A 57,671-nucleotide genomic window follows, 5' to 3' on the forward strand; every position below is an offset into this window, starting at 1 on the left:
TGCCTCTGAAGTATTGACTTCTTCTTTATATTCAAATGTTGAACCTTCTGGATATTGATCTGGATCAATACTATCTTTGACACTAGGTTGTTCATTCCCTTCACTAACTGGAACAATTTGAGGATAACCTTTTGCGACTACTACAGTTGCTGGAACTTCAACTAATGGATTTCCATCTTTATCCGTTACTACAACCGTTGTTTCCTTGTCTCCTGCCTTACTTGTTTCAACTGGTTCTTTAAATTTAAACTTAGAACCTTCAGGATAATTTTCTTCATCAACACTCTTAGAGGCGTCTGGTTGTGTATTCTCTTTATTTTCTGCCACATATTGTGTCTTACTATCGACCACTACAATTTTAGCAGGAATCTCTGCAACTATTTCTGTACCTAGCTTAGCTACAACTGTTACATCTTTGTCTCCTGTGGAACCAGTATTCGGTTTTTCTTTATACTCAAACGTGGTTCCTTCTGGGAATTTACTTGGATCAATACTATCTTTCGGTGAGATACCTTCTTTGTTTACTGGAACATACTGAGGATAACTTTCTACCACCCGTACCGTTGCTGGAACTTCGACAAGTTTATTACCTGCTTTGTCTTTAACAACTACTGTAACATTCTTGTCCCCTGCCTCTGAAGTATTGACTTCTTCTTTATATTCAAATGTTGAACCTTCTGGATATTGATCTGGATCAATACTATCTTCAGGATATGGCTGTTTCTTATCTTCATCAACAGGCACGATTTGTGGATAACCTTTTACAACTTTAACCGGTACATTGACGGTTTCTTCTCGCTTCTTATCTCCTGAACCGTACGTTACTGTTATTGGAACTGTCAATGAGTCATCTCCAACTTTTCCAGTTGTTTCTGGAATCTTCGTTTCATCTACTGTTTTATCGTTGCCTTTTGTTGACACGGCATCTTTTAATTGTTCGGAAGATGGTTTAGTTCCTTCTACAACATAAACTGGATAAGCAGTTGACACACGTGGTTGTACTTTAATAATAAATTCTTGAGAAACTTTATCAGTTGTGTCTTTTAAAGTATCAAACACTGGATTTTTATCAAATGGATTGTCAACAATATCGTAACCCATTGATTTCAACACATCGATACGAGTTTGAACATCTCTTTCAGAAATCGTTTCTCCTGTTTTACCAGTTAACATTAATGCATGATCCGTTAATTCTGTTTCTTGTTGAGTTTTTGGATCTACGGAAACGAATTTCACTTTTGCTTTTTGATCATCTTTTTCATAAGTAATCTTAATATTAGCTTTTGGATCTGTGATTTTTGGCGGATGATATCCTTTATCTAAATGTTCTGGATCGATTGGTGTTAATGAATTTCCACTTCCATCTTTTGGAGTATAGCCATCTTTATGAGGAATAATTTCTGTAATTTCCCCAGTTTTTGTTGGGTCTGTTGGATCATTAGGGAATGGAATTGGAGTTTCTTCTAATCCAGTTGTCGGATTAATTGGAGTCCAACTTCCAATCTTCGTATAAGTAACCTTATCCGTTTCATCAGGGATTACTTTTGTATCTTTTTCAGGGGTTACTGCTTCTTTGGCTGGAATTTCTTTTTTATCAGCAATATATCCTGCTAATGTTTTAACTTCTACTTTTTCCCATGTTTGATTTGATGATTCCCAATCTGTATATTCGACTGTTTTATCAACTAGATTTACTTTTGCTTTTCTTGTGAATGACACAGTTTGAACAGTATCATCTAAAGCTTTTTCTTCAGCTGCTGTATTAGAATCTTTCTTCACATAAGAAATCACACGTTTAGCGGTCTTAGTCAAGTCAGATTCAGCCAAGCCCTTAGGCCATTTCAATTCTGGATTATTTCCATTTGGATCTACTGGGCTATCTTTTTCATGTGGCGTTGATGAAGGTACTTCAATGATTCTAGGTTTCAATGTGATTTCAAAGGTTTGAGATGGTTTAGAAACTCCTGCTTCCTCATCATCTTGGTCATCAAAATCAGGATGAGCACCATTTACATTGTATGTATCACTTTCAACTTCGTATCCTTTTCCTTTTAATTCTTTAATTTTATTAGTAATGTCTTCGCTATTTGGTAAGGCAGTTCCCGGTTCACCAGTTAATTCTACTGTTGTAGAGTGCTTACCATCAGTTGTTTTAATGACAACATTTGCTTTTTGATTTTTAACTACGTATTTATAAACAACTTCTGTAGGATTTTCTGATAATATCCCATCTGAATTATTTGGTAAATCAGTTTTAACTAGTTTGTAAACTACACCATTTTCACTAAATTCTTCTTCTGGTGTAACTGAATAATTGGTACCAACAATATTTTCTAATTTTGCTGTAGCATCTTTTAAGACATTTTCTCTAAGAACAGTAGCAGTATCATTAGCTTTTACATATTTTACAGTAACTTTTCCGTATTTTGCTTCATCGTAAGCTGCTACAATATTTGACACCGCATCATAAACTGTACCACTAGTTGATGTTCGCTTATATGGACTATTTTTTAGATACTCTCTAAATACATAGTATTTATTATCAGTTCCTTTAATAATATATGGCGCAGTAGCAGTGGTTGTTTTAACATTCTCATTTTGTGTCTCTTCTTTTTTCGTCGTGTTATTTGCTTCTGTAGCAACATTAGCTTCTGTAAAATCTTTTGTTGGAGTTGCAGTCGCAAATTTATCTACTTCAGCTACTCCCCCTTTAACAATTGAAGTTGCTTTTAAAATCGGATTATTATTAGCAACATTAATATAACGCATAGCAACATTTCCGAGTTCTAAGTATTCTTTAAGCCAATTCCCAGAAGCATCAAATGAATTTTTTTTCGGATTATCCCATGAGATTTCCATATTTGTTGTATATTGACCACTCAAGTCATCCGAACTATTTTCTTTCGTTATTTTGACAGTTTCATTTACAGGTCCAAACTTACCAGTTTGTGAATGATATAAATTAACAGTGTTCGAAACTGGTTCTCTTGACACACCGGCTGCTGCCCAATCAAAACTATAATTTGTATCTGAAGTTGCCTTACCACCCACAATTTTTACAACTAGTTCATCATCAGTAAGACTAATAACTTGAAACTCAGCATAAGTTCTTGGTGATTTTAATATAACATGCTCTTCATTTATCTTAGTGTTAGCAGTTGTTGATTTATTTGATAAATTTGCTCGAACTTTTTTAAAATCGCCACTTTTAACAAATTTATTTAAACTTTTATCGTTTAACTTAATAGTAAAAGTTGTACCTACGCCATATTCATACTTATTTGTACTAAAATTAAATTGTTCACTATGATTTATTAATTCACCATTTTGTCCAAACTCTAAAGTCCCAGAACTTGAAATAGTAGAAGGTGCCTCACTAGGTTTTTCTTGTTTAATATTTGTTTTATTAACAGTATATTCTTTCTCAACAACGGTTTGGTTATTAACTAAGATTTTTGCAGTTACTAATTTATCTTCACTAACTTCAGGATACCTTAAACTATAATCATTCAATGCACCTCCGAAAGATACATCTTTTAAACTTTCAATTGCAGAAGTAAACTTATAAGTAAACCTAGTTTTTGTACCTCTATTTTTTAATTTTGCTTGCTCTTTTTCTTCTAATGATGCTGAATCATCACGCTGAGCCCAAAAGGAAGTTTTTTTACCTTTAGCAGCTTCATTAGTAAATAATTCTTCTATACTCTCTCTTCTGGCAAAAACTTTTCCGTCTTTTGATAATGTCTCAGGCAAAGATGAACCACTTCCTAATTCTTCGAAAGTAATACTTATTTTATCATTTTCATGATAAGAACCATCTTTTAATTTTACATTATAAGAAAACTTAGTTGGAGAATAATTTCCCATTCGGTCATTAGTCGTAATTGTTCCACTGGCAGTAATATTCCCATTCTCTAGTATTTTAGATTCTACATTTCTAGTTTCTTCTGCTCTAAATCCACTCTCTCCTTTTCCTGGAATGGCTTTTCCATTTCGTGGATCTTGATTTTTGTTTTCTTTTTCTAATTTCTTTTCAATGGATGCTTTTGGTATACTTTTAAGAATAAAATCTATATTATTAAGAGAACTTAATTCTTTGTCGATATCTCCCTGTATTACTTTATCATTAGATAATAAGTCTTGCGCTTTAGCTAATTCTTCATTCGCACTTTTGATTACTTCTTCTGTTTTTTCATTCACTTCAGTTTTTTCAAGTAACGCTTGAACACGAGCAACAGCTAATTCTAATTTACTTGTATCAGCTTTAATAAACTGTTTTTCCTCTTGTCTACTCTCATTATTAAAAGATTCAGTTGAAGAAATAACATCTTTAGATCCTGTATTTTCAGAAGTTGCTTCTGATACCTTAAGATTAGAAGTATTAACTCTATCCTCATTATCTGTTTTCTTATCATATTCCTTTGGTTGATGATTTGAAGATACTGAGGCAGCACTACTATCATTACTTTGAATAGCATCTGCCTGAACAGTACCTCCACCAATAAACATCATAAAAGCAGCAATCGCGACTGAAGCTGCTCCAAAACTTACTTTGCGAATAGAAAAACGTAGTTGTTTTTCACGATCATGTTTACCTTTATAAAACATCTGATTTCCTCCGTTATAAATATCTTGTTATATATTATGATACTCTTTTTATCTAATAAATCAATAGAGTTTTTCGCAAAGTTTCATATCACAAAACGAACAATATCCGTATATATATATATATACGGATATTGTTCGCTATTCTTTATAAATATTACATTTTATGAAACATGGATGTTTATTGTCTGAAAAATTACGTTTTTATAACATTTTAAATCACATAAATATTTAGCCTATGTATTTTCCAATCAGCTATTAGTTCCTAGCGCTAATTATTTATCATCAAGTAGTACAACCAGTTTCGAATCAGGTTGATAAATGGCTTCCATTTACTTCCTTCTTTCCTAGTTAATCTATTTTCACTCCAATCCTATCAAATATTCCTTGAAAGAAGTATCACAACTAAAAAGAGAACGAGCCAAAACTGCGTTCTCCTGAAAATGATAAAAATATATTTTATGCCACAAAAGATATGTAAACTAATCTTTTAAATAATAAAAGAGTTCCGACGTTTGTAAATGTTTTGAGTAAATTGAAATTACTTTTTGACCTTTTGGAAATACTGTCTTTCTCTTCAAATCTAATAAAGATTGAGGAACAATTTTCCTAGATGTCTCTTTCAATGTTAATGCTAGTATCTGTTTTCTTGTACGTAAAGCATAATCAAACTCCAAATACAAATAACGTCCTGAACCAGTTAGATGAACATGCTTTCCCAATAACTCCTCAATGGATCCTAAAACTTGTAACTTTTGCATCGTGGTTCCATCTTTTTTTATTTTCAACTCATCAATTATGACATGCCTATTTAAACAATCGTCAAAGAAACTGCCTGCACCTTTTCGGTAATCAACACCACATAGGTGCATGAAATTAGTAGGTGAAAAATGAAGTTCAACACTTTCTATTTCTGTTTCATAATACATGATTTTGCCAACGAAGTGTTCTTTAAAAAAAGAAGCCGCAATTTGTAACTGAGTAAAAAAACGCTGAAGTTTTATTTTTTCGGTGTAATTTGGATTACGATAATCTCTAGAATTTGCCATATTTTCCTCACAAAAAAGGTGGTTTACAGAGTCTGTAAGCCACCTAGTCAGTCGGTTTATTCTGGTGTCTGCCACCGCTTGGCCCTTACGTCCAAGATTGCTATCGGATTTCGTTCTGGTGTCCGCCACCGCTTGGCCCTTATGTCCAAGATTACTATCAGATTGACCATGAGCCGACCACTCATCTACACTATTTATTTTACCTGAAAATAGCTAAAATTTCAAGTTTAAACTCTTCTATTTCGTAGTATAGGCAAAACTGATGGCGCTATCTGCTTGCGAGATTTTTCTAAAGGTATAGTTAGGATTGCCACCATAGTTTGTCTCAGACACAAGGAAAGAACCATCATCATATACTTTCTATAGCGATAGGTAAAACTTTGATACTATCTCCATCTTTTCCCCCGCTTCACACCGTGCGTGCGACTTTCACCGCACACGGCGTTCCATCAATAGTGTATTATCACGATTTTGCTTTATCGTGCTGTATTAATATGATTAACATAATTGTTCTAAGTTCAAATTTTCTTTCAATAATGGTGAATTTCCTGCAAGTTCGCGCAACTGATTTAATTTGGTCAGTCCTGTATCACTCAAATTCAAAAGCTGAAAGAGATTTTTGATAACCTTCTCATTTGTTGCGTGAATCAGGCGATGAATATCTCGTCCAACAATGATAAGGTTCCTATAAGAGTCATCCTTTGTTTCTAACCATGGTCTCTTATGGTGACAATGAATATCATCCATATCCAATTCCTGACCGGTTACAGCACATTTCCCTTTTTGAGCTACAAATAAAGAAATTCGATTATCATTGTATTCAACTGTTGCACGCTTATTTATAATTGAGTGTTCTCTCAGCCATTTTAATTTCCATGTTTCAACAGATTCCTGTTGTTTATGAATCAATTTTCTCCCCTCGGGAGTATACCTATTCAGATTCTTATTTCTTCCTTTTAGTGTTCTCGTCTTGACATAGCTAATTGGAAGAATTGGATAACCCATTAAGTACCGAATATTTTGAGATTGGAGGTAGGGGAGAAGTCCTTTATCTTTTCCCTTGTATTCTCCTATTTTTGTCAGACCTTTCGCCTGCAATCGATTTTTAAAAGAGAGATAAAGCTGATAATGAATTTCTTCTAAATCCTTACTCACATGTGTTGCCATACTATAATAGTTATGAATACCGATAACCATACTATTATACTTCTGTATTTCACGAATAATTGTTTCTTTAGCACCTTTAATTTGTATCAATTTCATCTGTTGTTTCAGTTGATGTTTAATACGTTTCTTGGCTTTTGATGCAATATGAGAGAAACAAACCAAACGATTATTCTTAGAAACTAGCTTTAAAGTAATCCCAAGGAATTCACTGCTTTTCTTTCTCAGATTGGTAATTTGAGATTTTTCCTCTGAAATAGGGAGGTTAAGTCGTTCTTTTAACCACAATTTTACAGCCTTAAACGTTCGCTCTGCCTCATTCCTATTTCGACAAAAGATTTTAAAATCATCCGCATATCGGACAATATAAACTTCTTTTAGCGTCGTTGAAGTTCGCAGCTTTCTGTAAACATGTGACTTGTGTCTTGTTCCCTTGGAATTATATTGAGGAACTAATTCCTTACAATCTCTTTCTTCCCATTGTCGTCCTATCCACCAATCAAATTCATTGAGATTGATATTGGCAAGTAGTGGAGATAAGATACCTCCTTGTGGTGTGCCCTTAGTTGGATAGGTCACTTTTCCATTCGGAAGAACAATTGGTGCTTTTAACATTTTTCGAATAATCACTAGAAGTTGTTTGTCCCTGATACCTAATGTCCAGATTTGACGCATTAACTTAGTATGATTCACTTCATCAAAAAAGCCTTTAATATCAACGTCAACGACATAAGTCATATGACTTTTATTCATACGATACATACAGTCCATAATAGCGTTATCAGCCGACCTTAAGGGTCTAAATCCATAACTGTGTTTGTAAAATTTCGCTTCACAGATTGGATCCAATACTTGTAAAATACACTGTTGGGCCACTCTGTCCCACATCGAGGGAATGCCAAGTGGTCGTTTCTTCCCATTTGGCTTAGGAATCTCTACTCTTCTGACTTTTCTGGTTCTATAATATTGAAATCTTCTTTGAACTTTAGAGATAAAGTCTTCTTGGGTCAGATTTTCTAAATCTTTAATGGTAACACCATCTACTCCTTCGGTTTGACTACCACCATTCCGCTTTATGGTACGATAAGCGAGCAGTATATTCTCGGGAGATATGATAATGTTCATTAAGTTCTTAAAACTGAATCCCTTTTGACTTTTGGAATATAAATCATCAAATATCTCGGTCATGCCATAGTATTCCGCATACCTTAGTTTTTGATGTTTTAATAGTTTGTCATCATTTTTTGGTTTCGTCATGGTCTATCACTCCTCTCTTTGGATTCGTGACCTTTTATGTCTTACAAGAATCCATGAAATGATAAAGTTCATAACAATACACTATTGACTAGTGGCTGTTCCTCCAGTATCATTACAACACTTTCAAAGGTCGTGCCACCACTCTCACTAGAGATTAAGGAAAGTTATGATTTTCTTTCCAATGTTTCTCTGGTTGTGCAACCTCCACATCTCTAGCTTTCGACGTTCCCTTATCTTTATCAATACTAAACTTAGGTGCCTAGCTATACCCCTTCAACTTTGATATGCCTGTAACATAACAAGGAATTTCATATCGTCGATTCTTACTCTTCCTCAAGTTGAAACAACTTACGTTGTTATACGCATTTCTACGTACTCGCCTTCGGAGCGTACATTCGCTGGTTCGTCAGTGCTCATGCACATTCTCACCCTATTTAGTTTTTAATGACTCCCGACCTATCAGATACATATTCCACCTCTGGAACACTTTCGATTCTTAAGTCCTTAAGAATAACGGTATCTTTCAGCCGACTTCACCGAGCTTCAAACCTTTACCTTTGCACAAGATAAACGCATGTCGGAGTATTAGAGAAATCGTTTCAGGGCGTTACCCCTTCATTCCAATTTTCAAGATAAGAGTTCTCCATTCTATTCAAATTTAACCTGATTATCAGGTTGATTTTTCAAGAACGTGTCTAACCTTTTCAGTTAGAAACGTCTCGCACCGACAAAAGCCACATGACCGTAGATGGCTGGTGTGCCATGTGTACCTCCTACAAAAGAAACAATGGCACCTGCTCTTGGTGTAGAGCCAGTTTCCCCACCAAGACTTGAAGCTGTCGCAACCCAGTCCTGACCATTTCCCATGGTATTAATGATTGAAATCTTTTCTCCATTTCTACCTTTTAATTTTAGGCCTAACTGGTTCATACGAGCCGCAACACCCCATGTACATTGTCCATAGGCATAGGCCATACCATCTCCACCACCAGGAACAGAATGATCATACAAGTCCCCACGAACACCTTCAAGGGATTGTGGATCACTCTTTGCCTGTCCTCCATTTGTTTGGCTAAAGCCTTTTTCAATTTGGTAATACCATTCCGTTGCTCTGGTTTGTCTTTCCAGTAGTTTGTCACCAGAATTTCCCTCCCAATAGGTGAGGAAGAGTTGGGCGAGATTAGCTGCACTGCCTGTATTTTTAAAGAAATCTTTTAACCAACTTTGATAGTAAGGACTATCCCCATGAAGCATAAAATCAAGTTGGAGGTCTAAATCATACCACTTCTTATTTTTACTATGTGCATAATTCAATAAAGCTGTATGACGTGTTGAACCATCTGCAGTATCCGTCCATTGCCCTAAACCCAAACCTCTATGAAGGATATTAGGATAAGCACCACTATAAATGGCTGGACCTCCAATCGCTAACCATGCTTCATCATCCCATGAGGAATCGGTAGCTCCAACAGGAGGAGATAAGTAATCTCCTTCAGCTCGTTTAGGATTAATAGAAGATTCTACCGACCAATTTCCTAAAATAGCCGCAATGGCTTGGGGACTTGCCCCTTGAGATTTCAAAAAATCATAAATATGTTTTGCTCGTTCAAACTCATCTCCACCAAACTGACCAATGGCAGGTAAGATAGTGGTCTGAAGTTGAATGACTTTTGGAAAATAAAATTGTGGATTGACATACACTAATTTTTCTTTCTTGTTCTTATACTTTTGATAGGAAACTTTCAAACCTGTATCGTCTGGTGTTTCACCAATAATATCACCCGTTAGAACTCTTGTCCCCTCAATCGCACGGCCATTATGAATAGAATACAAGGTCAATCGACTCTCATTCTCTCCTTTTCCGTTAGTGAGAATAACATTGTCGCCATCTAGAGATACAACACCATCCATTGGTGCGACAATCGTTTGGTGAGCCTTCGCTTCTAGTAGAATGTACTCCTGAAGGGTAGGTTTCCCGTCTAAATCATAGTATCCATAACGATAAGTCATGGTTAGACTATCTTCGTTGCTTTTCCCTTCAAATGGATTGTCCAATTCTTGCATGGAAGCATAGACACCTTCTTCTTTTAGTTCCTTCATTTCCTCTTGATCGTCTTTCGATAGTTTATACTTAGGAGTTTCATAGAGGTCTTGCATGGATTTCAAATCTTCTCCATCGTTTAAATCATGCCACAAAGTAGACAGATAATCCTTGTAAGTTTCTGAACTAAATAAGTGAACTGGTTTGTGTAACTCATAGTCATGGAATTTAAAGTTCATATACCCCATCACATCATCAACTTTTGTGTAATAGGTAATTCCTTTGTCATTTGTACGAGTATGTTCTGCATCTTCCCAAGTTAGGTGGGTATAAGCTTTTGTTAATTCAAATTCATCTTGTTGAATCAAACTAGCAGATGAAAATCCTAAAAAGAAGCTCATCATAAATAAGAGAAGAAAGACTAATCCTCCAACTATCCAGGTTACAGGATTTCCAGCCGTAAATGTAAAGAAGGAAAAGGCTGCTTTTAGTTTTTGATAGATATTTCGGACACTTGTAAGACCTTGTTTCTTTAATTTTCGAAACCGATTTTTAAAGGAACTTGGGTTATCTTTCGCTAGTTTCCATCCTTTTCCATCTTTAAAATGATGGTATCGCTCTTTTGTGTTGGTCAGTCTTTTCTTGGTAAAACGACCTGTTGCTTGTCCTGTTTTGACACTAGCTTTTCCAAGGTTATAAGAAAGCCGACTGTAGCGTTTCCCTTTTCTAATGGTCTCTTGTAAAGTGCGATAACCTTCTAAATCTTCATTTTCTGAAGCTAAATCTCCACCTTCACGTCCAAGGACATAAAGAAAAGTTTTGGCTTTCCTACTGACTTTTTTGGACTTATAGGCTTGTTTAGTATATTTTAAATTTTCTTTAGCAGCCTTTACTTCCTTCTTGGCTTTTAATTCTTCTAAACTCTTCCCTTGAAAGAAAAAATTAGATTTATGTTTCGATTCCTGACCATAAAGAAATTTTTGATTGGTTTTTCTTTCTTTACGACTCTCTTTTCTTTCTTCTTTTGCTTCTACCTTGGCTTCTCTAAATTGCTTCTTGGCTATTTTCAATCGTTTCCTAGCATGAGGCAATCGTCTGTCTCTTAATTCTTTACGATTCAAAAGAGATGGAGGACTATTTTGAAGGATGTGATTGTAGTCTTCATTTGCTTGTTTTACTCTCTCCTTTGAAGCTTCTCTCATCTCCTCTAGCTTTTCTTTTATCTCTTTTTTCCATGCTTTTTCATCCAGTACAGCGGAATCTTTTTTCTGTTTCCTCACCTCCTTCTTTCCTTGTTTCAAGAATTTCTTCTCATCTTTTAGACTTCTTCTAAATGCCTTTCGTGCACGTATGATTTCTCTTTTATCCTTCATTTACCTTCCCCTTAGTTAGAAGCCATTTTATCAGGATCCGTACTCATGATATCAAACAATTGTGTACCTTGAGGAATCTTATTTTTAAAGGGTACGACAACTGAACCAGCTTTTATCAGTCCTGCCCCTTTTTCTGGATTGACAAGGTATTTTTCGAGTTCTTTTGACAAGCCTAAGAGTTGAACCAATTCTTCTCGGTCATTTTTTGCTTGCTTTAGGAGAATCATAAATTCACTATTTGCAATAATCCGTCTACCATTTGGATCTAACAATAAGGTTTCGACATTTTGGGTTATCCCAGTCGGACTGGCTCCATATTTTCTGACACGACTCCACAATTTAAAGAAGAAATCACTGGCATATTTATCTAATAAAAGAAGCTGCATTTCATCAAAATAAATCCAGGTCTTCTTCCCTAATTTTTGGTTCCGAACAACACGATTCCATATCTGATCAAAAACAACCATAAGGGCGATTTGTTTCAGCTCATCTCCTAACTTTTTAACATTATAGATTAAGAAATTAGATCCTGTCTGAATATTGGTCTTATGAGAAAAAATATCAAGAGAACCTTCGACATACAGTTCCATATCAAGCGCCAAATTCTGCGCTTCTTCTTCTGGTTGTTGACTCAAGACAAAGACCCATTCTTCCAAAGAAGGCTCTTTAAATGACTGATAGGTGAGTCTCGTAACTCGGTCGATAATCGATTTTTCTCTTCCATCCATTTTCCTATCCAATAACTTGCCGATAAAGGATAAAAGAAATTCTGATTTTACCTTAACAGGATCCTCATCCATATTTTCCTCAGACAAGTCAAGTACATTGAGATAGGTTTGGGAATCAGGCGCAATATCAATCATTTCTCCTCCAAAAGCTCGTCCAATGACACTGTATTCTGCTTCTGGATCCACGATGATAATTTCGGTATTTTCACCAGATTCCTTGATTTTGGTCGTGATAATTTCATGCTTGGTTGCCATCCCTTTCCCAGCTCCAGATGTCCCTAAAATCAGACCAGACGGTGTATTTAATAAGCTTCGATCAATGGTAATAATATTGCTTGATATTTGATTGATACCGTAATATTTCCCACTACGGTCTTGTAAGTCTACTGAAGTCCATGGAGAGTTCACTGCTACATTGGACGTTAATAAACTCCGTGATACCCCCTCTAAAAAATCACAACCAAATGGTAGCAAACTATTAAAGGCTGCTTCTTGCATATATGGAAGTTTATCAATCATTAAATCATTTGAGCCAGCCACTTGTTGGATCGTGTCTAGGGCTTGTTTGAGTTCTTCTTCATCCTGACCAAAGACCCCAATCAAGAAGACTGTTTGAAACAGTTTATCTCCTGTCTCTGTCATGGTTTTTAAGAGTTCCTCAGCTTCATCGATATTGCTTTCTAATACATGACCTACTTTTTCCAAATAGATACCTGTACGAGCGAGTTTTTGTTGTTCCCCAATCTTTTGGGATTCCATTAAGGTCTTCTTTGTTCGTAGTTTCTTCATGGCATCTGCCTTGGTCGAACTTTGAGCATGAAGGCTCACTATCAATTCCAAATCTCCTTGCATGAGGTCTCGGATAAACTGATCACCTAACTCCATACCGTAGTCTCTGACATAGACAATCTGCAACAAGCGGTCATTGATTTGTAGGTAATTCTTGTTTTTAAAATCCAAGAGATTAGGCGCTATGAAGTGACGAGTTGTCTGACCAGATCTCGTTAAATCACGGTAAGAAAAAGGAAGATGGTGTTCTCCTCTAAGCATATCTGCCAACAAGTTGACACGGTCTTCTCCAGCCAAGGATTCAAATCGTGCATCAATTTCTGAGAAACCACTCTTGAAATATTCTCCTATTTGAGACAAGGAACGATAGGCTTGTTTGGGATTAGAATCCTTTCTACCAAAGCTAATCAGTTTCACAGCTGAAAAGTTATTTTCCCCACTGTCTAAATTCTGATTCATCATCCGATTCAATTCTTTACGATAGGTATCATACCCATCTTCTTTTTCCTCATACAAAACACTTTGTCTAAACTTTTCTAAATTCAATCTTTTATTAAAGATAGTCAATTGGAAGTTGGTTTGGTCGTCTAAGGAGTTAATCAAATCAGAATACTTCTCAATGATTGCGCCCTTATCTTCTAAACCAACGGTCTGGTAATTGACATCACCAAGTAAATAGCTTTGTGAGAAATAATCTTCTTTTACCTGCATCAGACCATTTTGATACAGGGCTTGATAGGAAAGAGTATTAGCCGTTGATGGTAACACTTCCTCTTTTTTCCCTTTAACTTTTTCCTTTTTATTAGTCATTGAAGTTTTTTGTTTCTTTAATGTATTTGATTTTCTTTTCATGTTCAGGTCCTTTCTTTCCTGTAATTGTGCGTAGGGGAACCGTTAATTCAAAGTGTAGACGGTATTTCAAATAATGTTCAAAATATAAATCATTGGGTTTATAGACTCCAAAAAGCATGAGGGGGATGGTAAAGGCAAATACAAAACCGTAAACAAACCAATCTCCAAATTGCCAGAAAAAGAGATTCAAGCCCAAAACAATAATTGTGACAATAAAGGCTGGTAGGACAAAGATGATTTGCCTTGTAGTGAAGCCTAACCAAGCCCTGTGTTGGTATTTTGAAATGTCTTTAAAGACACGTGTATTCATGACTTTCCTTTCTAAAAAGGCTAAGAAGCATTCACTTCCTAGCCTTTATCTAATTACATACCTAAGATTGAGCGAGCCGTACGTTGAGAACCAACGAGGGCAATAATCAGTAAGATAGCTTGTACCAAACTACCAAACATAATTGCAAGTGATTGCAAGACTCCTGCACCATTTGAAACAGCTATTTTCCCAGCAGATTCAAATAAAGGAACAAGAGAAACAATCAGAAAAATAAGAACCCCTTGTACCGCATAGACCATAATATTTTTTAAATAGCCAATACCAATAGACTTCCATTCATCACTTAAAAATGTTGGAATCGTAAGAGGGGCAAATGGGATCATAAGGTAGAGTTGAATAAATCGAATAGATACCAAAAGATTGACCATAGCTGCACTTACTATCCGAACAAGCCAAATGAGGAGGGCGAAAAATCCCACAATCATACGGCCAATAAATCCTGAACCTTTTAATCCAGAGATGGTATCATACCTTGCCCCACCGTGAGCCACAATCGAAGCCACTTGTTCAATGGCGTGACTCGCAATCCCGATGATGGCTTCTACAATAACGGTAGTGTTGGTAATCACGACTGCGACCATGATATAACTAATCAACATCGGCGCTAATGCTTCAAAGGTCATCGCTCCACCAGAGTTAGCAATTTTCTTTGCCATCTTCGAAAATTCTAAGATGAGAACAACTGATAAAATCGCAACTCCAAGAGGCTGCATGACACTTTTAGTAATACTAGACATATAAGTCCAAACTGTTGGATTGTAGCTAGATAGAGATTTAATCAGATCTACCGTAGATTGTAAATCCACATTAAACCCTTCAAATAAATTTTCAGCTGATATTTTTTCAGATGCAAGGTAAACAAAGGGTGAGACTAAACTAAGATTCATGTCATTGTTTATCCTCCTAAATTGAAATTTGAGTTACAAAGGCACCAGCAGCCCCTACCATAACACCACCGACAATTTCCAGAATGGCATTCCGAACACCTGGTCCACCATCTTTAATGTTGGTTGCAAGATTGACAATCCCCACAACAACGAGAAAGGCACCAACCGCAATCAATCCCTTCTGTAACAAAGACATAGCTTGTGCAAACATAGCACTTGCGTCTACTCCATAAACAAAACCTTTAAAATGCGTAATCATCTATTTCCTCTTTTCTATTTTTATTTTAAACTAGATTCAAAAGTTAAATCACGAATTCTAAGGCCTTCAAGATGATTTTCTTGTCTTTGATTCAAAGGATTGATTTGATAGTTCCACCACCGTTCATCTGTTTCTTGATTGGCTAGGTATTTCCAGTTTGGATGCTTAATGGAATTGTACTTTTTGCTTTTAAAGACAGGCATATTGGCAATTCGAACCAGGCATTCATGCCGTTTCATATTTCCGACTTCATCAGGTGTCATTAAATCACGAGCAATCTTTTGATGAGAAAGGGATCCTGAACCTGTCTGGCCAAAGGAACGACTAGTATTTCGAACATCAATGGTTTGTTTACCGAGTAATCCACTCATAAATTTAAAGGTATCTTCATCATTACCACCTAAGTAGACTAAACTATCACAGTTCCCAAGAATGGTTTTCCAAGCTTCTTTTTCTTTATAGAGTCCTTGAAGTTGGGCAATATTTTGAAGAATGGGAACGAGACTCATGTTCCGAGAACGGACTGTTGAGGTTTGTTCAGCAAAATCTGGAATTTCTCCGATATTTGCGAATTCATCTAAGTAGACTCTCACATGAAGAGGTAATTGACCCTTAAAATCAATATCTGCTTGTCTTGTTAGAGTTTGAAATACAGTTGAAAAAAAGAGGGCTGAAAGAAAGCGAAAGGTACTATCGTTATCTGGGATAACTAAGTACACCATTGATTTTTCCTGGCCCCATGTCTTCATATCAAGGGTATCTCTTTTGGTCAAATCCATGACACTTTGAATATTGAAGAGGGCAAATTTAGCAGTGGTTACAGCTATAACAGAATCCAAAGTCTTATCCTTATAATTTTGAAAATCTGCCCAATTTCGCATGGTAAAATTTTCAGTTCCATACTTTTTAGCATAATTTTCAAATAGAATTTCTAAGACACTTTTTTCTTGGTTTTCACCCTTGGATAAGTGTTTAATGAGTTTTGAGATTTCAGCAAAACTTGGATAACGCCCTCGTTTTTTTCGCTCTTCCACTTCTTTTTTTTGACGTTTCAACAAGTTTTGGTATTCTTTTTGACTTAAACGACTTTCTTCTATGAGCTGTTCTCTTGTTTTGGGTGGATTATAGAAATCGACCAAGTAGGAGGCCAAAGCTCGTACCAAAGTCATAGAAGCTTCATCCCAAAATGGATCACTACGGGAGCCAGAGCCTTTGGTGTTATTGAAATAAACCGTCAGCAAGCGATTCAAATCATTTTCTGTCTCTATATAGCGAAAAGGATTAAAGCCATCTGAGTTCTTCATATTGACTAAATCTAACACCTTTACTTGGTAGCCATGTTCTAAAAAGAGTTTGCCTGTTTTCTCAGCCAAGTGATCTTTAGGATCCACTACAATATTAGAACTATTCATCTGAATCAGATTGGGCTTCACAAAGCGAAATGTCTTCCCACTTCCTGAACCTCCGATCACCGCAATATTCTTATTTCTATCATATTGAGGTGGTTTTTTATCTAATAATGTCAAACGAACATCTTGTGCTAAGATCGTATCATGAGAAAATTCTTTACCGTAAAAGAGCTTCTTTTCTTTTAGAGTTCCAAAACGGGCGCTCCCGTATTCTACCCCTTCTCGGTATTGTTTTTTACCAGTCTCTAGATAGAGATAAACCAGTAACATCATCACAAATCCTAGTAGAAAAAAAGCACTTGATTTTCCAGTAAAGGAAACATTCCATGGCGACTGAAGAACTTCATCTTGACCTTCCATCAGAAGATGAGTCCATTTATCTAATGTATTTCCAGTATAGGAATCATACAAAAGCGTCAAACGATGAAAAAGATAGCCTAGTAAGATACCTAACAGTGAGAATAGTAGGAATTTCTTTCCACTGTACATCATCTCACCATCTCTTTCTGTTTGACGGATCCTTCTTGTCTAAAGGTTATTTGGGATTTAGCTTCATCAATTGCATCGTCCAATGACTTATCCATGGTAAAATCAGCTAATTTCTCCGGATCATTAACCATTTTTTCTAACAGATGGTCTAAATGATTGTCTAGAATCGAACGGTCTTTCGTGTAGAAATGCAGAGAATCCCCTTGCCAAGCGATGGCTAAAGGAATCTCTTCTTTTTCTAAAAAAGCTTTAAATTTCTCTATATCAATTGGTTTGTCTAAAAAATCTTTTTTCAGATTAATCGTATCAATCGCATAGGGAGATTGTAGCAATTCTTCTAATTTCTGTACCCCTATCTTATAGGCAAAATCTTGTGCTAAAGCCTGACGTCTAGACCATTCTAGAATCTTTAAGAGACTTTTGACAGTAAATAAAAGACTACGCTCAGCATATTGAACTGCCATTCGTTCCTGTTGTTCAGAGGACATCCGAGGCCTCCTTCTTCACAAATAGCAGCTTTCCTTCTTTATAACGATAAGCTATCAATTTCTGACGTTGCTTAATCGACTTGACAACCTGCAGTAGATCTCTCGAATAAGGTTCTCGAAGAGTGACTTCTACTGCTTTTCCATCAACGATACCAACACGTTTAAATTCAATGTAGTCTTTTTTGAGATGTCCTAAGCCCATACCAAAAGGAAAGTGATGAATCAATTGGATCGTACAACCACCTTTATTTCCCATTTGTTTCAAATCATACAAGTTTACTACCTTCATGATTAACTCCTTTATCTAGTTTGTCGCATCGTTTGAGTCTGGTAACGATAAACTCCGTGTCTGTTAGAAAATTCTCACACACGTCTTGTGCCAGTTGCCCTTCACAGGGAAATACTCTCAGTCCCTACTTACACAGGCACGCTAATCAAGACGGAGTGGATTCAATTTTCAAAGAACAGGTAGCTTTATTATAGATAAGAGTAGTTGAAATTTTTATCACATTTCTTATTTTTCTGTCTAGCTAAATTCATATTAATCAAAGAGTTTGAAATAAAAGACTAACATTGTTACATAACGTTAGCATTTCATTTCCCTAAAACAAGCTAATTTGGTCTAAAAAAGCAGCAAACTATAAACTAGTAGGTTCCATACCAAATGTAGCCCCATACTGCCCCATAAGTCCGATTTATAGCGCACCATCCCTAAAAACATTCCCAATGAAACATATAAACACCAAGCTAGAATGGTTCCTGGATGATGAGCTAAAGCAAATAAAACACTTGACAAAGCAACTCGAATATCTAATTTTCTAACCAAGTTCCATAAAATTTCTCGATACAGAAATTCTTCAACCATACTTGCATTGATTAAGAACAATAAAAATGAAAACCAAGGAACTTGATGTTGAAGGCCAATTAAGTTTGCTTGATTCGTGCTTTCTTGAGCATGAATCAGACTAAAACATAGACTTATAATCAGTAGACTAACGAATCCAATACCAATCCACTTTATCCTAATTTTCATATTGACCTTGGCCACTTGTTTTCGTTTGCCATACATCCAAAAAAAAGAAATGAGTGACGCTCCATAGAGAATCTGTAGTATAGTTAACTCACCGATACAAAGCAATTTCAGTAAGTATAGAGATACCAATAGGACATTTACTTGTTGGAATATATAAACTGGAATTATTCTTTTCATAGTTACCTCCGAAATAAATCTTCATAATCTAAATCTAATACCTGCACAATCCTTTCTACCCATGGACTTTGAGGCATTCGTTGTTCCATCTTGTAGTGACGAATCTTTTGATACAAACGATTCAATTCACTTGGATAGTGAAACTCTCCCGCAAACATTTTTCTGGTTAACTCAATCCAGCTGATATTTCTTTCAGCCAAAATAATGGACAAGTTCTCCCAAAATCGTTCTGCCATATTGATTCTCCTTTAGTTAGATAAATAATGTGTTTGTGCCATGTAAATCAATTGTTTCGTATCTCTTGGCAATAAAGCTCTAGCCTCCTCCAGATTCAGATTTGGATAAACTCGCTTATTTGAAACCGCAAGAGGAAGTCTGATGGTTAGTTCAGGATTTTTTAATATCATTTCGATGAAATCTGTTAATTTTAGGTTATCTCGATTCTTAAAACGTAATAAATTTGGAGATAAAAACTCGAAACAATCTGAAGAATAGCTCATCATCTCAATTAATTTCTCCTTTGTCATTTCAGAAACTGAATGACAAGATACCTCTATGCCATAGTTTTGAAAGAAGTCTAAAAGAAGTTGATTTCTTTGGCTATTTTTACTTAGATAGAGATCAATCATGGGAGACCTCCCAAAGATTCGGTTCCATTTGATATTCTGATACGATTAAGGAATCTAATAAATTTGCGAAGTTAATCGGTTTCTTGTCTTCATCATAAGCTTTTACAGTTACTTGGGTTGTAAGTATTCCCTCTTTTCCCTCGGCTCGATAGCCTTGTCCATATAAAACAAAAACAAGATTCTGATTATCATCTACAAAGGCATCAGCTCCGTTCTTTATATCCTGACTTTCAAGGAATTCCATAATGTTTTGAAGATAGGATTCGTAAAATAGGGGGTAGTTGTGTTTTTTATGGTAATCATCTAAAAATGTCACCTCAAACTCACATGGATAATTGGGCATCAAAAATATTTGTTCATCCAGCTGTTTGATTTCTGCGTCATGTAATTCTGTTTCTAATTCATCACAATCTAGTATTGATTCTTTATTTAATGCTTTCATCTTTTTCCTCTATTTCTTTTAATTTTTTTGCGATTGCGGCAATCACAGGAACGGTTACACTATTACCAGCTTGTTTATAGAGCTGACTATTACTAGAGACTTTTCTAGCAGCTTCAAAAGCCCAATCAGGAAAGCCCTGCAGTCTAAAACACTCTTTAGGAGTGATTCGTCGTATCCTCAAACGGTAAAATTGCCCATCAATTAAGACACCAGCTACTTGGTAAACTTGTTTATCTTCTCCTTCATAGCTAGCCACTACTACTCCCATTTGCCCACTAGTTGTTAACGTATTCGCTATACCTTTTCCAACTCTACCACGACGATACTGAGAACTTGGTCTTTCTAAATTGATTGAATCCCCAATCTCTGCATGAGCATATCCTTTTTTCGTTGCCTCTCGGACTTTTAGAAATTTGATTGGTTCTGGAATCAGTATTTTGGGGATTTTATCTCCACCTTGCATCGTAGTCAGTGTTGGAGATAAGCCCTCACTTCCATAGACGCGACCAGTTTCCTTAAAGCTAGTTGGTAAATCTCCAACAACGACAATACCATGGCGATCCTGAGTATTTAAAGTAAACATTGGCTCTTGATTATCCTTGAAACGTCTACCATTTTGTCTTTTTTCTAATCTGTCTGGTGTCATACAAGGAATCGCAACTTTAAATCCTTCTCCTTTTCCACGAACTAAGGTTGGCGCAAGACCTTCTGAATAATAGACTTTACCACTCATTCCACTTCTTGATGGATTTAAATTTCCTAGTGCTTTCAAAGTCTCAGGGTTAGTTGCTTGACCTTCTCGTCTGAAAGGAAATAAGAGTCTGGTACCTTTCTTTCTAGAATGTCCGATAATAAACACCCTCTCTCTGTTTTGGGGAACGCCAAAATCCTTACTGTTAAGCACCTGCCACTCAACATCAAACCCCAACTCATCAAGTGTGGTAAGAATTGTGGTGAACGTCCGTCCCTTATCGTGATTGAGTAGGCCTTTAACATTTTCAAGAAAAAGAAAACGTGGTTGGATTTGTTTGGTCGCTCGAGCAATTTCAAAGAACAAAGTTCCTCTAGTATCTTCAAATCCCAATCGTCTTCCTGCGATTGAAAATGCTTGACAAGGGAATCCCCCACAGATGACATCGACTTTCCCTCTAAGTTTTTTAAATTCGTCATCTGAAACATCTCGTATGTCATGAAATTCTATTTCTCCTTCCGTTTGAAAAATGGATTTATAAGATTCTCTAGCAAATTTATCAATCTCACAAAATCCAATACACTCGTGTCCAACACTTTCCATTCCAAGTCGAAATCCACCTATACCTGAAAATAAATCAATAAATCTCATTTCTTTATAACCCCTTTCTGATCGACTATCAATGTCCAAATAGTCACACCACTTGAAATTAAAATGAGCATAACTAATATCCACTCGATTGGCGACATTTTAACCACCTCTTTTTCTAACACGGTTATTCCAAACAGAATACAAGCCGTTAAACACAAATTCAGCAAGTACTTCCGCACGTCTAACAAAGCGAACATTGTCAAGAGCATACTGATAGATTCTTTCAAAATCAGTCATAGCAATTTCACTAGCTGTTTCAGAAAAACCTTCTCGTCTAAATTGATCCTGTACCAGTCCCCAAATATAATCTCGATCATATTTTGTGACCTTTTCGACTTTTCTTCTCAAAATAGGTTGAGAATCTCTTTCTTCCTTATCCTCAATAAATAAAGAATCAGTCTCACTATATTTAGTCTCACTAACTTCAGTCTCACTAGGGGCTGAATATGAGACGGGGGCCGTTTCATTTTCAACCTGCCCTAGTCTTTTTTTAACACTAGGCCTGTTTGAATTACCTACTGGGGTAGAAGACAATTCCCCTAAATAAATCTTATTAGCAAGTCTCCCTTTCTCACTTGAAGACTGTTGGACTTCATCAATTAAGTCATATTCTTTAAGAATTTTTTTGATGGACAGTAATTTTGACTTCGAACAACCTAACAGCCTCATCAGTTTAGAATTAGAAAATACTAAATAGACTGCTCCTTCCTCATCTATCCAACCACGACTGAGAGATAATTCTAAACGATCTTTTAAAATAGAATAAGCTACCTTTACTTCTAGTTTCATATCCATATATTTCTCATCCTCAAAAAGAATTTTAGGTAATTTATAATACCGTTCTGAAGTTTGGTATTGATTTGCGGTAATTCGTTTCATAGCGCTCCTCCAAGTTCTTTGAGTATTAAATCTCCACTTGATTCCAAGCGAACCAAGCCACTTTTTTCTAATTCAGTCATAATAGAGATGGCTTCAACAATGTCAATTCCCATTTCACGTACTAAAAATGAAATGACAATATAGCGTGATGATTGTAATTCTTTTGTCATTTTTCCTCCAGAAAATAAAAAAACGGAAAGATTGTGAAATTCCTTTCCGTAACATAATAAATATTTGAACACCAAACTCAACACCAAAAAAATATTTTTATTGATGATTATTGCTCAATCAAGCACATATAACAATGTGAAGAATTAAAATCTAAACCAATAAAAACCCTTGAATTCCAAGGGTTTTAAGTATTTATTCTACTTCACAATGTTTTATTATTTTAAATCTTCTAGACCAACCATTGAATAGTAGCCATTGAGTTTTTTTCCTTTCGTAGCAAGGGTTTAGAGCCCCTATTTTATTTTACTATTGTTTGAACATAGAGAGTTTTCAAATGAATGGTGTTCAAACAGTTCTTATTTAATTACATAGAAATCTACTTTATATTATATCATGCCTTCTCTATTTTGTCCGATGATAGCCCTTCAAGCTCCCTGAATAGAAAAAGCGACTCTATAATATTTGTAGTGGGTAAATCCCCTATGGATATTATGGAGTCTATTTTGTGTAGAAAAAGTTCCATAGAAAAAATCATATGGAATCATTACTTTTTATCATAAAACTACTCGATATCAAAGACCCTAATATCCAGATTCTAGACATCATCAATAAGGATACCCACAAGGAAATCATCGCTAAACTGGACTACGATGCTCCATCTTGCCCTGAGTGCGGAAGTCAAATGAAGAAATATGATTTTCAAAAAACCTTTCTCAAGGATAAAGAAAAGATTGTCAACGCCCTTCAACTACACTATTCTAACGCCAAATTAGAAGCAACCAATAATCTCATTAAACTCATCAAACGCAATGCCTTTGGATTTCGGAACTTTGAAAACTTCAAAAAACGGATTTTTATCGCTCTCAATATCAAAAAAGAAAGGACAAATTTTGTCCTTTCTCGATCTTAGCTGACTTCAACCCACTACAGTTGACAAAGAACCGAATTAATTTGATATTCCTAATCAATTTGTTCATATCTTATTCTAATCAACTATATATTAATTATGATAATTCATTCAATAGCCCAGTAAGAATAAGAGAACCACTCATTAATTAGACTAGCGATTTCTTTAGGTGCTTCAGTATAAAGCTCATGGCCAAAGTTTTCTAGAAGAATAGTATCAAAATAGTCTGGCAATTCTTTTAGGGCTTCCTCTCTCCATGTAGCTTCATTAGGATAGCGAGGACTAATAAACAAGGTAGCTCCCACTTCTCTCTTAAAAGCTTGTATTTTCCTCCGTAGGCGGAGGATCGCTTCTATATTTTCATAATTTATAGCCAACTCATATCTATTATACTCCGCATTCCAGTGATAGGACTGTCTTACAGCTTCCTCCATATTTTCTGACCAATACTTTGCTTCAGATTTCTCTTTAGAAATAAGAAGAGCTAAGTCTGAAACGACTTGAGATTCGATATAGTTTTTAACTTCCTCTAACTCTGTATCTAAAGGTAAAATCTTATCTAAATCTAGATAGCCACCATCCCAAAGAATTAGTTTTTTCACTTCATAAAATTCCGATGCAAGATAACGCGCCAAATCTCCTCCAAGAGAATGACCTATCAGACATATAGATTCTTCCTCTACAATCTCATTTTTAAACCATGATTTCAATTCTGTTTCATCTCGAAGATGCTTATCATATGGATTTAGAAAATAAATCTGCGAATTTAGTTCTTGAAGAAAATCCTTGCTATGATAGACATTGCTTCCCAAACCGCCAATAAAAAATGTCTTCATTCTCTACTTAATACTATGCTTATTCATCTTTTGTTCAAAGATAGTCGTGATAATCTGGCGCAATTCTTCGCGTTCTTTTTCTGGAATTTCACCACTTGTTTGGGCTACAGCGTATAGTTCAGGGTGTTCAATTGAAATGCGTTTAATAGTACGTGTCGTAGCATGCTTTCTGACAAAAAACGGAATTCGCTTAATCAAGTCTTGTGGGACGAGCGCAAGAATCTTCTCAGCAGTTTCCTTGTCACTAATCTTAGACGTAGTCAGCCCCTTCTTAATCATTTCCTGTTCTTTTTCTGTAAAATCTTTTAATTCCATTCGATTAGTCCTCCTATGTTCGCTAAGTTAAATTATATACCAATTGTAGCAAGACGACAAATAGTCTGTTTGTAAAATCTTCTCTATACTACAATTTTCCTGTCGCTCATAATTGCTCTTTAATGAAAAATCACAAAACCTTTTGGAGAGATCACAAGCTGATTCTCTAATTCTTGGTAATCGCTTGCTAGTGCTACTGCTTCCTTTTCTAAAAGATAATCTTCTTTTGATTGGTTAAAGATCGCTTTAAGGAGCCGGCCTTGGTATTTCCATTCCAAGGCCACTAGATCAGGTTTAATTTCTTGGAGGCTATACTTGCCATGCGAAATGATTTCTGACGCGTGTTTGCGAATCTTTATCAGCCTCTTCATAAAGTTCAGCATGTCATTATCACTTGATACGCGTTCCCAAGGCATACAACGACGGCAATCTGGGTCTGGACCGCCAGTCAAGGATAGCTCGGTTCCGTAATAGATGCAGGGTGTCCCTTTTTGTAAAAAGAGACAAGCTAAGGCTGATTTAACCAATTGAACATCCTCATTGGCAGTCCACAAGATTCGTTCTGTATCATGAGAATCCAAGAGATTAAACATAACCTCTGAAATCTGTTGTTTGTAATACATAGATTGGCCATTGATCTCATCGATGAACTGGTCAGTCTTCTTAACGCATCGTAAGAAATAGTCCTTGATACTATCAGATAAAGGATAATTCATAACCGCATGGAACTCATCTCCATTTAGCCAAGGCTGAGCCGTATGCCAGACTTCTCCTAAAATATAAAGATCAGGCTTTTTAGCTAAAACTGCCTTTCGAAAATCCTTCCAAAACTGATGATCAATCTCATTAGCCACATCCAAACGCCAAGCATCAATATCAAACTCTTCAATCCAATAAGTCGCAACCTTTAAAAGATAGCCCTTAACCTCTGGATTGGCTGTATTTAGCTTAGGCATATAGTCCTCGAAACCAAAAGCGTGATAGGGTAAGTCTCTCTTATTAGCTAGCTTTTCAGTAGTCACTGGGAATTCTTGAATATGAAACCAATCTTTGTAAGCAGATTCCTCACCATTTTTTACAACATCTTGCCATTGAGGCGATTGCGAACCAATATGGTTAAATACCGCATCCAACATGATTTTCATGCCACGCTGATGAGCTTGCTCGACCAGCTCCCGAAAGGTCTCCTTGTCTCCAAAATGACGGTCAATTTCAAAGTAATCTGTCGTATTGTACTTATGATTGCTCGTAGATTCAAAAATCGGACAAAGATAAAGTCCAGTAATGCCCAAGTCTTGCAAGTAATCCAGATGGTCAATAATCCCCTGTAAATCACCACCAAAGAAATCATCACTCTGAGGTGTGATAGATGACTCCCAGTCTAATGACCCTTCTGGGTTTAATCGAGCATTTCCATTAGCAAATCTCTCAGGAAATATCTGATACCATACCGTATTTGAAACCCAGTCAGGAACCTTGCAGGCATCAATCTCATGAAGATAAGGCAACTTAAATCCATTCCCAATAGCATGAAGATTTTCTAGAGAATTTTCCACACACCCTTTATCGCCATACAAAATACTTTGACCTTCTGTATCCGTGACTTCAAAGAGATACTGGATACGTGCAAAGTCAACGGACACTTCAACCTGCCAATAATCAAAGATGGCATCAGAAGTTACCTTGGACATTTCTTTTGTATCCTGATAAAACTCCTCCATAAAGATAAAAGGGTCCCCATAATGCAAGTTGATGTTTTCAATATCATCTTTCTTGGTACGGATACGAATGTGCACTATCTTATCTTTATAAAGATAAGCATACTCCGACTCTGGTCTGTGATAAATGGCTGTTAATTCCACTGTATTTGTCTCCTGATTTACTTGGTTGCATTTAATACGCAAACGTTTTCACAATTGTGATTCTAGTATACTACTTTCGTATTTTATTTTCAAGGCTTGTCCGTAGATTCTAGTGGTTTGGTTCTATAAATAAAAAAGCAGCCGGTCTTACAACTTGCTACTTTTCAAATGATGATTTACAAATGTCTTTCCAGCCACTCAATTTTTTTAAAATCCTTATTGTTATTGTGCTCATTTCGATAAGAATCTTGGGAAGAAGCCTTGTAAATACTTAAAAACTGTTCCAAACTTGGAACGCGAAAAGTGATGTTTTCGAGATGAATCAGCTCTATATCCGATTCCGAAACTCCTGCAAAATCAGGTAAAGAATCGATACTTCCGAATTCAACACTCAGACCATCTTTTTTGAATTCATGCTCATGAATATCTATTAAGACGTAACCTAAGTGATTCATCACTTTCATTATCTTGTCCCACTCATAAATTCTGAGATGATCGGGTGCTTCCCAACCTCTAGGGTCACCAGGCACATGAATGTCAATGTCAGACGGCTCCCATTCTTCATTTGAACGGTATTCAAACCCCAAAGACCCCATGAGCGTCGGAGTGATTCCGACTTGGTTTAAATGAGAACAAATTGTTCGAAATTCATCAAATAGAGAATTCATTCCTCCTCCAATCGTTGATATAGAACTTAATTTCGTTGTGAATAATAAACTAATTTTTACCTTCTACTCTTTCGGTTTTGAAAATACTTCTACTCGTTGAGCTAGGACTTTGATTTCTACAGGTAGGTTATCCGATTTATCGCCGTCAACATCTGACTCCAATTCACTATCTGAAGAGATCTTAATATTACGCGCTTTGATATACTCGATATTATCATTTGCAACAACATCCCCTTTTAGTAAATCAGGAATAACGGATAATTTAGAGAATATTGAAGCATCTTTCAGAATCAAAATGTTGGCATAGCCATCTTTGTTTTCTTCAAAGATTTTCTTATCAGCGAAGTAATTTGTCAAGAGAACCAAAACATGACTAGCTTCACCAACATAATTTCCATTTTCTGTCTCAATCTTAATGTTAAAGACCTGATCTGTCATAACGGACTTCATGGTATTTACAGCATAGGCTAAAATACCGAATTTTGTCTTGTCCTCGATTTCAACATTGTGAATCGCCTCAGGAAGTGAACCGATACTAAAAATATAACCAAAATAGTTATCATTTGCTTTACCGATATCGATTTTGTTGGTGAGATTGAAATCAAGCTCATCAATAGCTCCGTCGATGTCTTGATTGATTTCCAACAGTTTTGTAATGAGGTTACCCGTGCCACCAGGGATAATCCCTAACTTAGGAATGTAGTCTCTCTCAGCAATACCCGAAATGACTTCGTTGACAGTCCCATCTCCACCAAACACAACCACTGCATCGTACTGCTCACGAGAAGCTTCTTCAGCAAAATGTGTTGCATCCAGCGCTTTTTCGGTAATTTTGGTTTCCACGTGCTCAAAGTATTCTTTGGCTTTATTCTCCAGCTTTTCTTTGTAATCCAAGGCCTTTTCCCCACCAGAAGTGGGGTTGATAATTAACATTGCTTTTTTCATTGATAATACTCCTTAATTTTTAAATAGAAATGTTAGCGTAGCTACACTTACCATTACATATAATACTATTATATAATGAAAACTCATAAAAGAGAACTTTGACGTACTGGAGATTAATACGCTTTTATTCTATTTTCCCATCGTATAACTACATCCTTTAAGTGTTCATCCAAGTAAGAATAGGCCTTTTCCTTTATCCAATAAGGAATACCATAAGCTGCCTCTGCCACCAAGTGAGAAGGCGTTTCTACTTACCATACTCTTTTATTTTATCAGCATATTCAGTCAAAAGATTTTTTGAATAAATTTTTTCATTACTTGAATTTCTAACTTCTTTCCAAAGAATAGATGCAACTTTTAACTTGTTTGAGTAGTTACGACTATTTTCGTCTGCACAGAAATCCTTTAAAAATTGATTCCATTGACAAACCGAATGATCATACTTGGCATAGTCTGAATTTCCATAATAGACTTTTAGCATATCTTGGATTGTAAAATTCAAATCATGTTCTTTTTTTACTTTTCTCCAAGCAGTCGCCATATCAGCAGTAAATTTAAATGGGGAAACCTCTGTTAAAGTTGCGAAATATTCTCTAAAGTGTGCATTAAAGGAGAATCCACATTCAAGTAAGGGCGTATCTAAGGCAACGACTTCTACTTGTTTCTTTTTCCTTTTTATTGATGATTTTTTAATCAAATTACCCTTAAAGTACTGCTCAATAATATGATTGAGTTCTTGTTTGGTACCTCTATATTCAAGCCCTAATGACTTGCATATCTGTGAAAGTTCATCCCGATACCAATAGAATTTATTAAATTCATCAAAGGATGTGACTTTATCAAACTCAGGCCTGCTTTCTATCAATATAATACCTCCTTAAAACCAATTTAGGTTGTCATCTCAAAATAATGGAGTTTTAATTTCTTTATTTTGAGGATTAGCTACGTTTCACTAACAAGCTTACACATTCAACGGTTCGGACTTACCGTATCATCCGTGAAAAAGCAGTCCTTCCGAAATAAAGGAAAGTCCTTTGTTTTGATATTGTTCCATTCGTAAACAGAACCGACAATATCTCCAATAATTGCTCCAAGAATCAGATTCCTCCTTGTGAAATATCAGATTCATTACACATTCCCAATGGATTGCTCTTTAAAAATGGCTCAACTAAATCAATCCACTCCTGATGTAGGTAAGATGATAAATAACCGTGATTATAGCCCTTTGCTTCATACAAAATTGTATTTGCATGTAGCTGATGAAATAATTTCGCTGATTTTTTCACACAGTTCAATTCTTTTTCACCATAGATATACAGAACCTGAGCCTTGCTAGCAGAAATCATATCTTTCAGCTTGTAATGCCCCATATAGGTTTTGTAAATGGTCACCAATGTTTTAACAGGCGTCCTTGGCAGATCCTCCAAATAATAAGCTTTTATTTCCTCTGGATAAGCCAGTTTAGGATAGAGTTTGTTCATCATGCTTAACTGAAGTTTGCAAGAGAATTTATTGAACATCAGTTTACCAAATAGAGACACTAGAAAGATGCTGATTTTAGATAACCTTGGTTGAGGAATACAGAGGCTTCCGTCTATAATGCCCTTCTCAGCAATTTCACTATCTAAAGACAAAAGCTCCATGGCAATTTGACCACCAAGTGAAACACCACCGATTGCAAACAATTTCCCACCACAGTTTGCTTTGATATAGTCTAGAATCTCCAAAGCAGAATCTTCAGTAGAAACATAATCAAGTTGATATTCCTCACCGTGGCCATTCAAAGTGGGTAGAATAATACGGTATTCTTTTGACAAGATTCGTGCTTGACGAAGATAATTCCACCAAGAACTACCACCACCATGTATCAATAAAATAGGAGGCAAATTCTTATCACCAAATTCATGGAATTTCATGTTTAAACTCCTTACTGTAGGACTTTCACTAGATAAATACTTGTTAAATCAGTTTGAACAAGCAGTAATGCCTCATCAAATAGAAAAGTCTCTAACATTTATTATCTAGAATGACCACACGTTACTTTCAATAATAGATATATTAATCTAAAGTTAAAATTACTTTTCCTTACTAATTCTGTTACTTGCCAATATAGTATAGATTAAATAAACAATAAAAATGATAATAAAAATAAAATTAATTTTTAACACAAAATAGAGATTTAACACATTTGCGAACGCATGAAATAATACACAGTATCCCACAGATTTCGTTTGACGATAAAGAAGCCCTAAAACAAAACTTAAAAATAATGTATATATAAAAAATAAAATAAAAGGAAATCCTTGATGACTTTCTCCAACTATAAACCATAAAGGCAGATGCCATATTCCCCAAATTGATCCTACAATCAAATTAGATTGCCAATAAGTATATTTTTTATCAAGTAATGGCTGTAATATTCCTCTCCATCCTAATTCTTCATGTCCACCACCAAAAAAAATTAGTTGTATAAAGAATAGCGGCATCAGATAAATTGATACTCCGTTTAATTCTAAGGAAGATACAGAAAATAGTATCAAAATTGCTAACAAATGAATAATGAAATAAATACTACTATTTTCTTTCTTACTAAATACAAAATGTTTAAATTTTATATTATTCCTTTTCAAATAAAAGCTACTTGCAATAGCTGGTCCAAGTGCACCTACTATATGTAATGTTCTTCCTATAATCGTTTCTAATCCCAAAATATGGGATTGCGTAAAGATGGCAAGAATCCCCCAAGCTATATAAGTAATTCCAAATGTACAATAAAGATAATTTTTTAAATTCCTTTTGTCATTTCCTGTCATTTTATCTTCCTAATCTTGACTATTCTACGTATAATATTTTTTACTGCTTCTTAGTTGCTCTCGATTATAACTACCTTTATTCTATCACAAAAACACAAAAAAAGCCTTAAAATCAAGGCTTTTCATTATTCATTTCGTCAATACTTTAGTTTCGTAGATTCAGATTCGCATGATTAAAACTAGTCAATTTTCTCAATAATGTTTCCAAGTTTATCTAATACAAGACAGGAAGGATCATTTAGTGGAATTATGGGAACATTAACGAATTCTTCAGCTCTATCCTTATTAGCTTTATCGTTCCAGGAATCATAATGGACACTAATTAAAAACTGACTAAAGAGTCCTAATCCATTTTTTATTTTTATCTGATGATCTGAATTATCATTAGGTGAAACATAGACTTTTTCTCCTAATAATAGGGCTCCTGCAGCAAATCTCATAACTTTCGCCCCTTTATTAAGCATATGATCGATATAATTTTTGAACTCCTGATTGACATAAATAGATATATATTTTTCCGTATTTCCACCACCGATAATAATTAGATCAGCATCTAGATAGCTATCAAAATTAATCTGCTTAGTATCCAAGAGTAAGTAATCAGTGTTTAGGTTAGAAAAATAGCTTCGGAAAACTTCCGTGTACTTTTTCATATAGGGTTGCCAATTATCTCGAAAAACTGTAAAAATAACAATTCTTTCAATCTTGCTTGATAATACAATTTTATCAACAATGCTATGTTTCTTTATTAGGGGATTCCCACCCATCAAAAAAATTTATTCTTTCAAGTTAACACACTTTCTAAAGATACATAAAGTTTAAACAAGTTTATTCACGTTTTGAAATTATAATTTTTCTTAAAACATATCATTTTATTATTGACTGACTAAGATCGCACCAGCAATCATACATATGCAACTTGCTCATCATTGTCCAAACCAGTCTTAATAACATCTCCAACATCCATAATATTTTTTAAACCTTAAATAAGATTTAGATAAATTTATTTGTAGGTTAAACCATCATGAAATGTCAATTCACAGATAGTTTTACTTATATATTTATACAGTCTTTTTGTATTTATAAATCATCCTCTTAAAATCTCGTCTATCTGCTCCGCTTCGATTTGTTTTTGTAAATCATCAATTTTTGTTTCAATATAGTTTTTATGTTTTATCCACTTTAAACCTATAAAATTTGGTAACAATGATTCGAGAAATTCAATCCAAGCTGAATACATAGGTACTACACTACCTGACCAACTCCAAGAAGTAGGTGTTAATGGTATTTTTTCAAAGTCTTCAAACAACGGATTATTCTCAAGAAAGAGCAAGATATACTCTTTTTTTCTTTTGATCTCTAATTTTGATACAACTGAAAATAGGCAATACATTTTTGCTTTATCATTGCAGAATCGTTGAATACATTGTCGAATCCACATATCTTGTCTTTCTAACAGCTTTTTCTCATTTTGCTTTGGCAATAATAAAGATTCTAAAAAATACGGTACTGACAACCTAGAATATTGATAGTTTCTTATCAACTGCTCAAAGATTTTATTATATATTTCTACAAAATCGTCCAAATCAAAAAAGCAACAATGCTTTTCTTGATGGTCGCTAAAGGAGTCACTATTTATTAAATAATCTATATACTTGTCCAGTATAGAAGGTCTAACCGAATATATTTCCTTCAAAAATTGTCCGTCATAATCATGATCTTTATCATATGACAACATAGCATAGTATATTTCTTCAAGCAATTCTAAATTGCAATTAAATTTTTGAATCACTTCCCTTGGTGTATTATGATGATAATTAAATAACAAGCCAAAATAAATATCCACAATAAAAGAGGAATACTCTTTTTTATCCAAAATAATTTTGCAACCTTCTATTAATGCTAATTCATCTATTGCATTATACTTATCCAGAAAATCTATATCACGCATTGATGATGAGGTAATATATCTGTCAGAAGTATCTTTCAAAAAATCATAAAGCCCTTGTAAATGTTTTTCTGTAATTAATCCCAGCGGTAATTCATGATAATATGCATATGTCCAAGCATTTTTCTGACTATATTCTTCACTAATAATAATTTCATACACTTCTGAATCGGATAATAATGAAAATAAATTGTCTACTAGATGGTATGGATGTAAATTGTTTGGTGTATCGTTTTTGATATAATATTTAATTGCATCAACATACCAATCTGCTTTATCGGAAATAGCATCAAAGGCAATGCCTAATCCTTCACCGACCTCCCAATATGAATGGTTATCTAGCTCAGAAATACCGTTGCAAACATCAATTAACTTCTTAAATATCTGTAAATCACAATTCAAAGTGTAATGATTAATTGATTGCTGCTTTTGTTTTCTATTTTCTTCATAACCAGTTTCTTTATAATCTGGTCCTTTAAGAAGACAATATAATTGAAAGCCCTCTCCTTCAAAATATTCAGAAAACAAGGATTCACAAGAATAATTCATTCTGTTAAAAACTTGCACTATTTTGTCTGCTAAAAGGCAATTTGCCAATTTATCTGGTGGAAAATTTAACTTCAAAATTAATTCAATATATTTTAAATCAAATTGTAAAACAGGAATGCTTATATCGTCAACAATGCCACCATAAGAACTAAGAATTTCCCTAACTTTTTCTCTATACTTTTCAATTTTACTCAAAGAAGTTAACGATTCCCAAATGAACTCACGATATTTTTCAACACCTTTAGATATAGTTAGTGGAATCTGATATATGGTTATTGCATTCTTTCGTCCTTCCTCCGCTGGAGAAAAATTTAACTTCAGAAATTTTTCTGCTATCTGCAAAAAAATTATTACAATAAATTCTTGTTTCCAATTATTTGAATATTCTATTATTTTTTCAAAAAAAGTTATTTGAGTATAAAAACTATTACGAAAAGAAGCCCTCTGAATACCAAAATATATATTAACTGCATGGTAAAATTCCATAAATAAATCTGGTCGCTTTAGATAATATTGAAAAAACAAATCACAAGCGGTTGGCAAATCAGTCATATCTGCAAATCCACCAAGAATTTTAATGATATCATTTTCCACATGTTGATAATTTTTTCTTTTTTCAGTATCTATATCGATCCATTCACAAATCACTCTTTCTTCAGATTCAATTTCATTTTGCAAGAGCAAAAGTGTTTCCGTAGGATTAATGCGAAAAAAGACTTTTACAAATTCAAAGAAGATTGGCGATTTTTCTGTTGATAATTCATCCCATAATAACTTTATTTCTTTCTCAGCAAAATTTAAAAGTGCCTTATTTTTAAAAATATTAAGTAACGTATTAACAGAAGATACAGTTCTCTCTCTGTAACTTGAAAAGCAAGCTTTAATCATTTTCGACAAACTAAGTAATTTTTTGTCAAAGAAAATATATTTTAACAAATAATTAGACAAGCATTGATCAGAAAAACGAACAGCTTTATCATTACAAATATCGACAATCTCCCGCTCGTGAAGCATACGGATATTTTCAATAAAACTATCTCGATTTAAACCTTTTTCCTGTAAAATTGGTAAAAGTGCATCAATATAATCTAAATGAATTGCTTCAAGAAAAGCAATTATACCAGAAGTTATACACAGATTTTTGTCTATAAAAAATTGATTATTTTCTAAATTAGAACCATAATAATCTTCATATAATTGTGACACATCATCAATAGACTCCAAACGATTTGAACTGCATGCTACTTTCCCAGCAAGTATAGCAATACGAGTATTTCCTTCTGCAATTCTTATAATTCGTTCTTGATATTCTGAATTCAAAATGCCCAATGAAGCTTCAAGTAATTCCTTAATTTCATTCTCTGAAAATACATTTACATTCACAATTTCATAAGAAGTGATTGCTCGAACATCGTTTATCACTTTTTGAAGTGCATAATCCCTTACTGTAATAAGTATTTTTACATTATATCCCTCTGATTTCATACTAATGTATCGGATAACATGCTGCAGTCCTGACAATTGATTGGCATCATCAATAAAAAGAAAATAATCTCCTGGTTTATCTAAAAAAAGTTTTAAATCCTCGTATATTGGTAATGCATTACTATGAATACAGTAAATCTTTTCATTCTTAGCATCTGCATGATTTTTTACATAATGCAAAGCTAAACGTGTTTTCCCCGTACCTGATGAACCACTAAGTATAACAACATCCACTTTAAGATAAGCATTGATGATATCTTGAAATTCTTTTTCTCTGAATAGAAATTTAGTGTCAATTGGAGCAGCCATTCTATTTGCATTGTAACTATTAATAAATTCATCATATGATTGAATTTGATCTGTACTTATTGATATTCCCAAAAAATCACGTGAAAGATTATGATGGAAAAGATATATATCTTCTGCAAGCTTATCAATTCCAATAATTACAAGCTTAATTCCAACATCTTCACACAGTTTTTTTACTTCACTATCTTGAAAGGGTGTAAGGTTTGATGAAGTATGACAATAAATAATTTCAGAGATTTTGTCATATGGAACACCTGTCTTTGCTGTATCAAGACATTTTTCAAGGTCATCCCTAATTTTTGCAAATAAATTTGTCCTTTGAGTTGTGTATTCAACAAAAACATACTTTTCATTTGATGCAATAAAATATGTATCAGGTGTACCTAAAGTAGTCTTACGTGTACCCGCTTCTCCACCAAGAGATACTATACTCGGATAGCCCGTTTTATATAAATAAGAATCACAAAGATTTTGAAATGAACCTGCATCCAGTTGTAGTATTTTTTGTTTAATACTTTCAATATTAGCCACTGTCTATAATCCCCCTATTGTTTTAATATTACAACATCTTAAAATGCTTAAACGCATCCAAAATAGCTTCTTCCTTTTCAATTGGATACTGTGGAACTTTCTGATTCTCATTTTTTGAAATATTATAGTGTTCCTTAACCTCTAAACCATGCTTTTTCTTCACTTGTGCAATATAAAGTGTCGATACCTTAAACCCAAACGTTTCAAAAACATAGTTTTGAATTTGTTTATATGTTGCCTTGCTTTCAGCACTCGTTAAATCAATATATCCATCGGAAGTTCCATACTAATATATTTCTTAGAATCTAGTTTGGAAAGCAACACAATTGTCTCAACATGATGCGTCTGCTTGACTCAAAAGGTTTGGGGAATCTTTTGAGGATTAACTACGTTTCTCCAACAAGCTTACACATTCGACGTGATGCGTTTGCGGAAACAAGTCCACCGGCTGGACTTTCTTCAATTTATATCCCAATTCTTGATAGAGTTTGATATCACGCGCCATAGTTGCGACATTACATGAGATATAAGCGATGCGGTCAGAACCTGTTTGGCTACTTGCCTTGATAAAGCTTTCTGTGAGGCCTTTTCTTGGTGGGTCCACTAGAATAACGGTTGGTTGAATTCCATCTTTGGTCCAATTCTTCATGGCATTTTCAGCTGTGTCACAAACATAGTGGGCGTTTGAAATATTGTTCAGTTGGGCATTCTTCTTGCTATTCTCAACCGCTTCTGGAATTACCTCAACACCATAAACTTCCTTGACATGTTTCGCAACAGAGAGGCCAATCGTCCCGATACCAGAATAGGCATCAATAACCACGTCATCTTCTTTTAATTCCGCAAAATCAATGGCTGTTTGATAAAGTTTTTCAGCCATTTCAGTATTGACTTGGTAAAAAGCGGGTCCAGCGATTTGGTAGTCATTTCCCAACATCTGGTCAGTGATAAAATCTTGTCCATAAAGTGTGCGCCATTCCTTGCCAAAAATAGCATTAGTGTTCTGGTCATTGATATTTTGCATAACAGACACAATCTCTGGAAACTGCTTGATGACTTGTTCAATCAATTGCTCCACACGGAAAATTTTAGTACGAGTTGTCACCAAGATAACCATGATTTGCCCTGAATAGTGTCCGCGACGCACTACAAGGTTTCGAATCAAGCCAGATTGTTCTTTTTCATCATAAGGTTTCAAATCATAACGGCGGAGCAAGTCGCGTAGAGCTACTACTACCTCATCAATCACAGGATCCTGGATAAAGAAATCTTCTAGAGGCATGAGGTCATGGGAATTCTTACGGAAAAATCCTGTTTCCAAAATACCATTTACTCGACGAACAGGCACCTGCGCCTTGTTGCGGTACTTGACTGGATTTTTCATACCAAGCGTTTCAGCAACCTCTACATCTGCAATTCCAGCAATCTTGTATAGACTGTCCTTGACTTGCTTGGTTTTAAACTTGAGCTGTTCTGGATATGAAAGATGCCCTAAATCAGCGATTCCTGAACGCAGGTAAGCCAAATCTACGTCTTGATTACGGTGTGGTGATTGGACAAGGTATTCTTCAACTTTCCCAAAGCCAATCTTTTTATTGACCTTGAGGACACGCATAAGGATTTTTTCACTCGGTAAAGCATTCTCTACAAAAAAGACCAAACCATCCACCTTGGCCACTCCTGCACCTTCATGGGTCAAGTCAACAATTTCAACTTCTACAATATCATTTTTCCTTAACATTCTCTTCTCTTTCTATTAGCCGACAAAAAAGACGGCAACGTTACGGTTACCATCTATTATACCATGAAATTTGTAATCAGATTCTCTTTATCTATGCTAGTTCATTTCTTTAAATGCTGCTTCTGCATCTGCGTTGCTGATAACACCAAATTGAATCTTTCCAATCTTTCCTTGACTATCAATCAGGTATTCTGTAGGAATGCTTCGAATTTGATAAGCTTGGAAGGTGGTTGCTTTGGTATCATAAAGAACTGGGATATCCTTATAACCTTGATCTTGGAACCATTGTGGGAATTGCTCGACAGTTTTTTCGCCTTGAATACCCGGTGCAATGACACTAAGAATTTCGAAATCACGATCTGGTTTCGCCGCTAATTCCATCAACTCTGGCATACTTTTCTTACATGGACCACACCATGAAGCCCAAAACTTCAAATAAACCTTTTTACCCTTATAATCAGATAACTTAACTTCTTTACCATCCATAGATTGCAAGGTAAAATCTGGAGCATCTTTTCCAACAGCAATTTGTTGTACAGTCGTTTGTTGTTTTGGCTGTTGTGCTGCTTGAGTCTTTTTAGTTTCTTCCTCACCACAGGCCATCAATACAACTAATGACAAGAGGCTTAAGCCAGCAAATATTACTTTTTTCATTTGTTCTCCTTTATTCAAAAATTCCAGCTAGAACATTTACTTGTCCTAATAGTAACAAAATTCCCATTAAAATAATGAGCAAACCACCAATTTTCTTCAGTAGCATCATATGACGCTTGATTTTACTAAAATAAGGCATCACGACTCCTGAAGCTAGGGCCAAGACCAAGAAAGGAATTGCCATCCCCAGAGTGTAAATCAAGGTATAAATAGCACCTTGCCAAGCGCCATTGCCTCCAGAAGCCGCAAGCGCTAAAACAGAACTTAAAACTGGACCGATACATGGCGTCCAACCGAAGCTAAAGGTAATACCGAGTAAAAAGGCCGACCAATAACGATTGGCTTCTGATTTCTTAAAAGTAAAGCTTTTTTGAACCTCTAATTTCTTAAAATGAAAAATTTCCATCTGGTGAAGGCCCAAAATAATGATAATCGTACCCATGGTATAGCGAAACCAATTGGCATAGAGAATATTACCAAAGTAACCAGCACCAAATCCTAGAATAAAGAAAATGAGTGAAATACCTGCGATAAAGCAAAGGGTTCGAATCAAACCCGACCAGAGAACCTTTCTCCCAAACAAGGAAAAACTTTTTGCGCTTTCCTGATCATCCAGCAAAATTCCAGCATAAACTGGCAGAAGAGGAAAAATACAGGGAGAAAAGAAGGACAAGACCCCTGCTAAAAAAACGGAGATTGAAAATACTAGCGTTTCCAATAAAGAACCAACTTTCTTAAGAATTTAAACCTATTGTACTATAAATATTAAAATTTGTATCAAGTTTGCTACGGTTAACTATTTTTGTCATTATATTATCTGAAACAAACTCTTTAATAATACACTATGTTTTCTAAAACATTGTTAGAAATTGATTTGAATTTCCCAATCAAATTGTTCGGTTTTTTCATTTCACTATAGATAAAAGAAAAAATTGAAGAAAATTGTCCAAAGAGCCACTTTTTCTTCAATCTACTTTTACTTATTTTAATAAGTTCCTTCTTCACCTTGACTAGTCAAGATAACAGGACCATCTTTCGTAATCACGAATTGGTGTTCATACTGACATGACAATCCACCGTCAATGGTCTTATGGGCCCAACCAGTTTTCATATCTGTATCGATTTCCCAGTCACCTGTATTGATCATTGGTTCAATGGTTAAGACCATTCCTTCACGAAGACGAAGTCCACGACCAGCAATACCATAGTTAGGAACCATTGGTTCTTCGTGCATGGTTGGGCCAACACCATGACCAACCAAATCACGCACTACACCGTAACCACGGCTTTCAGCGTATTCTTGAATAGCCGCACCGATATCACCGATACGATTTCCAACAACAGCTTGTTCAATCCCCTTGTACATGGCTTCTTTGGTTACATCCATCAAGTTTTTCACTTCTTCGGACGGTGTACCTACAGCATAAGCCCAACAAGAGTCTGCTAGACCACCAGAATAGCTCTGAGTGTATTTTTTCATTTGCTCGACATTGTTGAAGTTTAATTTTGAGACATTCAAATCCGATTTGGCAATAGGTCCTCCCAAAACCATATCAACCTTGAGCAAATCACCATCTTTCAAGATATAGTGACGAGGGAAAGCGTGAGCTACCTCATCGTTAAGAGAGCAGCAGGTAGCATAAGGGTAGTCCATCATGGCACCGTCGACCCCAATCTGAAGTGGAAGGAAATTTTCTTCCTTACAACGACGGCGAACGTATTCTTCAACTTCCCACATATCTACGCCAGGCTTAATCAAATCACGTAAGCCGATATGAATACTTGCTAGAAAATCTCCAGCCTTGTCCATAGCTTCAATTTCACGAGCTGATTTTAATGTTATCATTTTTTCTCCTAGTTTCTAATTAATTTTAACAGTCACATTTGCCTTTGAAACAATCTGATGACCATGATAAATATCGTAATCAATAATAGCTGATCGTCTAGTATGATGGATAATGCGTGCTTGAATTCGCAATATATCATCTATCTGAACAGCCTGCAAAAAGTAAATTAGCATCTGCTCAATAATGAGATTTCGACCACTATTAACAACTAAATCTTGTGTCATATGAGTCAGTATCTCCGCCAATACACCATTAGCCAAAACACCGTTTTTCTCTAGCATAAAGGGTTCCACTGTAATGACGACTTCATCATGGTGATAAGCGAGTTTTTGACCAATCTGCTCAGAAAAAGTTGGTAGAGCCGAAACTTGGGAACGACTCATCTTCTCCATGACATCTCGTCGCGTCACAACTCCAAGCAAGGTTTGATTATTTCGAACAACCGGTACCATTTCAAAGTCTTCAGCAATCATCCGTTGACTCACATTGGCAATATTTGTCGATAAACCAACTAAAAATAGACTACGAGACATGACCTTGTCAATTGTGGTACTTGGTGACTTATCACCAGCGTCTCTCATGGTTACAACTCCAACAACGACCTGATGTTGATTGATAACCGGAAAACGACTACTACGATTCTTACGAACTAAGTCCAAATAATCTTTGACTGTGTCGGTTTCTCTCAGAAAACCATACTCATGACTCGGACGATAAAGTTTCTCAACTGTCAGAATATCAGTCTTAATTTGAACATTTGACAAGGCTTTATTGATCATGGTTGCGACAGTGAAAGTATCATGCTTGCTTCTTAAAACAGGAATTCCTTTTTGATTGGCCAGTTTAAGAACATCATCATGGACATGAAATCCTCCTGTCACAAGAACAGCATTTTCATTTTCCAAGGCTAGCAACTGAATACGGGTTCGGTCTCCGACAATCAAGAGCCCCCCATCGTGAAGGTAAGACAAAATATTTTGTTCAGTCATAGCACCGATTGAAAACTTACTAAATTCTCTCTCTAAACCTTCTTGCCCAGCCAGAACCTCAGAAGAAGTCACTTCTGCAATTTCAGCAAAAGTTAATCTTTCAATCGCAACTTTCTGGGACTTGACGCGGATTGTTCCACTTCTAGGACGGGTCTCCACAATTCCACGATTTTCAGCTTCCTTGATAGCGCGATAGGCTGTTCCATCACTGACTCCCAGATGGTTTGAAATGCTACGAACACTGACCCTTTTACCTACTGGTAATTCCTCTAAATAGCTTAGAATTTCCTGATGCTTACTCATTGAATTCTCCTTTTACATACCGAAATTCAAGATAATCCCGCATTTTTCTTGTGTAGCGATCACTTCCCTTAAACTGACGGAACAAACTAAATCCAGCCTTAAGAGCAACCTTTTGACTTGCTTCATTTTCGAGGTGGGTAATAATGGACAATTGTCTTAAACCAAATTCCTCAAAAGAAAGTTGACAAATTTTTCTAACAATCTCTGTCATAAATCCTTGAGACCAAGCATCTTTTCTCAAAAAATAACCAAGTTCTGCTTCTTTATTAATTTCATCTAACTTCTCAAACTTAATTGAACCAATCATTTTTTCAGATTTCTTGTCACAAATAGCCCATACTCCCAAAGGAGACTTCATAAAATAATTGGCCAGTGCATATTGACTCTCTTCCAGACTAGCTTGACTTGGAAAAATGAATTGTAAATTTTCTGGATTTGAAGCTATCTCATGGAAGTCTTGACTATCACTAAAAAAGAAAGGACGCAAATACAAGCGATCCGTTTCAAAGATAGAAAACATTGCTAATTTGGTCCAAATATTCATAAACACCTCTACGGTTTAATCCTCAACAAGTGTAATATCCGCTCCTAGATTACGTAATTTTTCGATAATATCAGAATAACCACGTAAGATAAACTCGATATTTGTAATTTCAGTTTGCCCCTCGGCCATTAAACCAGCAATAACTAAAGCTGCACCAGCTCTCAGGTCAGTTGCTTTAACACTTGCCCCACGCAAATCACGTCCACCTGTATACAAAATATGACCATTTGTTGTCGAAATGTCCGCATCCATCTTTGCTAGTTCAAAAACATGATTTACACGTTTTTCGTAAATCGTATCAACAATTGTACCACGACCATTCGCTCTTAGTAAAAGAGGGGTAATCGGTTGTTGCAAATCGGTAGCAAAACCTGGGTAAGGAGCCGTCTTAATATTGATTGCTTTCAAATTAGACTGCTCTTCGACAAAAATACTATCTTCAGATACAGTCATTCTCACTCCCATTTCTTCCAGCTTAGCAATAAATCCTTCTAGGTGTTCGTAAAGAACATTATTTATACGAATCCCCTTGCCGACTGCAGCAGCTAAGGAAATATATGTTCCAGCTTCAATGCGGTCTGGAATCACCTGATGACGTGTTCCATGTAATCTGTCAACACCATCAATAATGATGATATTAGTTCCTGCACCGCGGATGTGAGCTCCCATATTATTCAAGAGGGTAGCTACATCAATAATTTCAGGTTCACGGGCTGCATTTTCAATAATGGTACGACCATTTGCTTTAACCGCAGCAATCATCGTATTAATCGTCGCACCCACACTAACCGTATCCATGTAAATACTTGCACCATGAAGTCCTGTATCTTTAGCAGATAACTTCATGTTATCTCCCTCATAGCTAACAGTTGCTCCCATGGCTTCAAATGCCTTAAGGTGTAGGTCAATCGGACGAGGACCAAGATCACATCCTCCCGGTAAACCAACTGTCGCTTCACCAAATCGGCCTAAGAGGCTTCCATAAAAATAATAAGAGGCACGAAGACTGTTAATTTTACCATAAGGCATTGGAATATTTTGAACACCTCTTGGATCAATCTCCAAGACATCGTCATAACGCTTAACAGTAGCTCCCATCAATTCCATAATTTCGACAAGACTGGCTACATCCGAAATATCTGGAACACAATCCAAAGTCACCACATCATCAGCCAATATAATAGCTGGAATTAAGGCCACAACACTATTTTTAGCACCACTAATAGTAATTTCACCTTGCAGTGGTAATCCACCATTGATAACAATTTTTCTCATTATAAGTTTTTAATACTCTTTCAAGATTTCTAATAAGGTCTTTAAAAGAAATTATATCATAAATGTAACCTTTTTTCCATCCTTTTCAATTTTATTGGATAGTAAGCAATAAATAGGATTAAGTTGAAAGGTTGAGTCCATATTTTATGAAACATCTTTTGATACTAAAAAATCCTAAATTAAGAATTGCAAAATACCTCAAAAATTAGATTTTCTATGTCTAACTTTTGAGGTATCGTTCAACTATAGAAATAATAGTCTTTTGGTGGTGTTTATACTATATAGAAATCAAAAAGTAACTCGTTCCTGTGTCACCTTACAGTCAATCTAATACCAACTTTCTCATCTCAATACTCAATTGCAAATAGTCGTATTTACTTGACTCAGAGCAAACTTCCGAGTTTTTTATTAAGCATTGGAAGCGAGTTCTTTTTGATTCTCGTTCAGCAGGTTTTAAGACTTGTCCTATCCAACTAATATCTTTTCTGCAACACACAATGACTAACAAATAGCTTTTCTTTACTCTACTACCGCTTCAGCGATTTCTTCACGGCTAATACCAGCGAAGTAGCGAGTGATGTCAATACTTTCTAGGGCTTTAAGGACGTCTTCGCGTTCATATTTCACTCCACGAAGGACATCTTCTACAGCTGCAACGTCCTCGATACCAAAGAAGTCTCCATAAATCTTGATATCTTGGATTTTTGATTCGACGACATTAGCAAAGACTTCAACCTTACCACTAGTAAATTTTGTACCACGACGGACGTTAAATTCTGGTGATTTGCCGTAGTTCCAGTCCCAAGTACCGAACTTAGTATCCTTGATGCGATTGATTTCGGCCAATTCTTCTTCTGAAAAGACGTATTCAGTCATCTCTGGGTATTCTTTTTTCATGTATTCCAATAGCAAATCACGGAATTCTTCAACTGTGATTTTTTCTGGTAATTCATTGACAATATTGGTTACACGGGCACGGACGGATTTGACACCTTTTGATTCAAATTTATCTTTTGAAACCTTAAGGGCGTTTGCTAAGACTGACAAATCAACGTCAAAGAGCAAGCAGCCGTGGTGCATGATACGGCCATTAATATAAGCTTGGGCATTGCCACAGAATTTCTTGCCATCAATCTCAAGGTCGTTACGGCCTGTGAACTCAGCTTTAACACCAAGTTGAGCCAAGGTATTGATAACTGGAGTTGAGAAGCTCTTGAAGTCAAAGGCCTTGTTTTCATCTTCTTTTGAAATGATGGTGTAGTTGAGGTTGTTTAAATCATGATAAACAGCTCCACCACCGCTGATACGGCGAACCACCTCAATACCATTTTCTCGAACATAATCACGGTTGATTTCTTCGATAGTATTCTGGTGACGACCAACAATGATAGATGGTTTGTTGATCCAAAGTAGGAAGATTTGATCCTCATCCAAAAGGTGTTTAAAGGCATATTCTTCCAAGGCAATATTAAAAGCAGTGTCGTTTGAATGATTGATAATGTATTTCATGATATCCCTTTATACGATAGAGACTGGAAAATATCTTCCAGACTAATCTATCGTCGTTTTATTTTTTCTTAGGTGAATGAATAGCCATTCCAAGAACATCCGCAAACGCTTCGTACATAACTTCAGAGTAGGTTGGGTGTCCGTGGATTGTCTTCAACATTTCTTCAACAGTAATTTCCATTTCGATGATGCTTGATGCTTCGTTGATTAACTCTGCAGCTGCAGGTCCGATGATGTGTACACCAAGGATTTCCCCGTATTTCTTATCAGCGATGACTTTTACGAAACCTTGAGCAGCATCCGATGCAATAGCACGTCCGTTGGCAGCAAAGTTGAATTTACCGATAGCGACATCATATTTCTCACGAGCTTGTTCTTCAGTCAAACCTACTACTGCTACTTCAGGAAGAGTGTAGATGGCTGCAGGAGTCAAGTTCAACTTGGCAACAGCATGATTTCCTTTAAGGGCATTTTCAGCGGCAACTTCACCCATGCGGAAGGCTGCGTGGGCCAACATCTTAGTCCCATTGATATCACCTGGTGCGTAGATACCTGGAACAGAAGTTTCCATGTATTCGTTGACCTTGATACGTCCACGATCCAATTCAAACTCAACATCTCCAATACCTTCAAGGTCTGGCACACGGCCGATTGAAAGGAGGGCTTTACTTGCGATGATATCGTCTTTTCCTTCAACCTTGATACGAAGTTGACCATTTTCTTCGACGATTTCTTGGAGTTTAGTGTCAGTTAAGATGGTCATCCCTTTACGTTCCAAAATCAAGCGAAGATTCTTAGACACTTCCGCATCCATAGCTGGTACGATACGGTCCATCATTTCGATAACAGTTACCTTTGAACCAAATGTCATGAAAGCTTGGCCGAGTTCAATACCGACAACGCCACCACCGATGATAACAAGGCTTTCTGGTACTTCATTCATTTCAAGAATGTCATCACTGGTCATGACAAGTGGAGATTCCATACCAGGAACGTTAATCTTGCTGACTTTTGAACCACCAGCAAGGATAATTTTCTTAGTTTCAAGTAATTCAGAACCATTTACCAAGACATTCTTATCTTTAGTGATTGTACCAATTCCCTTATGGACAGTAACTCCGTAGCTACGAAGAAGTCCTGCAACACCACCTACCAAGGTATTGACAACCTTAGATTTAGTTTCTAAAAGTTTGTCCATATCAACAGTGAAGTTAGGATTTTCAATCACGATACCACGATTTGCTGCATGACCGATGTTTTCGATGATTTCAGCATTGTGAAGGTAAGTCTTGGTTGGGATACATCCACGGTTTAAACAAGTACCACCGAGTTCTGATTTCTCAACAAGGGCAACCTTACCGCCAAGTTGGGCAGCTTTAATGGCTGCAACATAACCAGCAGGACCTCCACCAATGACAACGATATCAAAGGCATCATCGCTCTTACCATCGTCGTTTGAGGCACTAACTGCAGGCGCTGGGCTAGCTTCTGGCGCAGCCGCTCCAGCTGTTGGGATGTTTTCCCCTTCTTCACCAAGGTAACCAATGACTTCCGTTACAGGGACAGTTTCCCCATCTCCTTTAAGGATGGCAATCAAGTACCCATCTTCTTCAGCTTCCAATTCCATGCTGACTTTGTCAGTCATGATTTCCAAAAGGATTTCTCCTTCTTTTACAAATTCTCCGACTTTTTTATTCCATTGGACGATTTGTCCTTCTGTCATATCCACGCCGGCTTTTGGCATAATTACTTCTAAGGCCATGTCTTCCTTCCTTTATCTATATCTTTAAAATGAATCCTCTTGTTCTTAAATCAACATTGAGATAGGATTTTCAATCAATTCTTTCAAGTCTTTCATAAACTTAGCACCAGCCATACCATCTACAACACGGTGGTCGATTGTTAACCCAAGACTCATGATTGGACGAATGACAATCTCACCATTGACGACAACTGGCTTCTCAATCGTCGAACTGACACCAAGAATAGCCGAGTTTGGTTGGTTAATGATCGGACCGAAGGACTGAACACCAAACATTCCCAAATTACTGATTGTGAAGGTTGAATTTTGCAGTTCGCTTGGAGCCAATTTACCGTCCAAAGTACGGCCAATGACATCTTTGAATGCAACAACCAACTCTGATAAACTTAGCTTTTCAGCATTGTAAACAACAGGTGTCATCAATCCATTATCCATCCCAACTGCCATCGCAAGGTTGACATAGTTATGAGTGATAATGGTCTTGCCGTCGTCTGTCAATGAAGCGTTGATGTAAGGGTGTTTCATCAAGGTTTTCACAACAGCAAGTGAAAGAAGGTCTGTTACAGTAGTCTTCTTCCCAGTTGCTTCCATGATTGGCTCAAGAACCTTCTTACGAAGAGCCAGCATTTCAGTCATATCAACTTCATAATTGAGAGTGAAGGTTGGCGCAGTTAGGTAAGACTCGACCATACGTTGGGCAATAACCTTACGCATTGGTGTCATCGGGATACGCTCAATTTCACCATAAGGAGTGATAGTATCAGGAACCTCTTCCACTTTTTCGATTAGAGCAGGAGACTTGATGGTCTCGTTTTCAATATTTTCAGGAAGCAAGGCCAAAACATCCTTCTTCATGATTTTACCACGATGACCCGTTCCTTGGATTTCCTGCCAAGCAATATTATGTTCGAGGGCAATTCGTTTTGCAAGTGGCGAAATGCGAACCACATTTGTGTCTTTATAAGTTTCCACGTCTTCTTTGTGGACACGACCGTTTGCACCTGAGCCAGAAACGTCGTAGAGGTTGATCCCTAAATCATCCGCTAACTTTCTAGCCGCAGGAGTCGCTCTTAGCTTGTCATCAGCCATGACCTCTCCAATTCTATTATAAGATACTAAGGGCGTAAAAAGTCAAAGTGAAAATAGGAAACTTGACGAAGAAACTTTAGTTTCTAGGAAAGTTTATCTTTTTCACACAGACTTTAGCCCGTGTTCAACTCTACAAGTAACTTGGACACGAAACGCGTCTCAAGTTGCTACGGTTGCCGCTATCAGGCGGCCAACCTAGTAGACTTACTAATTCATTCGTCGAATATTATCGATTCGATTCACTCATGTCGCAACTCTTCAAATCACTTGAATACAACACGTATCTCAAGTTACTAAAGTTAAAAATTCAAATGTTTTACATAATTTAATTTATGTAATTTTATTCTTTATTATAAGTCTTACGGATTGCTTCTTTGATGCTTTCAACTGTTGGTATCATTGCATTCTCTAGGTTTTGTGCATAAGGCATTGGCACATCTTCTCCTGCACAACGGCGGATTGGTGCATCTAGATAATCAAATGCTTCTGATTCTGAAATAATTGCTGAAATCTCTCCGATATAGCCACTTGTTTTGTGGGCATCGTTGACCAGAACAACCTTACCAGTCTTCTTAACTGAGTTAATGATGATATCCTTATCAAGCGGAACAAGGGTACGTGGGTCCACAATTTCAACTGAAATGCCTTCTTCTGCTAATTCTTCAGCTGCTTGAACCACACGACGGAGCATTTTTCCATAAGTAACAACTGTTACATCTGTTCCTTCGCGTTTGATTTCCCCAACTCCTAGTGGGATTGTGTAGTCTGGATCAACTGGCACTTCCCCTTTTTGGTTAAATTCTGACTTGTACTCAAGAATGATAACAGGGTTGTTATCACGGATAGAAGACTTGAGCAATCCTTTCATGTCCGCAGGGGTACCTGGTGCCACAACCTTAAGTCCAGGAATGTGAGTAAACCAAGACTCTAGTGATTGCGAGTGTTGGGCTGCAGAACCAACTCCGTTACCAGCTGCACAACGAACAGTCATTGGAACCTGACCTTTACCACCAAACATGTAACGTGTTTTAGCGGCTTGATTGACGATATTATCCATAGCAATAACCGAGAAGTCCATGAAGGTCATATCCACGATTGGACGAAGGCCTGTCATGGCTGCTCCTGCAGCTGCACCCGAGATGGCTGCTTCAGAAATTGGACAGTCACGAACACGTTCTGGACCAAATTCTTCAAGCATTCCAACAGATGTTCCGAAGTCTCCTCCGAAGACACCAACGTCTTCTCCCATCAAGAACACATTTTCATCGCGACGCATTTCCTCAGACATAGCAAGGATAATGGTGTCACGGAAGGACATTGTTTTTGTTTCCATTTTATCTCTTTCTCCTTAGTCTGCGTAAATATCTTCAAAGGCTGATTCAAGCGGTGGGAATGGACTTTCCTCTGCAAATTTAACAGAAGCTTCTACTGCTTCCTTTACTTGCCCTTGGATTTCTTCCAATTCTTGGGCGCTTGCAATAGTATTTTCAATGAGGTATTTGCGAAGATTTTCGATTGGGTCTTTTTGTTTCCACAATTCCACTTCTTCACGTGTACGATATTTACCAGGGTCAGATGATGAGTGACCAAGCCAGCGATAAGTTACACTTTCAATCAAGACTGGGCCATTGCCACCACGAACATGGTCTACAGCTTTCTTAAACCCTTCATAGACGTCGATGACATTGTTACCGTCTTCGATGAACATTCCAGGAATTCCATATGCAGCACTGCGTTGATGGATATGCTCCACATTGGTCATTTTCTTGATATCTGCAGAGATTCCATAACCATTGTTAATGCAGTAGAAAATAACAGGAAGTTTCCAAATAGAAGCCATGTTCACTGCTTCGTGGAAAACACCTTCGTTGGTCGCACCATCTCCAAAGAAGCAGACGACAATTTTTCCGGTATTTTGCATCTGCTGACTGAGGGCTGCGCCAACAGCGATTCCCATACCACCACCAACGATACCATTGGCACCAAGGTTACCAGCATCAAGGTCAGCAATATGCATAGATCCACCTTTTCCTTTACAGGTTCCAGTGTATTTCCCAAGGATTTCAGCCATCATTCCGTTAAGGTCAATCCCTTTGGCAATCGCTTGACCGTGACCACGGTGGTTTGATGTAATTAGATCATCTGGATTGAGAGCTAACATAGCACCCACGTTAGCTGCCTCTTCTCCAACAGAAAAGTGCGTCATTCCTGGCACTTTCCCTTTCTTTACTAATTGTGCAATTTTTAAGTCCATACGACGAATTTCTTCCATCTTACGGAACATTTCGAGCAAAAGATTTTTATCTAAAGTTGACATCTTCTTGCCTTTCTAACTTTCTTCTTACCTTACTATTTTACCGTTTTTGGAAAATACTGTCAAAGTTTTTCTCAAGAAAATTTCACAAAATAAAAAAGAAAACCCCATGAGAACAAGGGATTTTCTTGTCAAGAATATTTTTTCACAAACTTTTCAGCGTTTAAATTTTGCTAAAGATTCAAATCTCTTCATAATCACAGTTAAACGCCAACGATAGAGCGCCCCACTCACAATCAGACTAATAATCAAACCAATCCAGTATGAATAAGCTCCAAAATCTGTTAGGGAATCAAATACCATAGCCACTGGGATTGCTACGCCCCAATAACCAATCAAACCAAGGTAAAAAGGAATAACTGTATCCTTATAACCCCGCAAAATTCCTTGAAGCGGTGCTGCAAAGGTATCTGCTAACTGAAAGAAAAGACTATAAATTAAAAAGCGCGCTGTCAAATCGATAAATTCTGGGTCGTTACCATACAGACTAGCCACATTTCCTCTAAAAATGTAAAGGAAAGTTAAGGTGAAGGCCGCAAAAATGAGGGCAGTCCATCTTCCTAGACCAATATAGGTCTTCGCATCATCAAATCGCTTGGCTCCCACTTCATAAGACACGACAATGGCCATAGCCGATGAGATACTCATAGGAAAGGCGTACATGAGACTTGAAAAGTTCATAGCTGACTGGTGACTAGCGATAATCAAGGACGAGAACTTAGCCATAATCAAACCAACCACGGAAAAGATAGCCACTTCCGCAAAGACAGTTCCCCCAATAGGCAGACCTAAACGAACTCCTTCCTTAATTTTATCCATATTAAGAGGAATGCGTTTCTCAAGATGTAAGGCTTTGAGCTTCTCCTGCTTAAATAAAACCAGAACAGAAATCCCCAGCAAGACCCAGTAGGCCAAGGATGTTCCTAAACCAGCACCAGCACCTCCCAGTTCTGGAACACCAAAAGCCCCGTAAATCAAGAGATAGTTAAATCCACTATTGAGAGGAAGTAACAAAAGCATGAGGTACATGGACAGTTTGGTCAATCCCAGTGCATCCAGCAAGGAACGAATGACACTAAAGAGCAACAAGGGGATAATCCCGATAGATAAAAACCAAAGATAGCGAACCGCTACTGCCGCCACAGGTGCTTCTAGTCCAATATGGTTCAAGATTGGTGGTGCCAAGAATAGTACCATCCCCAACAAGACCACAGATAGACCCAAGGCCAGATAGATGAACTGGTAAAAATCAGACGCAACTTCTTCCTTTTTACCTCGACCAAGATGGTGACCAATGATGGGCACCAGGGCTGATACAATTCCTGTTAGGAATGTAAAAAAAGGATTCCAGATACTGGTGGCCATAGATACACCAGCCAAGTCCATGGTATTGTATTGGCCAGTCATAGTCGTATCAACAAAGGAGGCAGAATAATTTGCAAATTGATAAATCAGGATAGGGAAAAATATCTTTAAAAATAAGATAAATTTGTCTTTAAAATGATGGGTTTGGTACATATAGGCTCTCTATTCTTTTTGTTTACAGAGCAGACTCCCACCTAGTTTTGATAGACAATTTGTCCCTTACAGATGGTATATTTAACCTGCCCTTTTAAGGTTTCACCAATGAATGGTGAATTAGCTGCTTTTGAAGCAAAATGGGAGTCCACAAGGCGGTCAGCCTTAGCATCGAAAATAGTGATATCTGCTGGGCCATTCTCAGCCAAGTAACCTGCTTCAAAGTTGTAAAGCTTGGATGGGTTGTATGTCATTTTTTCAAGTAATTCCATCAAGCTTAACTCACCAGCTTCCACCAAATAAGTTAAACCGAGAGAAAGAGATGTTTCCAAACCGGTCATACCAGATGGCGCTTTGGTAATATCTTCGACATTTTTCTCATCTGCATGATGAGGCGCGTGGTCAGTCGCGATAACTGTGATGACGCCTGATTTAAGACCTTCGATAACAGCACGACGGTCTGATTCCAAACGAAGCGGTGGATTCATCTTAGCATTGCTTCCTTGTGTCAAAAGGAGCGCTTCGGTCTTAGAAAAATGCTGTGGCGCTACTTCTGCTGTGACTTGCGCTCCCAATCCTTGAGCAAACTCCACTACTTTAACACTTTCTTCCTTAGACAAATGCTGAATATGAACATGGGCTTTGGTTGCATAGGCAATCATGACATCACGCGCCATCATAGCATACTCAGCTACCCCAGTCGCACCACAGATATGGAAATGTTTTTTAGCAATATTTTCGTTAAATCCAAGAATCCCATTCAAACCTGGATCTTCCTCATGGAGACTAATAAAGGTATTAAGCTTTTTAGCTTCCTCCATGGCTTCCTTTACAACTTTACTGCTTTCAAGCGGAATACCGTCATCAGAAAAACCAACCGCACCAGCTTCTAAGAGTGCCTTGAAGTCAGTCAAGTCTTGGCCATTAAAGTTCTTAGTAATGGTCGCAACCGTCTTAATATTAATCTTCTCTTTGGCAGCTGACTGAAGAACTTCTTGCAAAGTCTCTACATCCGAGATGGTTGGACTAGTATTAGCCATCATGACAACAGTTGTAAAACCACCTGCAGCGGCTGCTAGGGCACCAGTATGAATATCTTCCTTGTGCGTTTGACCAGGTTCACGGAAATGGACATGGATATCGACCAAGCCAGGAGCAACCACAAGACAACTAGCATCAAGTACCTCTGCTCCTTCTTCCTTGATCTCAGGCGCAATTTTGACAATTTTCCCATCTTGAACTAAGACATCACACACTTGATCCAAACCAGATCTGGGATCCATTACACGACCATTTTTAATTAGTAGCATCTGCTTTCTCCTTTATTCATAGAAATCAACTTGGGTATCCAACAATTTATCCCCATCATAGACAAACTTGGCTGAAAAGAAGGGTTTATCTTCTAAAAGCCACCCAACAAAGGTATGGTCACCTTCCCAAGTCGGCTTACTCAAAACCTCTTTATAGGGAACCCATTCTAACGTTCCCTCGTTGCAGTCAATCAAGTCCCCCTCGAACTCCGTCACCTTAAAAACATAGGTGTACCAGTCTAAATCAGGTGTAAATTCAGGAAAAGTGATAACACCTTTTAGAACTGGTTTGGCTTTGAGCCCTGTTTCCTCAAGGATTTCACGCGCCGCGCATTCCTGAGGCGTCTCTCCTCTCTCTAGCTTACCACCCACACCAATCCATTTTCCTTCATGAACATCATTTGGCTTCTTATTACGGTGGAGCATAAGCAGTTCTTTCCCGTTATCAATGTAGCAAATTGTCGCTAACTGAGGCATATTCTCTCCTTATCTAAGCCAATCGATTGGCTCTTGTCCTGTTTCTTTTAAGAATGCATTGGCCTTGGAAAAAGGCTTGGAACCCCAAAATCCTCTATAAACTGACAAGGGACTGGGATGGGCTGATTCGATAATCAGATGGTGAGGATTAGTAACTAAGGTCTTCTTCTTACGTGCATAAGCGCCCCAGAGTATAAAGACTACTGGTTTATCTAATTGATTGACCACCTGAATCACAGCATCAGTAAAAGGCTCCCATATCTGACCAGCATGACCATTGGCCTGTCCAGCAGGAACAGTCAAACAAGCATTAAGAAGCAAGACTCCTTGCTCAGCCCAAGCTGTCAAATCATGAGATTTCTTAACCCCGATATCATCTGACAATTCTTTCAAGATATTTTGCAAGGATGGCGGAGCTGGAATAGAGTCAGGTACAGAAAAACTCAAGCCCTGCGCCTGACCTGGTCCGTGATAAGGATCCTGACCCAGAATCACCACCTTAACCTCTTCAAGTGGTGTTGTCAATAGAGCCTGGAAAACTTTTTCCTTAGGCGGGTACACAGTTCCTTGAGCATAGACTTGCTCCATAAACTGATTGATTTTCCCAAAATAACCCTCAGGTAATCGCTCCTTAATCAGAGCATGCCAAGGTGAGTGTTGCATCTTTTTCTCCTTTATCGTATCCATCTAAAAGCACGTTTTAATTCATCTATACCATTCTCAAAAAAGCATAGACCGTGTGCAAGTATAATCTTATCAGGTTTCCAGTTTAACATGCGGGAAAAGGAAACCTTTGCCTCTATTTGTCTCCTAAAAAAAGTCATCCTATAATCGATAGGAGTTTGTCCATCAGGAGCTGTTACACGGGCTAAACGATAGATTTTTCTTCGGATTGGACTAGCTATCTTTTCTGGTTCAAAATTCTCTATAAGGTCCGTTACAATGAGTGTTTTAGTTGATTTATGAAAAAACACGACCTCTTCGATGACAGAACTTCCCTTAAAAATAAGCTGATCAATCTCAGCAGACCATAAGTCGGGTGCCTTATCTGTTAAGGCAGCATCGAATACCACCTTGATATTCTGACTTTTCGCTCTCTCTTCAACTCCTGGACTAGACCATGTTTGCGCATGAGGATATCTTTTTTTCCAATCTGCAATATAGGCATAGTGAATCTTATTTGGAGAAATCAGGTAAGCGACTCTGCCCAAAGCATCCAGTTCAGTAAAGAGCTCCTCATTTGGCGCGATTGGAGAATGAATCCAGAGTTTGCCATCATTTAACTTTATTACTGTCATACGTGTCTGAAAAGGAAGTTTGAAGACCTTCAAGTCCATTTGTATCAAGTCACCATCTGCTATCCAGATATTTTAATCAACTTCCTTTAGTGTATACAATGGTTCATAAAGAGAAAGTTCTGGTCTTGATATCATTTACTATTCCTTTATTTTTACTGCCTCTATTATAGCAAAAAGTGGCTATTGAAACCACTTTTTACAGTTTATCTAAAAATTGAATAAATCGACTATATATACGATTTGAATAAGTTAATGCGGCTTATAAAGAATGACTATTCTTTATAAATACTTTTTAAATCCTTAAGCATTTGACTACCTCTTTCAAAGATCATCTTTTCTGAAATATTTCGAAACATATTAAAATCCATTTCAGAAAAAGGAGCTTCTTTAGAAGCTTGCCAAATGGTCTTTAAATAGTTTTTTTCTAAAAAGTCGTCAAAATTAGAAAACATTTGAAAATACAATTCATTCTCTTGGTGTAAAATCGCTCTTTTTAAAGGGTAATACTCCTTAATATTATTAACTTTTTGTTCGTAGGCATATTTTGCTACATGATCTAGGTATATATCAAAAAAGTCATGCGGAAAATCTCCCATACACCCATTACGATTCATATTGAGGCTATATTTTCGATTAGTAACATAATTCGGAAATATGTTTCCTATTACTCTAAGATTATCTACTTGTGAATCCCTTCTCCCAATATAATCTCCATCTTTAACTAATGATGGAGATCTCCAAGTAAAAATTAAATCTCCAGAGAAATTTTCTTTATCATAAAACTTAAAAAGAGATTGATAAATGCTATTTGCTAATTGACAATTGTCAGATTTAAATTCATAATTCACAGCTTCATTAAAATCAACTTCAGAAATTTTAATGTACTCTTCAATAGTAATATCAGCATTTTTTGTAGTCATTAGATCGTCTCCTTTAAAATGTAATCTTCTCAAGAGTATTTATATCCAAACAATCCAGCAAGTCTTGATAAGAATGGACTTCGTAAGTCGGCTGGGCTTGTGTGTGATTTTCGAGGTGATGAGGGTTGTACCAAATCGTGTCAATACCAGCATTATTGCCACCTTGAATGTCAGCGGTTAGGGAATCTCCAATCATCAGAGTTTTTTCTTTACTAAATCCAGCAATTTGCTGACCAATCTTTTCATAAAAGAGAGCATCAGGCTTTTGAGTTTGCAGCTGTTCAGAGATAAAGACTTGATTGAAATATGGTACCAGACCCGATTGAGCCAAACGTCCTGTCTGAATGGCAGTAATGCCATTTGTCGCAGCATACAGCTCATAATCTCGCTCGATAAGGCTGTCTAAGAGTTCATGAGCTCCCGAAAGAGTTTGTCCCTGTTGGGCTAAGTAAAACTGGTAACGCTGAGCAAGTAAAGCCCCGTCCTTCTCCAGCCTAAAATGGGCAAATAAACGAGAAAAGCGCGTGTTAACCAGCTCTTGTTTACTGATTTTCTTTTGCTCCAAGTCCTTCCATAGAGCCTTGTTCATAGGAATATAATAGTCTTTATAAGCTTGAATATCCACAACTCCTTCTTCTTTTAGAAGTTGGGTCAAAGCCACATCCTCAGCAGCATCAAAATCAAGAAGAGTGTGGTCAAGGTCGAAAAGTAGAAATTTGTAGGACAATTTGGTGTTTTCCTTTCTAGGTACTTAATAGATTAGTTTATTTCTTCTTTTTCTTAGTTTTATTCATCAACATACCAACTACAACTGGAGTAACCACACTTCCAACTTGTCCAACAACTTTAAGTATCTTTTTTGCTTCATCTATTTTTTTGTTTCTACACGATTCGCACTTATTGTACTTATAACTTGATGGTAAATCCCTAGTACATGTCTTGCATTTTTTTATTTCTTTCATTCTAGCACCTCTGTCTCAATAGAATCTGGTTTATTTGGCAATTTCATTATAGATGTTTCAATTTTTGGCAATTCTTTTGTCCAGTAATTTTTAGGAGAAGGATCAAGTAAATCAAGTCTCTCTACTAATTCCTGAGAACTGAGATAAGTTTCGTTAATAAATTTCCCAAAGTAATCCAAACTTTTTTGAGCAGCTTTTTTCTCGCCCAACTCATTATAAGCTATTGCTGCTGATAGTGAAACGATATTTACAGCTGCTAATCCATCTCTAATCTCATTCATACGAGCTTCAATTTTATCTGGTTTATCCCCTTTTAATAACTTACCCCAAGTAGAATCTGGTTGTTCTTTAATAAAATTTACATTTGATTTTTGACTAAGCATTAAGAGATTTCGACTATCTTCTGCATCTGAAATAACTTGCAGTAACATCATTGTTCTAATGTTTGGATCTGATATCTCTCTAGCTTGCAAGAGTTTCTGTTGACAACTATAGGCTATTGCAAGTCTATCTGACTCCTGTCCTTTTCTGACGTCCTCAATAGCATATTGTACATTTTGAATCTCCTCTGCAATCTGAGCCATTTGAATTTGTGACGAATAATCGGCTAACGCTTTATTTAATTCTGGTGTCAAATTAACAGATTTCAATGGTACATTTCCAATGACTTTATTAGTATTAGTATCTACTAATACCGCCAAGAGAGAACCATCTTTCTTTGTCATTAATTTTAACACTCCTTGAGCAATTTGTTCCCGTTGTTCTGGAGAAAGAATTGCCTGAAAAACCTCTTCAGGTATACTAGATTGGACAACATTGATAAAGGCTGGAGCAGAATATAACATTTTTTCTACTTCAGATAAAATTTTATTTGCATTTTTGACTAAAGGTTTGGCTATTTCTGGTAACTTATTAAAAAACGATGAGGGTTTTAGTTCATAACCATCAATATCAAGAATATCGAAGTCATCTTCTCCAAAAAATAAAACTTCATCCATAAATTACTACCTCATTATGTTTAAATTATTAGAAATATTATACCATATTAAACAAAATTATGATTTTGATTTTTCTTTAATATTATTTATCCAATCATTTTTACTAGAATCTAACATAGAATAACACTATCCTATACAATTGACAGCTCAAATCTTTCAGAATAGAACAATCCTGACTATCGAATACCCTGGCTTCATAAATATCTATGCAATTCTAGGTTTAGAATTCCTATAAATTAAATGTTTTCGCGCTATTCTAAGCTATTGATAGCCTTAAATGTTAATTTTTGAGCAATTCTAAAGCTAGAATAGTCCCATCACAATCAGTTTTGAATTATTATACTCAATGAAAATCAAAGAGCAAACTAGGAAACTAGCCGCAGGCTGTACTTGAGTACGGCAAGGCGACGTTGACGTGGTTTGAATTTGATTTTCGAAGAGTATTAACAATTTAGAAACGCTCTGATTCTACTCCTTTTACATTAAAAAGGAACTGCCCAAAGCAATCCCTTTCTGATTTTTAAATTATTTACTTAAAATTTGATAGTTGAGATAATCAATAGCCCGCCTATAAAAAGAGTTATAGTAAAATTCCTTAT

General features: G+C 36.5%; 52 protein-coding genes and 3 pseudogenes (1 of these 55 running past the window's edge). 2 read left to right on the forward strand and 53 right to left on the reverse strand.

Going from position 1 to position 57,671, the window contains the following annotated elements; translation table 11 throughout:
• Both N8L33_RS06415 and N8L33_RS06420 read right to left on the reverse strand, forming a co-directional pair.
• Positions 1-4,608 (reverse strand): mucin-binding protein (locus N8L33_RS06415; protein ID WP_261059293.1); only part of this gene is annotated, 4,608 nt, incomplete at its 3' end.
• Positions 4,609-5,087: 479 nt separating this feature from the next.
• On the reverse strand, positions 5,088-5,654 hold the full coding sequence (locus tag N8L33_RS06420) for a PBECR4 domain-containing protein (RefSeq protein WP_000013900.1): 567 nt from the start codon (positions 5,652-5,654) through the stop codon (positions 5,088-5,090).
• A gap of 18 nt (positions 5,655-5,672) precedes the next feature.
• On the opposite strand from N8L33_RS06420, the gene N8L33_RS06425 reads away from it, so the two are divergent.
• Entirely contained in the window at positions 5,673-5,861 is a 189-nt protein-coding gene (locus tag N8L33_RS06425) for a hypothetical protein (protein WP_071788347.1), read from the forward strand.
• Between the two features lie 30 nt (positions 5,862-5,891).
• Here N8L33_RS06425 and N8L33_RS10205 read toward each other — a convergent pair.
• From N8L33_RS10205 to N8L33_RS06505, 17 genes and pseudogenes are all read right to left on the reverse strand, one after another.
• Positions 5,892-6,014: pseudogene (locus N8L33_RS10205) on the reverse strand (CHAP domain-containing protein); the annotation flags it as partial.
• Positions 6,015-6,152: 138 nt separating this feature from the next.
• Positions 6,153-8,075 (reverse strand): group II intron reverse transcriptase/maturase, encoded by a 1,923-nt coding sequence (ltrA, locus tag N8L33_RS06430; protein WP_261059294.1) that lies wholly within the window; start codon positions 8,073-8,075, stop codon positions 6,153-6,155.
• A 708-nt stretch (positions 8,076-8,783) separates the two neighbouring features.
• Entirely contained in the window at positions 8,784-11,489 is a 2,706-nt protein-coding gene (locus N8L33_RS06435; protein WP_261059295.1) for a phage tail tip lysozyme, read from the reverse strand.
• Positions 11,490-11,500: 11 nt separating this feature from the next.
• Positions 11,501-13,858, reverse strand: coding sequence for a VirB4-like conjugal transfer ATPase, CD1110 family (locus tag N8L33_RS06440; RefSeq protein WP_192833040.1), 2,358 nt, complete (start codon positions 13,856-13,858; stop codon positions 11,501-11,503).
• On the reverse strand, positions 13,809-14,168 hold the full coding sequence (locus N8L33_RS06445; RefSeq protein ID WP_001097589.1) for a PrgI family protein: 360 nt from the start codon (positions 14,166-14,168) through the stop codon (positions 13,809-13,811). The genes N8L33_RS06440 and N8L33_RS06445 overlap by 50 nt, the downstream gene beginning before the upstream one ends.
• A gap of 53 nt (positions 14,169-14,221) precedes the next feature.
• The gene (locus N8L33_RS06450) at positions 14,222-15,076 is read right to left on the reverse strand and encodes a VirB6/TrbL-like conjugal transfer protein, CD1112 family (RefSeq protein WP_261059296.1); all 855 of its coding nucleotides are present in this window, start codon (positions 15,074-15,076) and stop codon (positions 14,222-14,224) included.
• Between the two features lie 16 nt (positions 15,077-15,092).
• Entirely contained in the window at positions 15,093-15,335 is a 243-nt protein-coding gene (locus tag N8L33_RS06455) for a hypothetical protein (protein WP_000627865.1), read from the reverse strand.
• A 20-nt stretch (positions 15,336-15,355) separates the two neighbouring features.
• The gene (locus N8L33_RS06460; RefSeq protein WP_261059341.1) at positions 15,356-17,233 is read right to left on the reverse strand and encodes a VirD4-like conjugal transfer protein, CD1115 family; all 1,878 of its coding nucleotides are present in this window, start codon (positions 17,231-17,233) and stop codon (positions 15,356-15,358) included.
• The gene (locus N8L33_RS06465) at positions 17,233-17,721 is read right to left on the reverse strand and encodes a hypothetical protein (RefSeq protein WP_261059297.1); all 489 of its coding nucleotides are present in this window, start codon (positions 17,719-17,721) and stop codon (positions 17,233-17,235) included. The genes N8L33_RS06460 and N8L33_RS06465 overlap by 1 nt, the downstream gene beginning before the upstream one ends.
• Positions 17,711-18,010, reverse strand: a complete 300-nt coding sequence (locus tag N8L33_RS06470) for a hypothetical protein (RefSeq protein ID WP_000869763.1) — start codon at positions 18,008-18,010, stop codon at positions 17,711-17,713. Before N8L33_RS06470 ends, N8L33_RS06465 begins: the two co-directional genes overlap by 11 nt.
• 333 nt (positions 18,011-18,343) lie before the next feature.
• A complete protein-coding gene (locus N8L33_RS06475; protein WP_261031057.1) occupies positions 18,344-18,931 on the reverse strand; it encodes a CPBP family intramembrane glutamic endopeptidase in 588 nt (195 codons plus the stop codon).
• A gap of 2 nt (positions 18,932-18,933) precedes the next feature.
• A complete protein-coding gene (locus tag N8L33_RS06480; RefSeq protein ID WP_000840776.1) occupies positions 18,934-19,167 on the reverse strand; it encodes a hypothetical protein in 234 nt (77 codons plus the stop codon).
• Positions 19,168-19,179: 12 nt separating this feature from the next.
• The gene (locus N8L33_RS06485) at positions 19,180-19,560 is read right to left on the reverse strand and encodes a thioredoxin domain-containing protein (protein WP_049493835.1); all 381 of its coding nucleotides are present in this window, start codon (positions 19,558-19,560) and stop codon (positions 19,180-19,182) included.
• Positions 19,553-20,002, reverse strand: coding sequence for a hypothetical protein (locus N8L33_RS06490; protein WP_002917298.1), 450 nt, complete (start codon positions 20,000-20,002; stop codon positions 19,553-19,555). Before N8L33_RS06490 ends, N8L33_RS06485 begins: the two co-directional genes overlap by 8 nt.
• Positions 19,986-21,344 carry a DNA (cytosine-5-)-methyltransferase gene (dcm, locus tag N8L33_RS06495; protein ID WP_261031059.1) on the reverse strand — a complete coding sequence of 453 codons (1,359 nt, stop codon included), beginning with the start codon at positions 21,342-21,344 and terminating at the stop codon, positions 19,986-19,988. The genes N8L33_RS06490 and dcm overlap by 17 nt, the downstream gene beginning before the upstream one ends.
• A gap of 99 nt (positions 21,345-21,443) precedes the next feature.
• A complete protein-coding gene (locus tag N8L33_RS06500) occupies positions 21,444-22,223 on the reverse strand; it encodes a replication initiator protein A (protein ID WP_261031060.1) in 780 nt (259 codons plus the stop codon).
• A complete protein-coding gene (locus N8L33_RS06505; protein ID WP_261031063.1) occupies positions 22,220-22,393 on the reverse strand; it encodes a hypothetical protein in 174 nt (57 codons plus the stop codon). Before N8L33_RS06505 ends, N8L33_RS06500 begins: the two co-directional genes overlap by 4 nt.
• A 536-nt stretch (positions 22,394-22,929) precedes the next feature.
• Between N8L33_RS06505 and N8L33_RS06510 the strand changes: the two genes are divergently transcribed.
• Positions 22,930-23,304 carry a transposase gene (locus tag N8L33_RS06510; protein ID WP_261059298.1) on the forward strand — a complete coding sequence of 125 codons (375 nt, stop codon included), beginning with the start codon at positions 22,930-22,932 and terminating at the stop codon, positions 23,302-23,304.
• A 104-nt stretch (positions 23,305-23,408) separates the two neighbouring features.
• On the opposite strand, the gene N8L33_RS06515 is transcribed toward N8L33_RS06510, so the two are convergent.
• The 34 genes and pseudogenes from N8L33_RS06515 to dhaM all read right to left on the reverse strand — a co-directional run.
• Entirely contained in the window at positions 23,409-24,137 is a 729-nt protein-coding gene (locus N8L33_RS06515) for an alpha/beta hydrolase (protein ID WP_203175430.1), read from the reverse strand.
• A gap of 3 nt (positions 24,138-24,140) precedes the next feature.
• Positions 24,141-24,452, reverse strand: coding sequence for a hypothetical protein (locus N8L33_RS06520; protein ID WP_000420558.1), 312 nt, complete (start codon positions 24,450-24,452; stop codon positions 24,141-24,143).
• 119 nt (positions 24,453-24,571) lie between these two features.
• Positions 24,572-26,314 (reverse strand): glycoside hydrolase family 13 protein, encoded by a 1,743-nt coding sequence (locus N8L33_RS06525; protein WP_261059301.1) that lies wholly within the window; start codon positions 26,312-26,314, stop codon positions 24,572-24,574.
• Between the two features lie 176 nt (positions 26,315-26,490).
• Complete coding sequence (locus tag N8L33_RS06530; protein WP_261026907.1) at positions 26,491-26,982, reverse strand: phosphoribosylanthranilate isomerase; 492 nt, start codon at positions 26,980-26,982, stop codon at positions 26,491-26,493.
• Positions 26,983-27,045: 63 nt separating this feature from the next.
• Positions 27,046-27,927, reverse strand: coding sequence for a diacylglycerol/lipid kinase family protein (locus N8L33_RS06535; RefSeq protein ID WP_261059303.1), 882 nt, complete (start codon positions 27,925-27,927; stop codon positions 27,046-27,048).
• A 113-nt stretch (positions 27,928-28,040) separates the two neighbouring features.
• Positions 28,041-28,157 (reverse strand): annotated as a pseudogene (locus N8L33_RS06540) (hydrolase); the annotation flags it as partial.
• Between the two features lie 17 nt (positions 28,158-28,174).
• Positions 28,175-28,792, reverse strand: a complete 618-nt coding sequence (locus N8L33_RS06545) for an SAP domain-containing protein (RefSeq protein WP_261059305.1) — start codon at positions 28,790-28,792, stop codon at positions 28,175-28,177.
• 119 nt (positions 28,793-28,911) lie between these two features.
• Positions 28,912-29,025 (reverse strand): annotated as a pseudogene (locus N8L33_RS10230) (ADP-ribosylglycohydrolase family protein); the annotation flags it as partial.
• A complete protein-coding gene (locus N8L33_RS06550) occupies positions 29,025-29,843 on the reverse strand; it encodes an alpha/beta hydrolase (RefSeq protein WP_261059307.1) in 819 nt (272 codons plus the stop codon). The pseudogene N8L33_RS10230 and the gene N8L33_RS06550, both read right to left, overlap by 1 nt.
• 159 nt (positions 29,844-30,002) lie before the next feature.
• Positions 30,003-30,740 (reverse strand): CPBP family intramembrane glutamic endopeptidase, encoded by a 738-nt coding sequence (locus N8L33_RS06555; RefSeq protein ID WP_261059309.1) that lies wholly within the window; start codon positions 30,738-30,740, stop codon positions 30,003-30,005.
• Between the two features lie 179 nt (positions 30,741-30,919).
• Complete coding sequence (locus tag N8L33_RS06560) at positions 30,920-31,507, reverse strand: Type 1 glutamine amidotransferase-like domain-containing protein (protein ID WP_261059310.1); 588 nt, start codon at positions 31,505-31,507, stop codon at positions 30,920-30,922.
• 320 nt (positions 31,508-31,827) lie between these two features.
• The gene (locus N8L33_RS06565; RefSeq protein ID WP_261059311.1) at positions 31,828-35,562 is read right to left on the reverse strand and encodes an nSTAND3 domain-containing NTPase; all 3,735 of its coding nucleotides are present in this window, start codon (positions 35,560-35,562) and stop codon (positions 31,828-31,830) included.
• A 382-nt stretch (positions 35,563-35,944) separates the two neighbouring features.
• Positions 35,945-37,303 carry a 23S rRNA (uracil(1939)-C(5))-methyltransferase RlmD gene (gene rlmD / locus N8L33_RS06570; RefSeq protein WP_261059312.1) on the reverse strand — a complete coding sequence of 453 codons (1,359 nt, stop codon included), beginning with the start codon at positions 37,301-37,303 and terminating at the stop codon, positions 35,945-35,947.
• Between the two features lie 96 nt (positions 37,304-37,399).
• Positions 37,400-37,957 (reverse strand): thiol-disulfide oxidoreductase-associated lipoprotein SdbB, encoded by a 558-nt coding sequence (gene sdbB, locus N8L33_RS06575; RefSeq protein ID WP_261059314.1) that lies wholly within the window; start codon positions 37,955-37,957, stop codon positions 37,400-37,402.
• A gap of 10 nt (positions 37,958-37,967) precedes the next feature.
• Positions 37,968-38,675: a thiol-disulfide oxidoreductase-associated membrane protein CcdA2 gene (gene ccdA2, locus N8L33_RS06580; RefSeq protein WP_261059315.1), complete on the reverse strand. Its 708-nt coding sequence runs from the start codon at positions 38,673-38,675 to the stop codon at positions 37,968-37,970.
• 267 nt (positions 38,676-38,942) lie between these two features.
• Positions 38,943-39,803 (reverse strand): methionyl aminopeptidase, encoded by an 861-nt coding sequence (locus N8L33_RS06585; protein ID WP_000631543.1) that lies wholly within the window; start codon positions 39,801-39,803, stop codon positions 38,943-38,945.
• Positions 39,804-39,818: 15 nt separating this feature from the next.
• Positions 39,819-41,096 carry a CBS-HotDog domain-containing transcription factor SpxR gene (spxR, locus tag N8L33_RS06590; RefSeq protein WP_064276043.1) on the reverse strand — a complete coding sequence of 426 codons (1,278 nt, stop codon included), beginning with the start codon at positions 41,094-41,096 and terminating at the stop codon, positions 39,819-39,821.
• Positions 41,089-41,640, reverse strand: a complete 552-nt coding sequence (locus N8L33_RS06595) for a GNAT family N-acetyltransferase (RefSeq protein WP_261059316.1) — start codon at positions 41,638-41,640, stop codon at positions 41,089-41,091. Before N8L33_RS06595 ends, spxR begins: the two co-directional genes overlap by 8 nt.
• A 15-nt stretch (positions 41,641-41,655) precedes the next feature.
• Positions 41,656-42,915, reverse strand: a complete 1,260-nt coding sequence (locus N8L33_RS06600; RefSeq protein WP_261059317.1) for a UDP-N-acetylglucosamine 1-carboxyvinyltransferase — start codon at positions 42,913-42,915, stop codon at positions 41,656-41,658.
• 519 nt (positions 42,916-43,434) lie between these two features.
• Positions 43,435-44,424, reverse strand: coding sequence for a lipoate--protein ligase (locus N8L33_RS06605; protein WP_261059318.1), 990 nt, complete (start codon positions 44,422-44,424; stop codon positions 43,435-43,437).
• Between the two features lie 58 nt (positions 44,425-44,482).
• Positions 44,483-46,186, reverse strand: a complete 1,704-nt coding sequence (lpdA, locus tag N8L33_RS06610; RefSeq protein ID WP_261059320.1) for a dihydrolipoyl dehydrogenase — start codon at positions 46,184-46,186, stop codon at positions 44,483-44,485.
• A 45-nt stretch (positions 46,187-46,231) separates the two neighbouring features.
• Entirely contained in the window at positions 46,232-47,275 is a 1,044-nt protein-coding gene (locus tag N8L33_RS06615) for a dihydrolipoamide acetyltransferase (protein WP_261059322.1), read from the reverse strand.
• A gap of 340 nt (positions 47,276-47,615) precedes the next feature.
• Positions 47,616-48,608, reverse strand: a complete 993-nt coding sequence (locus N8L33_RS06620; RefSeq protein WP_049521429.1) for an alpha-ketoacid dehydrogenase subunit beta — start codon at positions 48,606-48,608, stop codon at positions 47,616-47,618.
• A 15-nt stretch (positions 48,609-48,623) separates the two neighbouring features.
• Complete coding sequence (locus N8L33_RS06625) at positions 48,624-49,592, reverse strand: thiamine pyrophosphate-dependent dehydrogenase E1 component subunit alpha (protein WP_261059323.1); 969 nt, start codon at positions 49,590-49,592, stop codon at positions 48,624-48,626.
• Positions 49,593-49,745: 153 nt separating this feature from the next.
• On the reverse strand, positions 49,746-51,107 hold the full coding sequence (pdrM, locus tag N8L33_RS06630; protein ID WP_261059325.1) for a sodium-coupled multidrug efflux MATE transporter PdrM: 1,362 nt from the start codon (positions 51,105-51,107) through the stop codon (positions 49,746-49,748).
• A gap of 41 nt (positions 51,108-51,148) precedes the next feature.
• On the reverse strand, positions 51,149-52,417 hold the full coding sequence (locus tag N8L33_RS06635; RefSeq protein WP_261030506.1) for a dihydroorotase: 1,269 nt from the start codon (positions 52,415-52,417) through the stop codon (positions 51,149-51,151).
• Between the two features lie 12 nt (positions 52,418-52,429).
• Entirely contained in the window at positions 52,430-52,894 is a 465-nt protein-coding gene (locus N8L33_RS06640; protein ID WP_173212609.1) for an NUDIX hydrolase, read from the reverse strand.
• A gap of 9 nt (positions 52,895-52,903) precedes the next feature.
• Entirely contained in the window at positions 52,904-53,557 is a 654-nt protein-coding gene (locus tag N8L33_RS06645; RefSeq protein WP_261059328.1) for a uracil-DNA glycosylase, read from the reverse strand.
• An 11-nt stretch (positions 53,558-53,568) separates the two neighbouring features.
• A complete protein-coding gene (locus N8L33_RS06650) occupies positions 53,569-54,261 on the reverse strand; it encodes a DUF4336 domain-containing protein (RefSeq protein ID WP_261059342.1) in 693 nt (230 codons plus the stop codon).
• A gap of 203 nt (positions 54,262-54,464) precedes the next feature.
• Positions 54,465-55,112 (reverse strand): hypothetical protein, encoded by a 648-nt coding sequence (locus tag N8L33_RS06655; RefSeq protein ID WP_261059330.1) that lies wholly within the window; start codon positions 55,110-55,112, stop codon positions 54,465-54,467.
• Positions 55,113-55,125: 13 nt separating this feature from the next.
• Positions 55,126-55,839, reverse strand: a complete 714-nt coding sequence (gene pynA / locus N8L33_RS06660; RefSeq protein WP_261059331.1) for a pyrimidine 5'-nucleotidase PynA — start codon at positions 55,837-55,839, stop codon at positions 55,126-55,128.
• Positions 55,840-55,876: 37 nt separating this feature from the next.
• Positions 55,877-56,074, reverse strand: coding sequence for a hypothetical protein (locus N8L33_RS06665; protein WP_261059332.1), 198 nt, complete (start codon positions 56,072-56,074; stop codon positions 55,877-55,879).
• Positions 56,071-57,072: a hypothetical protein gene (locus tag N8L33_RS06670; RefSeq protein ID WP_261059334.1), complete on the reverse strand. Its 1,002-nt coding sequence runs from the start codon at positions 57,070-57,072 to the stop codon at positions 56,071-56,073. The genes N8L33_RS06665 and N8L33_RS06670 overlap by 4 nt, the downstream gene beginning before the upstream one ends.
• 595 nt (positions 57,073-57,667) lie before the next feature.
• Positions 57,668-57,671: the 3' end of a dihydroxyacetone kinase phosphoryl donor subunit DhaM gene (gene dhaM, locus N8L33_RS06675; protein WP_261059336.1), read on the reverse strand. 371 nt of this gene lie beyond the right edge of the window; 4 of the gene's 375 nt are visible here — the last part of the coding sequence; its start codon lies beyond the right edge, outside the window; its stop codon occupies positions 57,668-57,670.

The organism is Streptococcus mitis, assembly GCF_946188695.1.
Taxonomy (GTDB): Bacteria; Bacillota; Bacilli; order Lactobacillales; family Streptococcaceae; genus Streptococcus; species Streptococcus mitis_DF.

Bases quoted from the DNA above. Each gene is read 5' to 3' on its own strand.
- N8L33_RS06490 (WP_002917298.1), bottom strand. From the start codon at position 20,002: ATGAAAGCATTAAATAAAGAATCAATACTAGATTGTGATGAATTAGAA.
- N8L33_RS06555 (WP_261059309.1), bottom strand. From the start codon at position 30,740: ATGACAGGAAATGACAAAAGGAATTTAAAAAATTATCTTTATTGTACA.
- N8L33_RS06470 (WP_000869763.1), bottom strand. From the start codon at position 18,010: ATGAAGGTAGTAAACTTGTATGATTTGAAACAAATGGGAAATAAAGGT.
- N8L33_RS06480 (WP_000840776.1), bottom strand. From the start codon at position 19,167: ATGGCAGAACGATTTTGGGAGAACTTGTCCATTATTTTGGCTGAAAGA.
- N8L33_RS06640 (WP_173212609.1), bottom strand. From the start codon at position 52,894: ATGCCTCAGTTAGCGACAATTTGCTACATTGATAACGGGAAAGAACTG.
- N8L33_RS06670 (WP_261059334.1), bottom strand. From the start codon at position 57,072: ATGGATGAAGTTTTATTTTTTGGAGAAGATGACTTCGATATTCTTGAT.
- N8L33_RS06560 (WP_261059310.1), bottom strand. From the start codon at position 31,507: ATGGGTGGGAATCCCCTAATAAAGAAACATAGCATTGTTGATAAAATT.
- N8L33_RS06605 (WP_261059318.1), bottom strand. From the start codon at position 44,424: ATGAAATACATTATCAATCATTCAAACGACACTGCTTTTAATATTGCC.
- N8L33_RS06440 (WP_192833040.1), bottom strand. From the start codon at position 13,858: ATGAAAAGAAAATCAAATACATTAAAGAAACAAAAAACTTCAATGACT.
- N8L33_RS06600 (WP_261059317.1), bottom strand. From the start codon at position 42,915: ATGAGAAAAATTGTTATCAATGGTGGATTACCACTGCAAGGTGAAATT.
- N8L33_RS06515 (WP_203175430.1), bottom strand. From the start codon at position 24,137: ATGAAGACATTTTTTATTGGCGGTTTGGGAAGCAATGTCTATCATAGC.
- N8L33_RS06625 (WP_261059323.1), bottom strand. From the start codon at position 49,592: ATGTCAACTTTAGATAAAAATCTTTTGCTCGAAATGTTCCGTAAGATG.
- sdbB (WP_261059314.1), bottom strand. From the start codon at position 37,957: ATGAAAAAAGTAATATTTGCTGGCTTAAGCCTCTTGTCATTAGTTGTA.
- lpdA (WP_261059320.1), bottom strand. From the start codon at position 46,186: ATGGCCTTAGAAGTAATTATGCCAAAAGCCGGCGTGGATATGACAGAA.
- N8L33_RS06475 (WP_261031057.1), bottom strand. From the start codon at position 18,931: ATGAAAAGAATAATTCCAGTTTATATATTCCAACAAGTAAATGTCCTA.
- N8L33_RS06460 (WP_261059341.1), bottom strand. From the start codon at position 17,233: ATGTACAGTGGAAAGAAATTCCTACTATTCTCACTGTTAGGTATCTTA.
- N8L33_RS06655 (WP_261059330.1), bottom strand. From the start codon at position 55,112: ATGACTACAAAAAATGCTGATATTACTATTGAAGAGTACATTAAAATT.
- N8L33_RS06420 (WP_000013900.1), bottom strand. From the start codon at position 5,654: ATGGCAAATTCTAGAGATTATCGTAATCCAAATTACACCGAAAAAATA.
- N8L33_RS06465 (WP_261059297.1), bottom strand. From the start codon at position 17,721: ATGTCCTCTGAACAACAGGAACGAATGGCAGTTCAATATGCTGAGCGT.
- N8L33_RS06530 (WP_261026907.1), bottom strand. From the start codon at position 26,982: ATGAATTCTCTATTTGATGAATTTCGAACAATTTGTTCTCATTTAAAC.
- N8L33_RS06485 (WP_049493835.1), bottom strand. From the start codon at position 19,560: ATGATTGATCTCTATCTAAGTAAAAATAGCCAAAGAAATCAACTTCTT.
- N8L33_RS06455 (WP_000627865.1), bottom strand. From the start codon at position 15,335: ATGATTACGCATTTTAAAGGTTTTGTTTATGGAGTAGACGCAAGTGCT.
- ltrA (WP_261059294.1), bottom strand. From the start codon at position 8,075: ATGACGAAACCAAAAAATGATGACAAACTATTAAAACATCAAAAACTA.
- N8L33_RS06500 (WP_261031060.1), bottom strand. From the start codon at position 22,223: ATGAAACGAATTACCGCAAATCAATACCAAACTTCAGAACGGTATTAT.
- N8L33_RS06510 (WP_261059298.1), top strand. From the start codon at position 22,930: ATGGAATCATTACTTTTTATCATAAAACTACTCGATATCAAAGACCCT.
- dcm (WP_261031059.1), bottom strand. From the start codon at position 21,344: ATGAGATTTATTGATTTATTTTCAGGTATAGGTGGATTTCGACTTGGA.
- rlmD (WP_261059312.1), bottom strand. From the start codon at position 37,303: ATGTTAAGGAAAAATGATATTGTAGAAGTTGAAATTGTTGACTTGACC.
- N8L33_RS06445 (WP_001097589.1), bottom strand. From the start codon at position 14,168: ATGAATACACGTGTCTTTAAAGACATTTCAAAATACCAACACAGGGCT.
- N8L33_RS06585 (WP_000631543.1), bottom strand. From the start codon at position 39,803: ATGATAACATTAAAATCAGCTCGTGAAATTGAAGCTATGGACAAGGCT.
- N8L33_RS06550 (WP_261059307.1), bottom strand. From the start codon at position 29,843: ATGAAATTCCATGAATTTGGTGATAAGAATTTGCCTCCTATTTTATTG.
- N8L33_RS06450 (WP_261059296.1), bottom strand. From the start codon at position 15,076: ATGAATCTTAGTTTAGTCTCACCCTTTGTTTACCTTGCATCTGAAAAA.
- spxR (WP_064276043.1), bottom strand. From the start codon at position 41,096: ATGAGTAAGCATCAGGAAATTCTAAGCTATTTAGAGGAATTACCAGTA.
- N8L33_RS06435 (WP_261059295.1), bottom strand. From the start codon at position 11,489: ATGAAGGATAAAAGAGAAATCATACGTGCACGAAAGGCATTTAGAAGA.
- N8L33_RS06505 (WP_261031063.1), bottom strand. From the start codon at position 22,393: ATGACAAAAGAATTACAATCATCACGCTATATTGTCATTTCATTTTTA.
- N8L33_RS06635 (WP_261030506.1), bottom strand. From the start codon at position 52,417: ATGCTACTAATTAAAAATGGTCGTGTAATGGATCCCAGATCTGGTTTG.
- N8L33_RS06620 (WP_049521429.1), bottom strand. From the start codon at position 48,608: ATGGAAACAAAAACAATGTCCTTCCGTGACACCATTATCCTTGCTATG.
- N8L33_RS06645 (WP_261059328.1), bottom strand. From the start codon at position 53,557: ATGCAACACTCACCTTGGCATGCTCTGATTAAGGAGCGATTACCTGAG.
- N8L33_RS06535 (WP_261059303.1), bottom strand. From the start codon at position 27,927: ATGAAAAAAGCAATGTTAATTATCAACCCCACTTCTGGTGGGGAAAAG.
- N8L33_RS06595 (WP_261059316.1), bottom strand. From the start codon at position 41,640: ATGAATATTTGGACCAAATTAGCAATGTTTTCTATCTTTGAAACGGAT.
- N8L33_RS06520 (WP_000420558.1), bottom strand. From the start codon at position 24,452: ATGGAATTAAAAGATTTTACAGAAAAAGAACAGGAAATGATTAAGAAG.
- N8L33_RS06665 (WP_261059332.1), bottom strand. From the start codon at position 56,074: ATGAAAGAAATAAAAAAATGCAAGACATGTACTAGGGATTTACCATCA.
- pdrM (WP_261059325.1), bottom strand. From the start codon at position 51,107: ATGTACCAAACCCATCATTTTAAAGACAAATTTATCTTATTTTTAAAG.
- N8L33_RS06615 (WP_261059322.1), bottom strand. From the start codon at position 47,275: ATGGCTGATGACAAGCTAAGAGCGACTCCTGCGGCTAGAAAGTTAGCG.